The organism is Caballeronia sp. GAWG1-5s-s, assembly GCF_023631445.1.
Classification (GTDB): Bacteria; Pseudomonadota; Gammaproteobacteria; order Burkholderiales; family Burkholderiaceae; genus Caballeronia.
The window spans coordinates 1-55,210 of record NZ_JALQDC010000014.1 but is presented as its reverse complement, the minus strand read 5'-3'; the positions used below and the strand labels follow the sequence as shown (position 1 = coordinate 55,210).

58 protein-coding genes, 1 tRNA gene and 1 riboswitch (1 of these 60 cut by a window edge) are annotated in these 55,210 nt (G+C 63.8%); of the genes, 52 read left to right on the top strand and 7 right to left on the bottom strand.

Features of this window, described 5'->3' with window-relative positions; genetic code table 11:
* Together lysA and lptM are read right to left on the bottom strand one after the other, a co-directional pair.
* Positions 1–72: the beginning of a diaminopimelate decarboxylase gene (gene lysA, locus NCR34_RS12680; protein ID WP_248320628.1), read on the bottom strand. 1,191 nt of this gene lie to the left of the window's left edge; the window shows 72 of its 1,263 coding nt (coding positions 1–72); it begins with the start codon at positions 70–72; the stop codon falls past the left edge of the window.
* Between the two features lie 45 nt (positions 73–117).
* Entirely contained in the window at positions 118–441 is a 324-nt protein-coding gene (lptM, locus tag NCR34_RS12675) for an LPS translocon maturation chaperone LptM (RefSeq protein WP_248320627.1), read from the bottom strand.
* Positions 442–476: 35 nt separating this feature from the next.
* Here lptM and cyaY point away from each other — a divergent pair, with 35 nt between their 5' ends.
* The gene (cyaY, locus tag NCR34_RS12670) at positions 477–794 is read left to right on the top strand and encodes an iron donor protein CyaY (protein WP_248320626.1); all 318 of its coding nucleotides are present in this window, start codon (positions 477–479) and stop codon (positions 792–794) included.
* A 21-nt stretch (positions 795–815) separates the two neighbouring features.
* On the opposite strand, the gene NCR34_RS12665 is transcribed toward cyaY, so the two are convergent.
* Positions 816–3,227 (bottom strand): penicillin-binding protein 1A, encoded by a 2,412-nt coding sequence (locus tag NCR34_RS12665; RefSeq protein WP_248320625.1) that lies wholly within the window; start codon positions 3,225–3,227, stop codon positions 816–818.
* 251 nt (positions 3,228–3,478) lie between these two features.
* Between NCR34_RS12665 and pilM the strand changes: the two genes are divergently transcribed.
* From pilM to ugpQ, 12 genes are all read left to right on the top strand, one after another.
* Positions 3,479–4,477 carry a pilus assembly protein PilM gene (gene pilM, locus NCR34_RS12660; protein ID WP_248320624.1) on the top strand — a complete coding sequence of 333 codons (999 nt, stop codon included), beginning with the start codon at positions 3,479–3,481 and terminating at the stop codon, positions 4,475–4,477.
* On the top strand, positions 4,474–5,142 hold the full coding sequence (locus tag NCR34_RS12655; RefSeq protein ID WP_248320623.1) for a PilN family protein: 669 nt from the start codon (positions 4,474–4,476) through the stop codon (positions 5,140–5,142). Before pilM ends, NCR34_RS12655 begins: the two co-directional genes overlap by 4 nt.
* Positions 5,139–6,002: a type 4a pilus biogenesis protein PilO gene (locus NCR34_RS12650; RefSeq protein ID WP_248320622.1), complete on the top strand. Its 864-nt coding sequence runs from the start codon at positions 5,139–5,141 to the stop codon at positions 6,000–6,002. The genes NCR34_RS12655 and NCR34_RS12650 overlap by 4 nt, the downstream gene beginning before the upstream one ends.
* Entirely contained in the window at positions 5,999–7,528 is a 1,530-nt protein-coding gene (locus NCR34_RS12645; RefSeq protein ID WP_248320621.1) for a type IV pilus secretin PilQ, read from the top strand. Before NCR34_RS12650 ends, NCR34_RS12645 begins: the two co-directional genes overlap by 4 nt.
* A 161-nt stretch (positions 7,529–7,689) precedes the next feature.
* The gene (locus NCR34_RS12640) at positions 7,690–8,196 is read left to right on the top strand and encodes a shikimate kinase (protein WP_371747419.1); all 507 of its coding nucleotides are present in this window, start codon (positions 7,690–7,692) and stop codon (positions 8,194–8,196) included.
* On the top strand, positions 8,196–9,293 hold the full coding sequence (gene aroB, locus NCR34_RS12635; RefSeq protein ID WP_248320619.1) for a 3-dehydroquinate synthase: 1,098 nt from the start codon (positions 8,196–8,198) through the stop codon (positions 9,291–9,293). The genes NCR34_RS12640 and aroB overlap by 1 nt, the downstream gene beginning before the upstream one ends.
* A 29-nt stretch (positions 9,294–9,322) precedes the next feature.
* On the top strand, positions 9,323–10,561 hold the full coding sequence (locus tag NCR34_RS12630) for a deoxyguanosinetriphosphate triphosphohydrolase (RefSeq protein WP_284506554.1): 1,239 nt from the start codon (positions 9,323–9,325) through the stop codon (positions 10,559–10,561).
* A 47-nt stretch (positions 10,562–10,608) separates the two neighbouring features.
* Complete coding sequence (gene ugpB / locus NCR34_RS12625) at positions 10,609–11,934, top strand: sn-glycerol-3-phosphate ABC transporter substrate-binding protein UgpB (protein WP_206467133.1); 1,326 nt, start codon at positions 10,609–10,611, stop codon at positions 11,932–11,934.
* A 59-nt stretch (positions 11,935–11,993) separates the two neighbouring features.
* Positions 11,994–12,878: a sn-glycerol-3-phosphate ABC transporter permease UgpA gene (ugpA, locus tag NCR34_RS12620; protein ID WP_175946489.1), complete on the top strand. Its 885-nt coding sequence runs from the start codon at positions 11,994–11,996 to the stop codon at positions 12,876–12,878.
* On the top strand, positions 12,875–13,720 hold the full coding sequence (gene ugpE, locus NCR34_RS12615; protein WP_248320617.1) for a sn-glycerol-3-phosphate ABC transporter permease UgpE: 846 nt from the start codon (positions 12,875–12,877) through the stop codon (positions 13,718–13,720). The genes ugpA and ugpE overlap by 4 nt, the downstream gene beginning before the upstream one ends.
* An 18-nt stretch (positions 13,721–13,738) precedes the next feature.
* Positions 13,739–14,824 carry a sn-glycerol-3-phosphate import ATP-binding protein UgpC gene (locus tag NCR34_RS12610; RefSeq protein ID WP_248320616.1) on the top strand — a complete coding sequence of 362 codons (1,086 nt, stop codon included), beginning with the start codon at positions 13,739–13,741 and terminating at the stop codon, positions 14,822–14,824.
* 11 nt (positions 14,825–14,835) lie between these two features.
* Entirely contained in the window at positions 14,836–15,582 is a 747-nt protein-coding gene (gene ugpQ / locus NCR34_RS12605; protein WP_248320615.1) for a glycerophosphodiester phosphodiesterase, read from the top strand.
* A gap of 15 nt (positions 15,583–15,597) precedes the next feature.
* On the opposite strand, the gene NCR34_RS12600 is transcribed toward ugpQ, so the two are convergent.
* Positions 15,598–15,975, bottom strand: coding sequence for a DUF883 family protein (locus tag NCR34_RS12600; protein WP_248320614.1), 378 nt, complete (start codon positions 15,973–15,975; stop codon positions 15,598–15,600).
* A 237-nt stretch (positions 15,976–16,212) separates the two neighbouring features.
* The gene (locus tag NCR34_RS12595; protein WP_371747348.1) at positions 16,213–16,938 is read right to left on the bottom strand and encodes an OmpW/AlkL family protein; all 726 of its coding nucleotides are present in this window, start codon (positions 16,936–16,938) and stop codon (positions 16,213–16,215) included.
* A 207-nt stretch (positions 16,939–17,145) separates the two neighbouring features.
* On the opposite strand from NCR34_RS12595, the gene NCR34_RS12590 reads away from it, so the two are divergent.
* The 3 genes from NCR34_RS12590 to NCR34_RS12580 all read left to right on the top strand — a co-directional run bounded on the left by NCR34_RS12590 (position 17,146) and on the right by NCR34_RS12580 (position 24,409).
* Positions 17,146–17,853: a transposase gene (locus NCR34_RS12590; protein WP_248320613.1), complete on the top strand. Its 708-nt coding sequence runs from the start codon at positions 17,146–17,148 to the stop codon at positions 17,851–17,853.
* Positions 17,854–18,160: 307 nt separating this feature from the next.
* Positions 18,161–22,864: a glutamate synthase-related protein gene (locus tag NCR34_RS12585; RefSeq protein WP_248320612.1), complete on the top strand. Its 4,704-nt coding sequence runs from the start codon at positions 18,161–18,163 to the stop codon at positions 22,862–22,864.
* Positions 22,865–22,942: 78 nt separating this feature from the next.
* Positions 22,943–24,409 (top strand): glutamate synthase subunit beta, encoded by a 1,467-nt coding sequence (locus NCR34_RS12580; protein ID WP_248320611.1) that lies wholly within the window; start codon positions 22,943–22,945, stop codon positions 24,407–24,409.
* 68 nt (positions 24,410–24,477) lie between these two features.
* Here the strand turns inward: NCR34_RS12580 and NCR34_RS12575 are convergent, their stop codons facing one another.
* On the bottom strand, positions 24,478–26,220 hold the full coding sequence (locus tag NCR34_RS12575; RefSeq protein WP_248320610.1) for an ABC transporter ATP-binding protein/permease: 1,743 nt from the start codon (positions 26,218–26,220) through the stop codon (positions 24,478–24,480).
* Positions 26,221–26,521: 301 nt separating this feature from the next.
* A riboswitch (TPP riboswitch) is annotated at positions 26,522–26,644 on the top strand.
* Between the two features lie 191 nt (positions 26,645–26,835).
* Here NCR34_RS12575 and NCR34_RS12570 point away from each other — a divergent pair.
* The 29 genes from NCR34_RS12570 to tatC all read left to right on the top strand — a co-directional run bounded on the left by NCR34_RS12570 (position 26,836) and on the right by tatC (position 48,331).
* Positions 26,836–27,966 (top strand): FAD-dependent oxidoreductase, encoded by a 1,131-nt coding sequence (locus tag NCR34_RS12570; protein WP_248322350.1) that lies wholly within the window; start codon positions 26,836–26,838, stop codon positions 27,964–27,966.
* A gap of 20 nt (positions 27,967–27,986) precedes the next feature.
* Positions 27,987–28,184 (top strand): sulfur carrier protein ThiS, encoded by a 198-nt coding sequence (gene thiS, locus NCR34_RS12565; protein ID WP_159837137.1) that lies wholly within the window; start codon positions 27,987–27,989, stop codon positions 28,182–28,184.
* Positions 28,185–28,203: 19 nt separating this feature from the next.
* Positions 28,204–29,010 (top strand): thiazole synthase, encoded by an 807-nt coding sequence (locus NCR34_RS12560; RefSeq protein ID WP_248320609.1) that lies wholly within the window; start codon positions 28,204–28,206, stop codon positions 29,008–29,010.
* Positions 29,007–30,089, top strand: coding sequence for a thiamine phosphate synthase (gene thiE, locus NCR34_RS12555; RefSeq protein ID WP_248320608.1), 1,083 nt, complete (start codon positions 29,007–29,009; stop codon positions 30,087–30,089). Before NCR34_RS12560 ends, thiE begins: the two co-directional genes overlap by 4 nt.
* A 97-nt stretch (positions 30,090–30,186) precedes the next feature.
* Positions 30,187–31,002, top strand: coding sequence for an ABC transporter ATP-binding protein (locus tag NCR34_RS12550; protein ID WP_248320607.1), 816 nt, complete (start codon positions 30,187–30,189; stop codon positions 31,000–31,002).
* Positions 30,999–31,766, top strand: coding sequence for a lipid asymmetry maintenance ABC transporter permease subunit MlaE (mlaE, locus tag NCR34_RS12545; protein WP_248320606.1), 768 nt, complete (start codon positions 30,999–31,001; stop codon positions 31,764–31,766). Before NCR34_RS12550 ends, mlaE begins: the two co-directional genes overlap by 4 nt.
* A gap of 93 nt (positions 31,767–31,859) precedes the next feature.
* Complete coding sequence (gene mlaD / locus NCR34_RS12540; protein ID WP_244847355.1) at positions 31,860–32,468, top strand: outer membrane lipid asymmetry maintenance protein MlaD; 609 nt, start codon at positions 31,860–31,862, stop codon at positions 32,466–32,468.
* 9 nt (positions 32,469–32,477) lie between these two features.
* Positions 32,478–33,431: an MlaA family lipoprotein gene (locus NCR34_RS12535; RefSeq protein WP_248320605.1), complete on the top strand. Its 954-nt coding sequence runs from the start codon at positions 32,478–32,480 to the stop codon at positions 33,429–33,431.
* Between the two features lie 124 nt (positions 33,432–33,555).
* Entirely contained in the window at positions 33,556–34,188 is a 633-nt protein-coding gene (locus tag NCR34_RS12530; protein ID WP_175946508.1) for an MlaC/ttg2D family ABC transporter substrate-binding protein, read from the top strand.
* Positions 34,185–34,472, top strand: a complete 288-nt coding sequence (locus NCR34_RS12525) for an STAS domain-containing protein (protein ID WP_175946510.1) — start codon at positions 34,185–34,187, stop codon at positions 34,470–34,472. The genes NCR34_RS12530 and NCR34_RS12525 overlap by 4 nt, the downstream gene beginning before the upstream one ends.
* A 211-nt stretch (positions 34,473–34,683) precedes the next feature.
* Positions 34,684–35,610, top strand: a complete 927-nt coding sequence (locus NCR34_RS12520; RefSeq protein ID WP_175946512.1) for an ABC transporter ATP-binding protein — start codon at positions 34,684–34,686, stop codon at positions 35,608–35,610.
* On the top strand, positions 35,607–36,362 hold the full coding sequence (locus tag NCR34_RS12515) for an ABC transporter permease (RefSeq protein ID WP_244847352.1): 756 nt from the start codon (positions 35,607–35,609) through the stop codon (positions 36,360–36,362). The genes NCR34_RS12520 and NCR34_RS12515 overlap by 4 nt, the downstream gene beginning before the upstream one ends.
* 19 nt (positions 36,363–36,381) lie before the next feature.
* Complete coding sequence (locus tag NCR34_RS12510; RefSeq protein ID WP_035506651.1) at positions 36,382–36,621, top strand: BolA family protein; 240 nt, start codon at positions 36,382–36,384, stop codon at positions 36,619–36,621.
* Between the two features lie 187 nt (positions 36,622–36,808).
* Entirely contained in the window at positions 36,809–38,080 is a 1,272-nt protein-coding gene (gene murA / locus NCR34_RS12505) for a UDP-N-acetylglucosamine 1-carboxyvinyltransferase (protein ID WP_248320604.1), read from the top strand.
* A complete protein-coding gene (gene hisG / locus NCR34_RS12500; RefSeq protein WP_175946518.1) occupies positions 38,077–38,769 on the top strand; it encodes an ATP phosphoribosyltransferase in 693 nt (230 codons plus the stop codon). Before murA ends, hisG begins: the two co-directional genes overlap by 4 nt.
* Before the next feature lie 46 nt (positions 38,770–38,815).
* A complete protein-coding gene (hisD, locus tag NCR34_RS12495) occupies positions 38,816–40,138 on the top strand; it encodes a histidinol dehydrogenase (protein WP_248320603.1) in 1,323 nt (440 codons plus the stop codon).
* Positions 40,139–40,199: 61 nt separating this feature from the next.
* On the top strand, positions 40,200–41,273 hold the full coding sequence (gene hisC / locus NCR34_RS12490) for a histidinol-phosphate transaminase (protein ID WP_248320602.1): 1,074 nt from the start codon (positions 40,200–40,202) through the stop codon (positions 41,271–41,273).
* A gap of 31 nt (positions 41,274–41,304) precedes the next feature.
* Positions 41,305–41,892, top strand: coding sequence for an imidazoleglycerol-phosphate dehydratase HisB (gene hisB / locus NCR34_RS12485; RefSeq protein WP_175946524.1), 588 nt, complete (start codon positions 41,305–41,307; stop codon positions 41,890–41,892).
* 55 nt (positions 41,893–41,947) lie between these two features.
* Positions 41,948–42,568, top strand: coding sequence for a YchE family NAAT transporter (locus NCR34_RS12480; protein WP_248320601.1), 621 nt, complete (start codon positions 41,948–41,950; stop codon positions 42,566–42,568).
* Positions 42,565–43,206, top strand: coding sequence for an imidazole glycerol phosphate synthase subunit HisH (gene hisH / locus NCR34_RS12475; RefSeq protein WP_206467117.1), 642 nt, complete (start codon positions 42,565–42,567; stop codon positions 43,204–43,206). The genes NCR34_RS12480 and hisH overlap by 4 nt, the downstream gene beginning before the upstream one ends.
* A gap of 127 nt (positions 43,207–43,333) precedes the next feature.
* Positions 43,334–44,086 carry a 1-(5-phosphoribosyl)-5-[(5-phosphoribosylamino)methylideneamino]imidazole-4-carboxamide isomerase gene (gene hisA / locus NCR34_RS12470; protein ID WP_175946530.1) on the top strand — a complete coding sequence of 251 codons (753 nt, stop codon included), beginning with the start codon at positions 43,334–43,336 and terminating at the stop codon, positions 44,084–44,086.
* A gap of 91 nt (positions 44,087–44,177) precedes the next feature.
* Complete coding sequence (gene hisF, locus NCR34_RS12465; protein ID WP_175946532.1) at positions 44,178–44,951, top strand: imidazole glycerol phosphate synthase subunit HisF; 774 nt, start codon at positions 44,178–44,180, stop codon at positions 44,949–44,951.
* Between the two features lie 3 nt (positions 44,952–44,954).
* Positions 44,955–45,359, top strand: a complete 405-nt coding sequence (hisI, locus tag NCR34_RS12460) for a phosphoribosyl-AMP cyclohydrolase (protein ID WP_248320600.1) — start codon at positions 44,955–44,957, stop codon at positions 45,357–45,359.
* Positions 45,356–45,724 carry a phosphoribosyl-ATP diphosphatase gene (locus tag NCR34_RS12455; RefSeq protein WP_175946536.1) on the top strand — a complete coding sequence of 123 codons (369 nt, stop codon included), beginning with the start codon at positions 45,356–45,358 and terminating at the stop codon, positions 45,722–45,724. The genes hisI and NCR34_RS12455 overlap by 4 nt, the downstream gene beginning before the upstream one ends.
* A gap of 43 nt (positions 45,725–45,767) precedes the next feature.
* Entirely contained in the window at positions 45,768–46,160 is a 393-nt protein-coding gene (locus NCR34_RS12450; protein ID WP_250500054.1) for a DUF4870 family protein, read from the top strand.
* 32 nt (positions 46,161–46,192) lie between these two features.
* Entirely contained in the window at positions 46,193–46,555 is a 363-nt protein-coding gene (locus NCR34_RS12445; RefSeq protein WP_175946540.1) for a histidine triad nucleotide-binding protein, read from the top strand.
* Positions 46,556–46,706: 151 nt separating this feature from the next.
* On the top strand, positions 46,707–46,940 hold the full coding sequence (gene tatA, locus NCR34_RS12440) for a Sec-independent protein translocase subunit TatA (RefSeq protein WP_248320599.1): 234 nt from the start codon (positions 46,707–46,709) through the stop codon (positions 46,938–46,940).
* 36 nt (positions 46,941–46,976) lie between these two features.
* Positions 46,977–47,510 (top strand): Sec-independent protein translocase protein TatB, encoded by a 534-nt coding sequence (gene tatB / locus NCR34_RS12435; protein WP_248320598.1) that lies wholly within the window; start codon positions 46,977–46,979, stop codon positions 47,508–47,510.
* Positions 47,511–47,554: 44 nt separating this feature from the next.
* On the top strand, positions 47,555–48,331 hold the full coding sequence (tatC, locus tag NCR34_RS12430) for a twin-arginine translocase subunit TatC (protein ID WP_248320597.1): 777 nt from the start codon (positions 47,555–47,557) through the stop codon (positions 48,329–48,331).
* A gap of 98 nt (positions 48,332–48,429) precedes the next feature.
* Here tatC and NCR34_RS12425 read toward each other — a convergent pair whose 3' ends face one another.
* A complete protein-coding gene (locus NCR34_RS12425; protein WP_175946549.1) occupies positions 48,430–49,647 on the bottom strand; it encodes a S1C family serine protease in 1,218 nt (405 codons plus the stop codon).
* Between the two features lie 20 nt (positions 49,648–49,667).
* On the opposite strand from NCR34_RS12425, the gene NCR34_RS12420 reads away from it, so the two are divergent.
* From NCR34_RS12420 to NCR34_RS12390, 7 genes are all read left to right on the top strand, one after another.
* Positions 49,668–50,414, top strand: coding sequence for a Nif3-like dinuclear metal center hexameric protein (locus NCR34_RS12420; protein ID WP_248320596.1), 747 nt, complete (start codon positions 49,668–49,670; stop codon positions 50,412–50,414).
* Between the two features lie 208 nt (positions 50,415–50,622).
* Complete coding sequence (gene petA, locus NCR34_RS12415) at positions 50,623–51,243, top strand: ubiquinol-cytochrome c reductase iron-sulfur subunit (protein WP_175946553.1); 621 nt, start codon at positions 50,623–50,625, stop codon at positions 51,241–51,243.
* Positions 51,244–52,626: a cytochrome b gene (locus tag NCR34_RS12410; protein ID WP_250500053.1), complete on the top strand. Its 1,383-nt coding sequence runs from the start codon at positions 51,244–51,246 to the stop codon at positions 52,624–52,626.
* 22 nt (positions 52,627–52,648) lie between these two features.
* Entirely contained in the window at positions 52,649–53,404 is a 756-nt protein-coding gene (locus tag NCR34_RS12405) for a cytochrome c1 (protein ID WP_248320594.1), read from the top strand.
* A 90-nt stretch (positions 53,405–53,494) separates the two neighbouring features.
* The gene (locus tag NCR34_RS12400; protein WP_008344155.1) at positions 53,495–54,106 is read left to right on the top strand and encodes a glutathione S-transferase N-terminal domain-containing protein; all 612 of its coding nucleotides are present in this window, start codon (positions 53,495–53,497) and stop codon (positions 54,104–54,106) included.
* A gap of 63 nt (positions 54,107–54,169) precedes the next feature.
* A complete protein-coding gene (locus NCR34_RS12395) occupies positions 54,170–54,679 on the top strand; it encodes a ClpXP protease specificity-enhancing factor (protein ID WP_248320593.1) in 510 nt (169 codons plus the stop codon).
* An 18-nt stretch (positions 54,680–54,697) separates the two neighbouring features.
* Positions 54,698–54,773, top strand: a tRNA-Thr gene (locus NCR34_RS12390).
* Positions 54,774–55,210: the final 437 nt, after the last annotated feature.

Below are 55,210 nucleotides of genomic sequence, written 5' to 3'. Positions count from 1 at the left end.
CGCGAGCGACGCGGTGGAGACGCCTTCGGCGTGCAGCACGCCGTCGACATAATGGAATGCGGAATCACTCATGCGTGCTTGGAATGGAAGATGCGCGGTGCGCGAAGAGCTTGCCGGTCACTCGGCCGACGACGCGGCTTTCGGCGCTGTGGGCGTCGATTTCAGGCTGGTCTCGGGAGCGAGCGAAAGGGGTGCGCCGGACGTGTCGGGCACGTCGCCTGCCGCGTTCGCTCCGGTCTTGCCGGCGCGCGACGCGGTTTCGTCGCTGGGAGTTACGTCGGAAGGCGGCGTATCCTGAAGGTTCTCAGGGCGCTGCGGCATGGGAGGCACGACGGGGAGATAAAGCGGACCGCGTTGCCCGCAACCGCCGAGCGTGAGCGTGGTCGCGGCACAAACGCTGACAGCCGCTACAATCGCGCTCATCCTGAAAACAGCTCGCATGACCGTCCCTGTACATAGAATCGATGGAGTTTAGCATGACAGACCAGGAATACCTGACCTTGGCGGAGGCCGTGCTGACGGCGATCGAGCGGTCCGTCGACGAGGCTGAAGCCGATATCGAATTCGAGCGAAGCGGCAACGTGTTGACGCTCGAATTCGAGAACCGGACGAAGGTGATCGTGAACCTCCAGCCGCCCAAGCACGAGATCTGGCTCGCGGCGAAGGCGGGCGGATTCCACTACAAGTACGTCGACGGCCAGTGGCGCGATACCCGCGACAACAGCGAGTTTTTCGCGGCGCTTTCGCAGCATTCCACCACGCAGGCAGGCGAGCCGGTCAGCTTCAAAGCGTGACCGGCGCGGGGCGCGCAACGCTCATTGCCCCTTGAACAGATTCATGATGTCCTGCTTTTCCTGCTCGCCGACATCCGGCGCGGGCGCGGTCACGCCCGACACGCCGCCTTCCTGCGGCGGCGCCTGACTGACGCCGATGGTCGCGATGAAGCCGTGGCCCGGCGTCATGTCGTCGTAGTACAGCTCGCCGCCGAGCGATTTCACGTCGGGCGGCATCAGCGGCTTGTACTCGGGCACGCCTTGCAGCGCGCGGCTCATGTAGTCCATCCAGACCGGCAGCGCGAGCCCGCCGCCGGTTTCCTTGTCGCCGAGGCTGCGCGGATTGTCGTAGCCGACCCACGCGATGGCCACGAGCGAACGCTGATAGCCGGCGAACCACGCGTCGCGCGAATCGTTGGTCGTGCCGGTCTTCCCGGCCAGATCACTACGCTTGAGCTGATTCGTCTTCGCGGCCGTGCCGTGCTGCGCGACGCTTTGAAGCAGGCTGTTCATCACATACGCGTTGCGCGGCGTGATGGCGAGCGGCGCGGTCTGCTGCGCGACGAGCGGTTGCGGATGCGACACGACCGCGCCGTACGGATCGGTGATATCGGCAATCAGATACGGATTCACGCGATATCCGCCGTTCGCGAACACCGCGTAGCCCGCCGCCATTTGCAGCGGCGTGACGAGACCTGCGCCGAGCGCCATCGGCAGATAGGCGGGATGGCGGTCGGCGTCGAAGCCGAAGCGCGTGATGTACTGCTGTCCGTACTTCGTGCCGATGGTGTTCAGAATGCGGATCGACACCATGTTCTTCGACTTCTGTAGCGCGGTGCGCATGGTCATCGGGCCGTCGAAGCCGCCGCCGTAGTTCTTCGGCTCCCACGCCTGGCCGCCGGTTTCCGCGGCGCTGAAGAAGAGCGGTCCGTCGTTGATGATCGTCGCCGGCGACAAGCCCTTCTCCAGCGACGCCGAGTAAATGAACGGCTTGAAGCTCGAACCCGGCTGACGCCATGCCTGCGTGACGTGGTTGAACTTGTTCTTGTTGAAGTCGAATCCGCCGACGAGCGCGCGAATCGCGCCGTCCTGCGGCACCATCGAAATGAGCGCGCCTTCCACTTGGGGCAGTTGCGTGATGGTCCAGTCGCCGTCGTCGTTCTTCACGAGCCGCACGATGGCGCCCGGACGAATGCGCTGGTTCGGCTGCGCGCGCGGCGAAAGCGCGTTCGCGACGAAGCGCAGATTGCTGCCGCTCACGGTGGCCACGTTACCGTCGATGAAGCTAGCCTTGACTTCCTTCGTGCTCGCCGCCGTCACCACGGCCGCGACGATCTCGCCGTTGTCCGGATGCTCGGCGAGCGCGTCGTCGATAGCCTGCTCGCGGTCGTCCGCGTTCGACGGCAGATCGATGAAACCTTCCGGCCCGCGATAGCCGTGACGCCGCTCGTAGTCCATCAACCCTTTGCGCACGGCGTGGTACGCGGCGTCCTGATCGGCGGAATCGATCGTCGTCACGACGTTGAGGCCGCGCGTGTACGCTTCCTCGCGATACTGCGCGTACATCATCTGGCGCACCATTTCCGCGACGTATTCGGCGTGGACGCTGAACTCGCGCCCCTGGCCCTTCACGACGAGCGGCTGCTTGGCCGCTTTTTCGTACTCGTCCTCGGTGATGAAGCCGAGTTCGCGCATGCGCTGAAGGATGTACTCCTGGCGCACTTTCGCGCGCTTCGGATTGACCACCGGGTTATACGCCGACGGCGCTTTCGGCAGACCGGCGAGCATGGCGGCTTCCGCGAGCGTGATGTCCTTGAGATCCTTGCCGAAATAGACGCGCGCCGCGCTCGCGAACCCGTAGGCGCGCTGCCCGAGATAGATCTGATTCATGTACACCTCGAGAATCTGATCTTTCGTCAACGCGCGCTCGATCTTGTACGCGAGCAGCATTTCGTAAATCTTGCGCGTATAGGTCTTCTCGCTCGACAGGAAGAAGTTGCGCGCGACCTGCATGGTGATCGTGCTCGCGCCCTGCGATGCGTGGCCGTTCGTCAGCGCGACGCTGCCCGCGCGCAGAATGCCCGTCAGGTCGACGCCGCCGTGGTCATAGAAACGCGCGTCCTCGATGGCGAGCACGGCCTTTTTCAGATGATCGGGCACGTCCCGAATGCGCACGACGCTGCGGCGCTCTTCGCCGAATTCGCCGATCAGCACGTGATCCGCCGTATAGATGCGCAGCGGCACCTTCGGACGATAGTCGGTGAGTGCTTCGAGCGACGGCAGGTTTGGCATCGCGACGACGAGCGCATAGCCCAGCACCAGTCCAGCACAGACGATCAGCGCGAAAACGCTGACGAGAAAACCGAGAAACAGCCGTGTGTACCAGGGGCGTGATGCCTTCTTGGGCCGTTCGGGCGGCGTGGCAGGCGGATTGGTCGGGGAAGAGGATTGCATAGCACCACCAAAAACAGTCCCGCGATTATAGCCGTCCGGGTTTCGGGTTTTTCCTAGGGACTCCAGACACCTGACCGATGCATCGCGCTGGCTTTTCCAACTCCAACAATACCCGCGATAGCCCGGCAAAACATCCTGCCACCGCACGCGTTAGCCATTCGGCCGAATGTTCGCCGTGCGCCGCCGTCCCGACAATTCCTTTATTGCATGCGCACGAACGGTTCGGAGCGCGAGTAAGAGAAGGAGTGGTCATGAGAAACGAACATGCCTTGCGCGGCACGATGCTGACGGTCACGCGCCGGTTCGCGGCGGGCATCGACGTGAGCGAGGACGCGGTGCGTATCGCCGTGTTGAGCCGGCGTCTGAAAAGGGACTCGACGGTGTGCGTCGAGCATCTGGATAAAGTGCCGCTCGCGCCGGGCGCGGTGGTGGGCAGCGACTTCATCGACCGTGCCGCCGTCGTCGCCGCGCTGCGAGAAGTGGTCGCGCGCCTGCCGCAGAACGGCGCGTGGCGAGCGCTGCGTTGCGCCATGGGACTGCCGGCGTCCGCGACGCACACCACGCGCGTGCCGCTCGCGCGCCTGATCGAATTGCGCGAGCCCGACATGGCGACCCTCGGCGCGGACCCGTGCGGACTGCTCGAACCTGCGGTGCTCGCCGAAGCCGAGCGCGTGTCGGGCATCGAGCGCAGCGCGCTGGCGGTCGACTGGTCAGTGAGATCGCGCGAGGGCGGCGAGCCGGACGTCGCCATTTCCGCGACGGCGCGTCAGCACGTCGAGGCACGCGTGGAAACGGCGGCGGCGGCGGGCATCGCGTTGTGCGCCATCGACGGCGAGCCCGCCGCCGCGCTGCGCGCGATGCGCCATTCCGGCAGAACCGAGCTGGGTTCCGAGGCGCGCTACGTGGCGTGCTGGCTCGAAGGCGGGGGCTTGCACGGTTGGCTCGTGAACGCGGGCGATGTCGAGCGCGATTTGCTCTATCCGGCGCCGGAGTACGGCAGCGCCCTGGACGCGCTGCGCGATCTGGCGGGCGCCGCGCCGCTCGGCGGCATCTTCGTGGGCGGGCAAGAGCAGTTGCTGAAACAGGCCGGGCTTTCCCTCGAGGCGTTGACCGAGGTCTTCGGCTGTCCGGCGCTGCCGTTCGAGTCCGCGCCGTATTGCCACGGCGCATCCGAAATCGCGGGCGCGCTGAAACATTCGCCGGTCTTCGCGGTGGCCTTCGGTCTCGCACTGCGCGAGGTGCTGCAATGACGAGCGCCGCCATTGTCGAAGGATTCAACCTGCTTCCACATCGAGCGCTGAAACGTCGCTCGGTGCGGCGTCAGCGGATCGCGATTCTCGCTGCTGCCGGACTGGCGGGATGCGCGGCGGTCGGCGGGGTCGTCGGCTGGGACGCGTTCGAGCGGGCGCGTCTCGACCACCGCCGCATTGCGCTCGAAGCGAAGCTGCGCGCATCGAGCGCGCAAATCGACGAGCACGCGCGGCTGCTGCGCGTCGAAGGCGAACGGCGTCGCGCGCGCGAGGCCGCGCAGCCGCTCGCTGCCCCGCGCGATCGCTTTCTCGCGCTTCTCGATGCGCTCGCGGACGGACCGGCTTCGAACGACGTCGCGCTGCAACGCGTCTCGCAACGCGCGGAAGAAGTGGAACTGGCGGCGCTCGCGCCCGACTCGCAGACGGCGGCGCGCTGGCTCAAGCGTCTGGAAGGGCTGCGCGGCGTGCAATCGGTGGAAGTCGTAGAGATGAAGCGGCGCGCCGAAACCGTGTCGCCGGGCAGGCGCGAAGCCGTCGCGCACGCTTCGCCCGTTGCGCCCGCTACCGACCGTTACGAGTTCACGGCGCTCGTGCGCTATGCGCCGGCGGCCGGCAAGCCGATACCGGCGAGCACGAAAGCGTCGATCACGAGGAGGACCCGATGAGCACGATAAGCATGAATTTCCCCACGCGCCTGCGCCAGCCGATTCTTCAGCCGCTCGACCAGTGGTCGAAACGCAGGACCGCGATCACGGCGGTGACGCTTGCATTCGTCGTATTCGCGCTGGCTCTGCAAGGCTGGCGGAACGCCGGCTTGAGTCAGCGCGATGCGAGCCGCGCCGCGCTCGCCGCGACGCAGCGCAAGCTGGACGACGCAGGGCGCGTGGCTGCCGAACTGCCCGATCTGCGAACGCGCGTGGCGGCCAGCGCGATGAAGCCCGAAAACTGGACCGCCAGCGATGCGCTGCACGCCGTCGCCGCGCTCGCCGCCCAGAACGGGCTGCGCGTGACCGAGATCGATCCGCAAGCATCGAAAAGCGGCGTGCCGAAACCGGCGCCGGCGCCCTCCGAACGCGCATTGACGATTCGCGCGGAAGGCGCGTTTCCCGAGATCCGACGCTTTCTGGAGGCGCTTTCGGGACTGCCGCGCCTGGTCGTGCCCGAGGCGGTTCAGATTCGGCGGCAGGCGGGCGCGCTGACCCTCGACGCGACGCTGCGCATCCACGACACATTGCCCGCCGTGCCGCTCGCCGAGCCGCCGCGCATGGATGCGTTTATCGTCGATCCTTTCGCGAAGGACAGCGCCGCCGGCTTTTCGCGCGGCGCGGGCATGCTGCTCGTCGGCACGCTCGTCGGACGGCATCGCGCGATGGCGCTCGTGCAGAGCGCCAAGAGCGTCGAGCATGTCGAGCCGGGCCAGGCAATCGGCGATGAGCGGCTCCAGCGCGTGCAGCCGCGTGTCATCGAACTCGTGAGCGGCGAAGGCGCGTTGCGCAAGTTGACCTTTGCGGAGGATGGCAAGTGAGCGCGGCCGTTTCGATCCTCCGCGCGATCGGCGTCGCTGCGCTCGTCGTCGCAGGCGCGGTGAACGCAGCGGAAATTGGCGATGCCCCGGTTGCGCCGTTGCCGCCGCTGCCCGCATCGTTCGATAACTTGCCGACCGACCAGTTCGCCATCGATACGAGCGTGCCGGCCGCGTCGGCGTCGCCCGTGATCGTGCCGTCGCCGCCTGCGGCCACGTCCGCGCAGCCAGCCGCCACCGCCGACGAGCCGCTCGAAGGCCCGCCGGTGCCGCTGCCGAAGCTGCAACGGCTGAGCGCATCGAATAACGCACGGCCCGCCGACGACGGCAAGCCGATCACGCTCGACCTCAAGAACGCGGACCTGAGCGCCGCGCTGCAGAGCTTCGCGCGCTTCACCGGGCTCAACATCATCGCGAGCGAAAAGGTGCGCGGTCAGGTGTCGATCAACCTGGCCGCAGTGCCGTGGCGGCGCGCGTTCGATACGCTCCTCGACGTCAACGGGCTTGCCATGGAGCAGCACGGCAACGTGATCTGGGTCGCGCCGCTCGCCGAGCTCGCCGCCCGCGAGAAGCTGCGATACGAAGCGCATGCGCGCGCCGCCGATCTCGAACCGCTCGCGAGCCGCACGTTCCTGCTGCGCTATCCGCGCGCCGAAGACGTTCGCAAGCTGCTCACCGGCTCCGGCACGCAGCGCGTGCTGTCCAAGCGCGGTTCCGCGATGGCCGATGCCCGCACCAACCTGCTCTTCGTCACCGACCTCGACGCACGCGTGCAGCAAATCGCCGATCTGATCGCCTCGATCGACAAACCGACGCCGCAAGTCATGATCGAAGCGCGGATCGTGGAGGGCGAGACAGGGTTGTCGCGCAATCTCGGGGTGAAACTGGGCGTCGCGCCGACGGGCGATGCGGCGCGCGGCATCGCGGGCGGCAAGGACGGCGTGGTATACGATCTGTCGGCGCAGCCTCTCAATGGCTTCGACGCGGCGACGGCGGGCCTCACGCTCTTCGCCGCGCAAGCCACGCGGCTGCTGGATATCCAGCTGAGCGCGCTGGAGGCCGAAGGGCGCGGGCAGGTCGTTTCGCGCCCGCGCGTGGTGACGGCGGACCGCGCGAAGGCCATCGTCGAGCAAGGCACGGAGCTGCCGTATCAGGCGAAAGTCGGCAATGGCGTCTCCGGCGTGCAGTTTCGCCGCGCTGCGCTCAAACTGGAGGTCGAGCCGCAGATCACGCCGCACGGTCATGTCGTGCTGGATCTGGATGTGGCTAAGGACAGCGTCGGCGACCAGACGGTGTCGGGGCCCGCCATCAACACGAAGCACGTGCAGACGCGCGTCGAAGTGGAGGACGGCGGCACCGTGGCGATCGGCGGCATCTATTCGGACGACGACCGCGAGGACGTGACGGGCGTGCCGGGACTGATGAGGCTGCCGCTCATCGGCTGGCTTTTTCGTCACGACGGGCGTCGCAGGTCGCACAGCGAGCTCGTCATCCTGATCACGCCGCATGTAATTGCGTCGGACGGATAGGGGCTCGCAGATGGCCGGGTGCGGGGCAAATCGGCGCGGCGGGCGCGACTCGACAAAGCGGGCGGTTTGCCCTTAAGCTGCCGCACGAACAAATTCGATACCGTAAAGGATTGACGTTGCAGGAAGGGCACGCGAACGCGAACATTTTTTTCGTCGGACTCATGGGGGCGGGTAAAACCACCGTGGGCCGCGCGGTTGCGCGCCGTTTGCAGCGCGATTTCATCGACTCGGACCTGGAAATCGAGGCGCGCACGGGCGCGCGTATTCCGGTGATCTGGGAACTGGAAGGCGAGAGCGGGTTTCGTCAGCGCGAAGCCAATGTCATCGACGAGCTGTCGCGAAAGAGCGGCATCGTGCTCGCAACGGGCGGCGGCGCGGTGCTGCGGCCCGAGAACCGGGAACATCTGAAGAATCGCGGCATCGTCATCTATTTGCGCGCCAATCCGCACGATTTGTGGCAGCGCACGCGCCGCGACAAAAACCGGCCGCTTCTGCAGACCGACGACCCGCGCGGCAAGCTCGAAACGCTCTTCCGAACACGCGACCCGCTCTATCACGAGTGCGCGCACTTCGTCGTGGAAACCGGCCGGCCGACCGTCAACGCGCTCGTCAACATGGTCCTGATGCAACTGGAGGTGGCCGGCGTCATCAAGTCGGCTGAGTCATAATGTCCGCCATGATTACCCCAACGATCACCGTCAACGTCGAACTGGGCGAGCGCGCCTATCCCATTCATATCGGCGCGGGTCTGATCGGCCGCACCGAGCTTTTCGCGCCGCATATCAAGGGTTCGTCGGTCGCGATCGTCAGCAATTCCACGGTCGATCCGATCTATGGCGACACCTTGCGCGCCGCGCTCGAACCGCTCGGCAAGAAGGTGACGACGGTGGTTCTGCCCGACGGCGAAGCCCACAAGAACTGGGAAACGCTCAACACCATCTTTGACGCGTTGCTGTCGAATCGCGCCGACCGCAAGACCACGCTGATCGCGTTGGGCGGCGGCGTCGTCGGCGACATGACCGGCTTCGCGGCGGCATGCTACATGCGCGGCGTGCCGTTCATTCAGGTGCCGACCACGCTGCTGGCGCAAGTAGATTCGTCGGTGGGCGGCAAGACCGGCATCAATCATCCGCTCGGCAAGAACATGATCGGCGCGTTTTATCAGCCGCAAGCGGTCATCGCGGATATCGGCGCGCTGCATACGCTGCCCGAGCGCGAACTGGCGGCGGGCATCGCGGAAGTCATCAAGACGGGCGCAATCGCCGACGCCGAATTCTTCGACTGGATCGAAGCGAACATCGGCGCTTTGAACGACCGCGACGAGCGGGCGCTCGCCCACGCCGTCAAGCGGTCGTGCGAGATCAAGGCTTCGGTGGTGGCGTCGGACGAGCGCGAGGGCGGACAGCGCGCCATCCTCAATTTCGGTCACACGTTCGGCCACGCGATCGAAGCCGGCCTCGGCTACGGCGAATGGCTGCACGGCGAGGCCGTCGGCTGCGGCATGGTGATGGCGGCGGATCTTTCCGTGCGCCTCGGCAGGCTCGACGACGCCGCGCGCAAGCGGCTCGTGCGCGTGATCGAAGCGGCGAAGCTGCCCGTCCGCGCGCCGAAGCTCGGCGACGACCGTTACATCGACCTGATGAAGGTCGACAAGAAAGCCGAAGCCGGCGAGATCAAATTCATTCTGCTGACCCGCTTCGGCGCGACGGAAATCACCGGCGCGCCCGATCAGGCCGTGCGCGAGACGCTCGCTGCCAGCGTCTGACCAATCGGGCATCAGCCGGGACCACGACGATGCACGACGAAGCGGAGCCGCCGGTGAGCGAAACAGAAGCTGAATTTGGAGTGCCTTCGTCGCTTGCGCTGGAAGCGCATCTCGCGCCGTACGCGGCGCGGTCGGCGTTGTCGCGCGGGCGCCGGCATGCGGAGCCGCCGCCCGCCGCACGCACGGAGTTTCAGCGCGACCGCGACCGTATCGTGCATTCGACCGCCTTTCGACGGCTCGAATACAAGACGCAGGTCTTCGTCAATCACGAAGGCGATCTCTTTCGCACGCGTCTCACGCATAGTCTGGAAGTCGCGCAGATCGCGCGGTCGGTCGCGCGCAATCTGCGGCTCAACGAAGATCTGGTCGAAGCGATTTCGCTCGCGCACGACCTCGGCCATACGCCGTTCGGTCACGCCGGCCAGGACGCGCTCAACGAATGCATGCGCGATCACGGCGGCTTTGAACACAATCTGCAGAGCCTCGCGGTCGTGGATCAACTCGAAGAGCACTACGGCGCGTTCAATGGCCTGAACCTGTGCTTCGAAACGCGCGAAGGCATTCTCAAGCATTGCTCGCGCGAGAATGCGCGGCAACTCGGTGATCTCGGCGAGCGGTTCCTCACGGGCAAACAGCCTTCGCTCGAAGCACAGATCGCGAATGTCGCCGATGAAATCGCATACAACAATCACGACGTGGACGATGGCCTGCGCTCCGGCCTCATCACGCTCGACCAGCTCGCGGAAGTGAGCTTGTGGCACACGCATTTCGAAGCGGCTCGCGCGGAGTTTCCCGCCATCGAAGGGCGCAGGCTGATCCACGAGACCATTCGGCGGATCATCAACACGCTGATCGTCGATCTGATCGAAGCCACGAGCCGCAATCTCGCGCGCGCCGCGCCCGCCTCGCTCGAGGACGTGCGCAATGCGCCGCCGCTCGTCGCCCATAGCGACGAAGTCGCCGCGCAAGCCGCCACGCTGAAGCGTTTTCTGTTCAAGAACCTCTACCGGCATTATCGCGTCATGCGCATGGCCAATAAGGCAAGGCGCGTCGTGACCGGTCTCTTCGACGCCTTCACCGACGATCCGCGCCTTCTGCCGCCGGCGTATCAGGCGCGCATTGCGGCAGCGGAAGAGTCGGCGAACGATCCCGCCGCGCCCAGTCACAACAGCACGCAGGCGCGGCTCATCGCGCATTACATCGCGGGCATGACGGATCGGTACGCGCTAAAAGAATATCAACGCCTGTTTGTCATCGACAACAACTAACATCGCGCGATTCACGCGCAGACGTTCGACAACCGGAGACTCACTCGATGCGATGCATGCCCTCGTTCCGTTCCCTCTCGGCCGCGGCCATTCTGGCTTTCGGCGCTAGCACGGCGGCTCAGGCCGCGACGGAAATCCAATTCTGGCACGCGATGGAAGCCGCCCTCGGCGAGCGCGTGAACGACATCGCGAACGACTTCAATGCATCGCAGAGCGATTACAAGATCGTGCCGGTATTCAAGGGCACGTATGACCAGACGCTCGCGGCGGGCATCGCGGCGTATCGCAGCGGCAATGCGCCCGCGATCCTGCAAGTCTATGAAGTCGGCACCGCGACGATGATGCAGGCGAAGAAGGCCGTGCTTCCGGTCTACGACGTCTTCAAGCAGGCGGGCGTTCCGCTCGACGAGAAAGCGTTCGTGCCGACCATCTCCGGCTACTACAGCGACGCGAAGACCGGGCATCTGATCTCGATGCCGTTCAACAGTTCCACGCCGGTCCTCTACTACAACAAGGACGCGTTCAAGAAGGCGGGCCTCGATCCGAACCAGCCGCCGAAGACCTGGGCCGATGTCGAAGCCGATGCGAAAAAGCTGAAGGCCGCAGGCTACTCGTGCGGGTATTCGTCGGGCTGGCAGAGCTGGATTCATCTCGAGAACTACAGCGCGTGGCACGCCGCGCCATTCGCATCCAAGAACAACGGCTTCGATGGCCTCGACGCCACGCTCGAATTCAACAAGCCGCTACAGGTCGCGCACATCCAGTTCCTTCAGAACATGGCGAAGGACGGCACGTTCACGTATGTCGGCCGCAAAGACGAACCCGTCTCGAAGTTCTATAGCGGCGACTGCGGGATCATCACGAACTCGTCGGGATCGCGGGCGACCATCCAGAAGTATGCGAAGTTCGAGTACGGCGTCGGCATGATGCCGTACGACGCAAGCGTGAAGGGCGCGCCGCAGAACGCGATCATCGGCGGCGCGAGTCTGTGGGTGCTCTCGGGCAAGGACCCGGCGGTGTACAAGGGCGTCGCGAAGTTCCTCGCGTATCTGTCGTCGCCGAAGGTGGCGGCGAAGTGGCATCAGGACACGGGTTATCTGCCGGTGACGACTGCCGCCTACGAACTCACGCAGAAGCAGGGCTTCTACGACAAGAACCCCGGCGCGGACATCGCCATCAAGCAGATGTTGAACAAGCCGCCGCTTGCCTACACGAAGGGCTTGCGCCTCGGCAACATGCCGCAGATCCGCACGGTCGTCGATGAGGAACTGGAGCAGGTCTGGGCCGGCAAGAAGACGCCGCAGCAGGCGCTCGATTCTTCCGTTCAGCGCGGCGACGAACTTCTGCGCCGCTTCGAAAAGAGCGGCGGCTGAACGAGACGCTCGACGCTTAAGCGCCCGCGACTCGCGCGGGCGCGCTTAAGGACATGTCAATGGAAAAACGGTCTCGTTTCGACGCGAGCGTCTTGCCGTATCTGCTGGTCGCGCCGCAGCTCGCCATTACCGCGCTCTTCTTTCTGTGGCCGGCGGGCGAGGCGCTCTGGCAGGCCACGCAAAGTCAGGACGCATTCGGCACATCGAGCGAATTTGTGGGCTTCGCGAACTTCCGGCAGCTTTTCGCTGACCCGCTCTATCTTTCGTCGTTCAGTACGACGATGATTTTCTGCGCGCTCGTCACCGTGTCGGGCCTCGTGATATCGCTCGTGCTCGCCGCCTGCGCGGATCGCGTGACGCGCGGCGCAAAGGCGTATCAAACGCTGCTCATCTGGCCGTATGCGGTCGCGCCCGCCATCGCTGCGGTGCTGTGGTCGTTTCTGTTCAATCCGAGCATCGGCCTCGTGACGTATGCGCTCGCCAAAGAGGGCATCGTCTGGAATCACGCGCTCAATGGCACGCAGGCGATGTTTCTCGTCGTGCTCGCGTCCGTGTGGAAGCAGGTCAGCTACAACTTCCTGTTCTTCTACGCCGGGCTTCAGGCGATCCCGCAATCGCTGATCGAAGCCGCCGCCATCGACGGCGCCGGTCCCGTGCGACGTTTCTTCGGCATTGCGCTGCCGCTCCTTTCGCCGACGACCTTCTTCCTGCTCGTCGTCAATCTGGTGTACGCGTTCTTCGATACCTTCCCCGTGATCGACGCCGCGACCGGCGGCGGCCCCGCGCAATCGACCAAGACGCTCATCTACAAGATCTTCGCGGAAGGGTTTCAGGGCCTCGACATCGGCAGTTCGGGCGCGCAGTCCGTCGTGCTGATGGTGATCGTCGTGGCGCTGACCATCGTGCAGTTCCGCTTCGTCGAACGCAGGGTGCAATATTCATGATCGAGAATCGCCGCAGCTTCGATATCTTCTGTCATGCGGTGCTGATACTCGGCGTCGCGCTGGTCGTGTTTCCGGTCTACGTCGCGTTCTGCGCGGCCTCGATGAACGCGAAGGAAGTCTTCACCGTGCCGCTTTCGCTCATCCCGAGCACGCATCTGTTCGAGAACGTCGCCCACATCTGGACGCACGGCAGCGGCAACGCCGCCGCGCCTTTCGGGCGCATGCTCGTCAACAGTCTCGTGATGGCGCTCGTCATCTCCATCGGCAAGATCGCGGTGTCCATCATCTCGGCGTATGCCATCGTGTTCTTCCGCTTTCCATTGAAGAACCTCGCGTTCTGGCTGATCTTCGTCACGCTGATGCTGCCAGTCGAAGTGCGCATCTTCCCGACGGTGCAGGTCGTTTCGTCGATGCATCTCGCGAACACGTATGCGGGGCTCACGCTGCCGCTCATCGCCTCGGCGACGGCCACGTTCCTGTTCCGCCAGTTCTTCATGACGCTGCCCGACGAACTGATGGAAGCGGCGCGCATCGACGGCGCGGGGCCGCTGCGCTTCTTCTGGGACGTGGTGCTGCCGCTTTCGAAGACGAACATCGCGGCGCTGTTCGTCATCACGTTCATCTATGGCTGGAATCAGTATCTCTGGCCCATTCTCATCACCAACGAGCAGTCGCTGCAAACGGCGGTGGTCGGCATCAAGAGCATGATCGCCTCGGGCGATACGGCGACCGAGTGGCATCTCGTGATGAGCGCGACGCTGCTCGCGATGCTGCCGCCGCTCGCGGTCGTGTTGACGATGCAGCGGTGGTTCGTGCGCGGCCTCGTCGATGCGGAAAAATAATAAGGAGAACCGGGTTCAATGGCTGCACTGACACTCCAGGGCGTCAAGAAGACTTACGACGGCAAGCAGTACGTACTGCATGGCATCGACGTGGCGGTGAACGACGGCGAGTTCGTCGTGATGGTCGGGCCTTCGGGCTGCGGCAAGTCGACGCTTCTGCGCATGGTCGCGGGCCTCGAAAGCGTGTCGGAAGGCACGATCGAGATCGGCGGGCGCGTGGTGAACAAGCTGGAGCCGAAGGATCGCGATATCGCGATGGTCTTTCAGAATTACGCACTTTATCCGCACATGAGCGTCGCGCAGAATATGGCGTATGCGCTCAAGATCGGCGGCGCGGACCGCGCGACCATCGAGAGCCGCGTCGCGAATGCCGCGCGTATTCTCGAACTCGAACACCTGCTCGCGCGCAAGCCGCGCGAGTTGTCGGGCGGGCAACGTCAGCGCGTGGCAATGGGGCGCGCGATCGTTCGCGAGCCGGCCGTCTTTCTCTTCGACGAGCCGCTCTCGAATCTCGACGCCAAGCTGCGCGTGCAAATGCGCCTCGAAATCCAGCGCCTGCATGCGCGTCTCGCCACCACGAGCCTGTATGTGACGCACGATCAGATCGAAGCCATGACGCTCGCGCAGCGCGTCATCGTGATGAACAAGGGCCGCGCGGAGCAGATCGGCGCGCCGACGGACGTGTACGAGCGTCCCGCGTCGGTGTTCGTCGCAAGCTTCATCGGTTCGCCCGCGATGAATCTGCTCGAAGGCCGCTTGTCGGAAGATGCTTCGGTGTTCGAAGTGGCGCGCGGCGGACCGAAGCTCCCGGTTGCGGGCGCGCAGGGATTGACGCGCGAGATGTGCGGGCGCGAGTGGATCATGGGCATTCGCCCGGAACACATGACGCCCGGCTATATCGAAACGGCTAGCGCCACGCTCGACGTCGATTCAGCCGAATTGCTCGGCGCGGACAATCTGGCGCATGGCAAGTGGGGCAAGCATGACGTGGCGGCGCGCTTGCCGCATGCGCATCGGCCGCAGCGGGGCGAGAAGCTGCTGGTTTCGGTGCCGGCGCGGCAACTGCACTTTTTCGATCCGGCTACCGGATTGCGCGCCAACTGAGGAGAACCGCGATGAGAATCTGGCCGTATCCCGCTATCGTCGCGCATCGCGGCGGCGGCAAGCTCGCGCCGGAGAACACGCTCGAAGGCATCCGGACGGGCGCGCGTCTCGGCCTGAAGATGATTGAATTCGATGCGAAGCTGTCGGCGGACAACGTCGTGTTCTTGCTGCATGACGACGACGTGGACCGCACGTCCAACGGCCACGGCGCGGCGAAGTCGATGACCTACGCGCAGTTGTGCGCGCTCGACGCCGGGTCGTGGTTCAGCGAGGCATTCGCCGGCGCGCACATGCCGACGCTCGCGGAAGTGCGCGAGCTATGCGCGTCGCTGAATCTCGCGGCGAACGTGGAGATCAAGCCGTGTCCGGGGCGCGAAGTCGAAACAGGCGAGCTCGTCGCGCGTGAGGCGGCGCGTCTTTGGAATGGCGCCGAGCCCGCGCCGCTGCTGTCATCGTTTTCTTTCGAGGCGCTGGAAGCCGCGCGCGACGCCGCGCCCGATCTGCCGCGCGGCGTGCTGTACGAGCGCGTGCCGGCGGAGTGGCGCGAGCAGACCGCGGCGCTCGCGTGCGTCTCGCTGCATGCGGACCATCGTTCGCTCGACGAGACGCTCGTGCGCGACATCCGCGACGCGGGCCTGCGCGTGCTCGCCTACACCGTGAACGATCCCGAGCGGGCGCGCCTGCTCGCGCGATGGGGCGTCGATGCGATCTGCACGGACCGCATCGACATCATCGGCGCGGACTTTCTCGACAGCTAGCCGGGCAAAGAAGCCTCAGCGGGCGCGCGCCAGCAGCACGCCCGCGAGCAACGCGAGACCGCCGACCAGCGCGATGGTTCGCCACGGCCGGTCGCGCAAGTAGGCGTCGGCGTCGTCCATGACCGCGGCGGCGCGCTCGCGCACTGCCGCTTGCGAGTCGTTCAGACGGGCGCGGGCCGCGTCCACTTGATCGCTGATGCGCGCGCGCAGCCTTGCGGCATCGGCGGATGCGCCTTCGCCCAAGAGCTCTTCGAGTTCGGAAAGCAGCGCGCGCAGTTCGGTGCCGATATCTTCGGCAGCCTCGCGGCCGTGGCGCGCCATGCGGCGTGCGCGGCGGCTCGTGCTGTTCCATGAATCTCCGATGGCGTCTCGCGTGTTAGGCAGTGCGTTCATGATCGCTCCGTCGATGGATGAATCGTGGATGGATGACACTCCGCTTTCGCGGCGGAAAGTGCCATTGAGCAAGTTGGATGCCGGTGCCAGCGCGCGACGCGCAGGCCGTCGACGCGTAATTACTGCGTGGCACACGCCGCCGCGCAAGTCACATTTACAAGGCGCGTGTAAAAGAAAACGCCGTCATGCTGACTGCACGACGGCGTTCGGACTGCATAGTGAATGCTGCTCACGCGATCAGAATCGATAGCCGACGCGCAGATACGTCACGATCGGATTGATGGTGATCTTCGCCTGCGACTGCACGTTGAGCGTGCCGACCGGCGTTTGCGCCTGCGTGCTCAACTTGGCGGTCGCCTTCAACGGAATGAAGGACACGGAGAACGCCGCGAACCAGTGTTGTGTGAAATTGTACTGAGCGCCCAGATTGAAGACGGGTGCCCACGAACTATCCGTATCGACGGTGGTCGGACCATGCAGCACGGTGCTCTCGAATGCGCTGTTCGTGATGTGCGCGTCGGTGAACCAGGTGCGCGTCACGCCGATGCCGGCGAACGGGCGGAATTTTGCGTCAGGAGCGTTGAAGAAGTATTTGAACAGCAGCGTGGGACTCCACTGCTTGGCGCTGCCGATCTTGCCGTACTGCGAGAGCGTTCCGGTTCCATTGAGGTCGAAGGAGGGCGGAATGCCTATCTCGAACTCGCTGGCAATGTGGTCGGTGATGAAGTAGCCCAGCGTGAAGCCGGCGGTATCAGCGCTTCCGATGCCGGCGCCCGTGCCGGGTACGCTGATATTAACGGGAGATCCGCCTACACTTGTTTCTTTGAGCGGACCGCTGCTGTCTTGCGGTGCAAAGTGAAACCAGCCTGCAGTTGCGTAAATGGATCCAGCCGATTGCGCATGTGCCGCGGTGGACACGCATGCGAGTGCTGCGATCCCCGCCATGACTTGTTTTATTTTCAATTTGTGCTCCTCCTGAAAGCACGCTCATTATGAACACATCATTTCAAAGTCACCATAGCGGCACGGTAGAGCATTTTCCCTAGGGCGAAAGACCGCTTCGGAGTCCCGTTGCACGGCCCTTGCATGCGTCTTGTGTCCCCGCTGCAGCAGCGTCTCCAGTCAGCCCCCGCTTGGGGTAACACAAACGCGACCCATGGAATATCCAGAATGGCACGGCTTGCACGACTCTACGTCCCCGAACAGCCGCAGCATGTCATCCTGCGCGGTCTCGACCAGCAGCCCGCCTTCGTCGACGACCAGGACTACGAGCTTTTCATCGAATGCCTGAGGACGGCCTCACGCGATCATCACCTCGCCATCCACGCTTATGCGCTGATGCCGCAAGCCGTTCATCTGCTCGTCACGCCCCGCGACGAAGCCAGCTTGCCCAAGGCGATGCAGGCGGTCGGCCGGCGTTACGTCGCGCACTTCAACCGGCGTTACACGCGGCGCGGCACATTGTGGGAAGGTCGGTATCGCGCGACGGTCATCGAGGGAGAGCGGTACTTTCTGCTTGCCACGCGCGTCGTGGAGATGGCGCCGGTGCGCGCGCAGCTCGTGGCGTCGCCGCAGGACTACAAGTGGTCGAGCTACCGGCATCACATCGGGCTGACGGTGGATTCGCTGATCACGGACCACTCGCTCTTCTGGCTGCTCGGCAACACGCCGTTCGAGCGCCAGCACGCGTACAAGGAACTGAGCGAGCAACCGCTCGACGAGCGCGAGACGACCCGTCTGCTTCAGGCGACGCTCAAAGGCTGGGTGCTCGGCAGCGATACGTATCGCGAGTGGGCGGCGCGTGCCGCGAACCGCCGCGTGTCGCCGCTGCCGCGCGGCCGGCCGCGCAAGATTCGGGAAACGCCCCAGACGCAGTAAGAGCGCGCCGCGCTGAACCAAACGGTGGCCCGATTTGCGGGACGCCGTTTATTTTCGCTGCTTCGCGATATGGCACCAAATAAATATGGCAGCGATGCACCATTTCGATAATAGGTGACAGACCATCGAATTTAATTTGCCATCTTTTTGATTCGTCGCGTATATTTCGATTTCCGGCGTTTATTGCGATGCAGCGCAAGCTGCGCTATCGGCTCCGCGCCTTGCAGCGCAGCCGAAAGCGCCCGGGCGAGAGATAACAAAACGGTTCAACGGCCGAGTCGGCCCCCACAGTAGAGACGGTGTCCCCATGAACGATCATCAGCAGCCGGCAGTCGGTTCGCTTCCCGCCGCGCAGGGCATGTACGACCCCGCGAATGAACACGACGCGTGCGGCGTCGGCTTCGTCGCCCATATCAAGGGCAAGAAGAGCCACGAGATCATTCAGCAGGGTCTCAAGATTCTCGAGAATCTGGATCACCGGGGCGCGGTCGGCGCAGACCCGCTGATGGGCGACGGCGCGGGCATCCTCATTCAGGTGCCGGACGGTTTCTATCGCGAGGAAATGGCCAAGCAGGGCGTGACGCTGCCGCCGGCTGGCGAATACGGCGTCGGCATGATCTTCCTGCCGAAGGAACACGCGTCGCGCCTCGCGTGCGAGCAGGAACTCGAACGCACCGTGAAGGCCGAGGGACAAGTCGTGCTCGGCTGGCGCGACGTGCCGGTCGACGCCAACATGCCCATTTCGCCCGCCGTGAAGGCGAGCGAGCCGCTGATCCGCCAGATTTTCATCGGACGCGGCAAGGATATCGTCGTGACGGATGCGCTTGAGCGCAAGCTCTACATCATCCGCAAGACGGCGAGCCATCGCATTCAGGCGCTCAAGCTCAAGCACGGCAAGGAATACTTCGTGCCGTCCATGTCGTCGCGCACGGTCGTCTACAAGGGGCTGCTGCTGGCCGGTCAGGTCGGCGTGTACTACCGCGACCTGCAAGACGAGCGCGTCGTGTCCGCGCTCGCGCTCGTGCACCAGCGTTTCTCGACGAACACGTTCCCCGCGTGGGAACTGGCGCACCCGTACCGCATGATCGCGCACAACGGCGAGATCAACACCGTGAAGGGCAACGTCAACTGGCTGAACGCGCGCACCGGCGCGATCGCCTCGTACGTGCTCGGCGACGATCTGCCGAAGCTCTGGCCGCTGATCTATCCGGGCCAGTCGGACACCGCTTCGTTCGACAACTGTCTGGAACTGCTGGTGATGGCCGGCTATCCGCTCGTCCACGCGATGATGATGATGATTCCCGAAGCATGGGAACAGCACACGCTGATGGACGACAACCGCCGCGCGTTCTACGAATACCACGCCGCTATGATGGAGCCGTGGGACGGCCCGGCCGCGATTGCGTTCACGGACGGCCGCCAGATCGGCGCGACGCTCGACCGTAACGGCCTGCGCCCGGCGCGCTACATCGTGACGGACGACGACCTCGTGATCCTCGCGTCGGAATCCGGCGTGCTGCCCATTCCCGAATCGAAGATCGTCAAGAAGTGGCGTCTTCAGCCGGGCAAGATGTTCCTGATCGACATGGAGCAGGGCCGCATCATCGAGGACAAGGAGCTCAAGGACAACCTCGCGAACGCGAAGCCGTACAAGAGCTGGATCGACGCCGTGCGTATCAAGCTCGACGAGATCGAGCCGAAGGCCGAGGACGTGGAAGCGCAGCGCCGCGAGGCCGCCGCGCTGCTCGATCGCCAGCAGGCGTTCGGCTATACGCAAGAAGACCTCAAGTTCCTGATGGCGCCGATGGCGCAATCGGGCGAGGAGGCCGTCGGCTCCATGGGCAACGATTCGCCGCTCGCGGTCATGTCCAGCAAGAACAAGACGCTCTATCACTACTTCAAGCAGTTGTTCGCGCAGGTGACGAACCCGCCGATCGACCCGATCCGCGAGAACATGGTGATGTCGCTCGTCTCGTTCATCGGGCCGAAGCCGAACCTGCTCGACACTATCAACATCAACCCGACGATGCGCCTGGAAGTGTCGCAGCCCGTGCTCGACTTCAAGGACATCGCGAAGATCCGCGCCATCGACACGTACACCGGCGGCAAATTCCGCTCGTACGAACTGAGCATTTGCTATCCGGTCGCGTGGGGCAAGGAAGGCGTGGAAGCGCGCATTGCCTCGCTGTGCGCTGAAGCCGTCGATGCCGTGAAGTCCGGCTACAACATCCTGATCGTGTCGGACCGCAAGATGGACCGCGACAACGTCGCGATTCCGGCGCTGCTCGCCACGTCCGCCATTCACACGCACCTCGTGCAGCACGGCTTGCGCACGAGCACCGGTCTCGTCGTGGAAACGGGTTCGGCGCGCGAGACGCATCACTTCGCGCTGCTCGCGGGCTACGGCGCGGAAGCCGTGCATCCGTATCTCGCGCTGGAAACGCTCGCCAACATGGCCGAAGGGCTGAAGGGCGACCTGTCGGCGGACAAGGCCATCTACAACTTCACGAAGGCAGTCGGCAAGGGCCTGCACAAGGTCATGTCGAAGATGGGCATTTCGACGTACATGTCCTACACCGGCGCGCAGATCTTCGAAGCAGTCGGTCTGTCGTCGGATCTCGTGGAAAAGTATTTCAAGGGCACGGCGTCGAAGGTCGGCGGCATCGGCATCTTCGAAGTGGCCGAGGAAGCCATTCGCCTGCATCGCGATGCGTTCGGCGACAACCCCGTGCTCGCGACCATGCTGGATGCGGGCGGCGAGTACGCGTACCGCGTGCGTGGCGAAGAGCATATGTGGACGCCGGATGCCATCGCCAAGCTGCAACATTCGGCGCGCAGCAATTCGTACCAGACGTACAAGGAATACGCGCACCTTATTAACGACCAGACCAAGCGCCACATGACGTTCCGCGGCCTGTTCGAGTTCAGGCTTGACCCGGCTAAGGCCATTCCGCTCGATGAAGTGGAACCGGCGAAGGAAATCGTCAAGCGTTTTGCGACGGGCGCGATGTCGCTCGGCTCGATCAGCACGGAAGCGCACGCCACACTGGCGGTCGCGATGAACCGCATCGGCGGCAAGTCGAACACGGGCGAAGGCGGCGAAGACGAAACGCGCTATCGCAACGAACTGCGCGGCATTCCGATCAAGAGCGGCGACTCGCTGCAATCGATCATCGGCAAGGAAGTCGTCACCGACATTCCGCTGAAGGACGGCGATTCGCTGCGCTCGAAGATCAAGCAGGTCGCGTCCGGGCGCTTCGGCGTGACGGCGGAATATCTGTCGTCGGCGGATCAGATCCAGATCAAGATGGCGCAGGGCGCGAAGCCCGGCGAAGGCGGCCAGCTGCCCGGCCACAAGGTGTCGGACTACATCGGCAAGCTGCGTTATTCGGTGCCGGGCGTGGGCCTCATCTCGCCGCCGCCGCACCATGACATCTATTCGATCGAAGACCTGGCGCAGCTCATCCACGATCTGAAGAACGTGAATTCGTCGTCGAGCATTTCGGTGAAGCTGGTTTCCGAAGTGGGCGTCGGCACCGTGGCGGCGGGCGTCGCGAAGGCGAAGGCCGATCACGTCGTGATCGCGGGCCATGACGGCGGCACGGGCGCGTCCCCGCTGTCGTCGCTGAAGCATGCCGGCACGCCGTGGGAACTCGGCCTCGCCGAAACGCAGCAGACGCTCGTGCTCAACCGTCTGCGCGGCCGTATCCGCGTTCAGGCCGACGGCCAGATGAAGACCGGCCGCGATGTCGTGATCGGCGCGCTGCTCGGCGCGGACGAGTTCGGCTTCGCGACGGCGCCGCTCGTCGTCGAAGGCTGCATCATGATGCGCAAGTGCCACCTGAACACGTGCCCGGTCGGCGTCGCGACGCAGGATCCGGTGCTGCGAGCGAAGTTCACGGGCCAGCCGGAACACGTCGTCAACTTCTTCTTCTTCGTTGCGGAAGAAGTGCGCGAGATCATGGCGCAGCTCGGCCTGCGCAAGTTCGACGACCTGATCGGCCGCGTCGATCTGCTCGACACGAAGAAGGGCGTCGAGCACTGGAAGGCGAAGGGACTCGACTTCTCGCGCATCTTCTATCAGGTGCCGGTCAGCGAAGAAGTGGCGCGCAAGCATGTGGACGTGCAGGACCACGGTCTCGACAAGGCGCTGGATCACGTGCTGATCGAGAAGTCGAAGGCGGCGATCGAGAAGGGCGAGCACGTCTCGTTCATTCAGCCGGTGCGCAACGTGAATCGCACGGTCGGCGCCATGCTGTCCGGTCTGATCGCGAAGAAGTACGGCCACGACGGCTTGCCGGACGACACCATCCACATTCAGCTGAAGGGCACGGCGGGCCAGAGCTTCGGCGCGTTCCTCGCGAAGGGCGTGACGCTCGATCTCGTCGGCGACGGCAACGACTACGTCGGCAAGGGCTTGTCAGGCGGGCGCATCATCATTCGCCCGACCAACGACTTCCGCGGCAAGTCCGAGGAAAACATCATCTGCGGCAACACGGTGATGTACGGCGCAATCGAAGGCGAATCGTACTTCCGCGGCGTCGCGGGCGAGCGGTTCTGCGTGCGTAACTCGGGCGCGACGGCGGTTGTCGAAGGCACCGGCGACCACGGCTGCGAATACATGACGGGCGGCACGGTGATCGTGCTCGGCGAAACGGGCCGCAACTTCGCGGCGGGTATGTCGGGCGGCATCGCGTTCGTGTACGACCCGGACGGCACGTTCGCCGCAAAGTGCAACAAGTCGATGGTCGCGCTCGATCCGGTGCTGCAACAAGCCGAACAGGAGCGCACGGTGGATCGCGCGCTGTGGCACGCGGGCCAGACCGACGAAGCGCTGCTCAAGGGCCTCGTCGAGCGCCACTTTCAGTTCACCGGCTCGCCGCGTGCGAAGGCGCTGCTCGAAAACTGGGATGCGTCGCGTCGTCAGTTCGTGAAGGTGTTCCCGACCGAATACAAGCGCGCGCTCGGCGAAATCGGCGCGAGAAAGGCGAAGGAAGCACTGGCGGCTTAAGCCCGAAACACAACAAGTCAGGGCTCTCCGATGAAAAGGCATCGGAGAGCGCGATCCTCACTCAATACAGAGAAAGATATGGGCAAGGCAACCGGTTTTCTCGAATTCGAACGCCGCCATGAGGCGTACGAAGCACCGCTGACCCGCGTCAAGCATTACAAGGAATTCGTCGCTGCGCTGACTGACGACGACGCCAAGGTTCAAGGCGCGCGCTGCATGGATTGCGGTATTCCGTTCTGCAACAACGGCTGTCCGGTCAACAACATCATTCCGGACTTCAACGATCTCGTGTTCCGCCAGGACTGGAAGAGCGCGATCGAAGTGCTGCATTCGACCAACAACTTCCCGGAGTTCACGGGCCGCATCTGCCCGGCGCCTTGCGAGGCGGCGTGCACGCTCGGCATCAACGAAGATCCGGTCGGCATCAAGTCGATCGAGCGCAAGATCATCGACAAGGCGTGGGAAGAAGGCTGGGTCGCCCCACAGCCGCCGAAGCACAAGACGGGCAAGAAAGTCGCCGTCGTGGGTTCGGGTCCGGCGGGGCTCGCGGTCGCGCAGCAACTGGCGCGCGCGGGACATGACGTGGTCGTGTTCGAAAAGAATGATCGCATCGGCGGACTGCTGCGCTATGGCATCCCCGACTTCAAGCTGGAGAAGTGGCTGATCGACCGCCGCATGCGCCAGATGGAAGCGGAAGGCGTGTCGTTCCGCACGAACGTGTTCGTCGGCCGCGATGCGATCCCGTCGCACATCGGCAATACGGCGAAGGAAAGCATCACGCCGGAAGAACTGAAAGAGCAGTTCGACGCGGTGGTGGTCGCGGGCGGCTCGGAAACGCCGCGCGACTTGCCGGTGCCGGGGCGCGAGCTGCAAGGCATCCACTTCGCGATGGAGTTTCTCCCGCAGCAGAACAAGGTCAACGCGGGCGACAAGGTCGCGGATCAACTCGTCGCGAAGGGCAAGCATGTCGTCGTGATCGGCGGCGGCGATACGGGCTCGGACTGCGTCGGCACGTCGAACCGTCATGGCGCGAAGAGCGTCACGCAATTTGAACTGCTCGCGCAGCCGCCTGAAGAAGAGAACAAGCCGCTCGTGTGGCCGTACTGGCCGATCAAGCTGCGCACGTCGTCATCGCATGAGGAAGGTTGCGAGCGCGACTGGTCGGTTGCGACCAAGCGCTTTGAAGGCAAGAACGGCAAGGTGGAGAAGCTGATCGCGGCGCGCGTCGAATGGAAGAACGGCAAGATGCAAGAAGTGCCGAATTCCGAATTCGAGATGAAGGCGGATCTGGTTCTGCTCGCGATGGGTTTCACGCAGCCGCTTTCGCCGGTGCTCGAAGCGTTCGGCGTCGACAAGGACGCGCGCGGCAACGTGCGGGCAACGACTGAAGGCGAGAAGGCGTATTACACGTCGGTGGACAAGGTGTTCACGGCGGGCGATATGCGGCGCGGGCAGTCGCTCGTCGTCTGGGCGATTCGCGAAGGGCGTCAGTGCGCGCGGTCGGTGGATGCGTATTTGATGGGGTCGAGTGAGTTGCCGCGGTAATCGTTCGACGCATCGTGAAGCAAAAAGGCCACGCGTTCCGTGGCCTTTTTGCTATCTACGCGAAGAAATCAAGCCTCCACCATCGCCCTTTCGATCTCGATCTTGTAGTCATGGAACATCGCGACCGACTCCCGATGCGCGACGCTTAAGATGGCCGCTTTCGGCAACCGCTCGACCAGCGTGTTGTAGATGTGCAGCTCGTTCTCCGCATCGAGCGCGCTCGTCGCTTCGTCGAGGAACACGAAGTCCGGCTTGTGCAGCAGCACGCGCGCCGCAGCCAGCCGCTGCTGCTCGCCCGGCGACAAGCTGCGCGCCCAGTGCGCGCTTTCATCGAGCCGGTCCGCGTACGCTTCGAGGTTGCAGGCGCGCAAGGCTTCGCGCGATTCTTCGTCGGTGAACGTCGTGGCCGGCGACGGATACGACAGCGCCGCGCGCAACGTCCCGATCGGCAGATAACTCTGCTGCGGCACGAACATCAGCTTCGCATCGACGGGCGCGTCGATGGTGCCGTCGCCGAACGGCCACAGGCCCGCCAGCGCGCGCATCAGCGTGCTCTTGCCCGAACCCGACGGTCCGACGACGAGCCAGCGCGAACCGGGCTCGATCGACACGTCCGCCACGCGCGAAAGCGGCGTGCCATTCGGAAGCGCGAGTGTGAGGCCGGTCGTCGTCAGCGACGGCGTGCTCGTGTAATGCAGATTGATGCCGCCGCGTTCCGTCGCAGGCGACGTTTCCTCGCGGATATGCGTCGAGCGCATCACGCGCTTGAACTCGCGCAGACGGTTGACGGTGGCGCGCCATTCGACCAGCGTCGAATAACTGTTGATGAACCACGAGAAGGAATCGCTGACCGTGCCGAACGCCGATGAAATCTGCATCAGCACGCCGAATGAGAACGCGCCCGCGAAGTAGCGCGGCGCGGCGACCATGATCGGAAAAATGATCGCAATCTGCCCGTAGAAGGACAGCACGAAGGTCATGCGCTTCGTGTACTTCATGATGAGCCACCAGTTGTCGCGAATGCGCTGGAAGATGCTCTTCGCGTTGGCGGTTTCGGTGGCGATGCCGTCGTAGAACGCAATCTGCTCGGCGTTTTCGCGCACGCGAATCAGGCCGAAGCGGAAGTCCGCCTCCACTTTCTGCTGCTGATAGTTGATCGACACGAGCGGATGCCCGACCTTCTGGATGATGAGCGAGCCGAGGATCGCGTAGAGGGCGGCGGCCCACACCATGTAGCCCGGAACGACGAGCGGCTTGCCGAAGAGCGTCAGCGTCAGAGCGCCCGCGAGCGTCCACAAGATAGTGATGAAGGTGACGAGCGTGACGAGCGTCGACAGCAGGTCGAGCGACAGCGTAAGCGTGGTGGTCGCGAAGGATTGCAGGTCGTCGCTGATACGCTGGTCGGGGTTGTCGGCGAGGCGGTCGCGTTCGATGCGGTAGAACGCCTTGTCGCCGAACCATTGTTCGAGATACCGGTTCGTGAGCCATTGCCGCCAGCGGAACGCGAGCATTTGCCGGAGATAGCGGCCGTAGACGGCAAGCAGGATGTACGCGAACGCGAGACCCGTGAAGATCAGCAGCAAGTGCGGAAAGTCGCGCACGTTCTTGTTTTGCAGCGCGTTATAAAAGTCTGCGTTCCAGCTGTTGAGCCGCACGTTGATCCAGACGACCGTCATATTGATCGCGATGATCGCGACCAGAAGGCCCCACGCGATGCCGCGTTCTTCCGAGACCCAGTAAGGTTTGATGAGGCTCCACGCCGATACGTCATCCGCCTTCTGCTGCGTGCTTTCGAGATTCGTGTTGACCATGACCTTGTGTTCGGGTGCGCCGGATCGCCGGCGGGTTGAGACGGTGTCGCTTGCCGTTCGGCGCGCGGCATCGACGTGCGCGCAGCCAGTTCCGGGTTCGCAGATTGTTGTGATGCTGCCTTAACTGTCGCTTAATTCGGCCCGATCGTCCGATGAACCGGTGTTCGGGGCATTGTGCCAGAGTGCCGCCGGCCGCGACCGAAGCGGCACGACGCGGCACGACGCGGCACGACGGGAGCGCCACGGCCGCAGCGGGCAATCCCGGTTTGCAGCGGCTTTGCCTTTTATGCTCTAATGATCTGCGACGAAACAGGGGTGCTTCGCGCGCCGTCACTGGCAACGGTGGCCGGCGCGGCGAGGCTGAGAGAGACCCTTTGCACCCGATCCGGGTAATACCGGCGAGGGAAGTTTCCGGAGAACGCGCGTTCGCCGCGCCATTCCTCCAGTCTCTTCCGGTCTTCCTTTTCCGCTCGGTGCGTCTGACGGCCGCCGTGCAGGTCTCTCCTCCGCTGATTCGTCACGTTAGTCAATCGGTATGCCGCTTCCTGCGGCGACGCTCGCGTACGTCGAGGCGACGCACGCGACCGGATGAGGAGACATCGGATTGTGAACAGCATGGAACAGGGCGACGCCCGCCGGCCGGATTTCGCCGTGATCGGCGGCGGGCTCGTCGGGCGGCTCGTCGCCTGGCAGCTTGCGGGCGCGGGGCACGGCGTCGCGCTCTACGAGCGTGGCGACGAAGCCGGCTCGCAGTCGGCCGCGTGGGTCGCCGCGGCCATGCTCGCGCCGCTCGCGGAGGCAACGAGCGCGGAGCCGCTCGTCGTCGAACTCGGCGCGGCGTCGCTCGCGCGCTGGCCGGATGTGCTCGCGGCATTGCCCGAGCCGGTCTTCTTTCAGCGCAACGGGACGCTCGTCGTCTGGCACGGCGCGGATCGCGCGGAAGCGCCGCTTTTCGAGCGCCGGCTGCGCGCGAACGCCCCGGTATCGCTACTCGACGGCGGTTTCGTCAAGCTCGCGGGCGCGCAGGTCGCCGAGGCGGAACCGGCGCTCGGGACGCGCTTCGCGCAGGGCTGGCTGCTGCCGCACGAAGGCCAGCTCGACAACCGGCAGGCGCTCAAGGCGCTCGCGGCGGGGCTGGCGGCGCGCGGCGTGCGCACGCACTGGAACACGCCGGTCGATGCCATGCCCGATGCGCGCTGGATCATCGATTGCCGCGGTCTCGGCGCGAAGGCCGCGTGGCCCGCGCTGCGCGGCATTCGCGGCGAAGTGGCGCGGGTGCATGCGCCGGGCATCGGGCTCACGCGGCCGGTGCGCTTGCTGCATCCGCGCTATCCGCTTTACATCGCGCCGAAGCAGAACGACGTCTACGTGATCGGCGCGACGGAAGTCGAGGGCGAGGACATGTCGCCCGTCAGCGTGCGCTCGGCGCTCGAATTGCTGAGCGCGGCCTTCGCCGTGCATCCGGGATTCGGCGAAGCGCGCATTCTCGAACTCAATTCGCAATGCCGGCCGACGCTGCCGGATCATCGTCCGGCCATTGCCTGGGATGGCGCGCAGACGCTGCGCGTGAACGGGCTGTATCGGCACGGCTTCATGATCGCGCCCGAAGTGGCCGATGCCGCGTGCGCGCTCGCCGATGCGCTCATCGGAGGAGCGGTGCGCGACGCCGCTTCGTTCGCGCAGTTCCGCGGCGATGCCGCATGGCCCGAGCTGCTGCACGGCGCGTTCGCGGCCGTGCCCGCGTGACACGATTCAGAGACAGAACCATGAACATCCACATCAATCAGCGCGAGTTCACCTTGCCCGATGCCGCGACCGTGACTGACGCGCTCGCCGCGTTCGGCGCGAAGCCGCCGTTCGCAGTCGCGCTCAACGGCCAGTTCGTCGCGCGCGGCGAGCATGGCACGAAGACGCTCGCGCCGGGCGACAAGCTCGACGTCGTTTCGCCCGTCGCGGGCGGTTGAACACACGAAGGATTCCATCATGACCACACAGACCGCCGATGTGCTCACGCTCTACGGCCAGGCATTTCCGAGCCGCGTGCTGCTCGGCACGTCGCGCTATCCGTCGCTGCAATCGCTGTCCGATTCCATCGATGCCGCGCGCCCCGGCATGGTGACGGTCGCGCTGCGCCGCCAGTCGGAGACGGGCGAAGCCGGCTTCTTCGACGTGCTCAAGCGTCACGGCGTCGCGCTGTTGCCGAACACCGCGGGCTGCCAGAGCGTCGACGAAGCGCTGACAACTGCCTACATGGCGCGGGAAGTCTTCGACACGCCGTGGATCAAGCTCGAACTGATCGGCGACGATTACACGCTCCAGCCCGACCCGATCGGCCTGGTCGAAGCGGCGGCGAAGCTCGTGCGCGACGGCTTCAAGGTGCTGCCGTACTGCACCGAAGATCTGGTGATCGGCCGGCGCCTGCTCGATGCCGGCTGCGAAGCGCTGATGCCGTGGGGCGCGCCCATCGGCACGGGCAAGGGCGTGACGAACCCGTACGGCCTGCGCACGCTGCGCGAGCGGCTGCCGGACGTGCCACTGATCGTCGATGCGGGTCTGGGCGTGCCGTCGCACGCGTGTCAGGTGATGGAGTGGGGCTTCGACGGCGTGCTGCTCAACACGGCGGTGTCGCAGGCCACGTTTCCGCCGCAGATGGCGCGTGCATTTGCGCTGGGCGTCGAAGCGGGCCGCAGCGCGTTCCTCGCCGGTCCGATGGCCGAGCGCGACAGCGCGCAGGCAAGCACGCCGGTCGTCGGCATGCCGTTCTGGCATCAGGACGGAGGTGCGGCATGAGCCTGCTCGGTCGCGAAGTGTTCTGGCCGCCGGCGGACGAACTCCTGGAAGTCGCGGAGCGCATCCGCGCGCGTCTGGGCGACTGGCCCGCCGCGTCGACGCGCTGGCGCATCTGCCTGACCGCGCCCGAATCGGCCGGCGCGCAGGATTTGATCGTGCTCACGGGCCCGCGTGAATCCGATCCCGGCGCGCTTGCCGGCGACGCCGCCCTGCTCGAAGCGCACGGCTCGCGCGTGACGCTGACGCGCAACGGCGCGCGTTTCGTGCTCGACGGCGAGCGCTCCGACGACTGGCTCGCCGCGCTCGCCGCGTTTCTCGACTGCAACTTCGAGCCGCACGATGCACTCGTTCTGGCGCTGGCCTGGCGCACCGGCGACGAGTCGAAAGACGACGCCTGGCCCGTCGATTTCGCGACGTTTCCGCGCGTGAGCGACCTTCCGCCCGCGCCGGAGCCCGCATTCCCCGCATGCCCCGACGCGCTCGGCCTCTATCCCGTTCTGCCGAGCGCGGAATGGGTGGAGCGCGTGCTCGAGCTGGGCGTCGCCACGGCGCAACTGCGCCGCAAAAGCGCGGACGCCGACGATCTTCGACGCGAGATCGAGCGGTCCGTGGCGGCGGGGCGTCGTCATCAGGCGCGGCTCTTCATCAACGATCACTGGCGCGAGGCGATAGCGGCGGGCGCTTACGGCGTGCACCTCGGCCAGGAAGACGTCGAGACCGCCGACCTGAGCGCGATTGCGGGCGCCGGCCTGCGCCTCGGCCTCTCGACGCACGGCTACTATGAAATGCTGCGCGCGCTGCATTTCCGGCCGAGCTATCTCGCGCTCGGCGCCGTCTTCCCGACGACGACGAAGGTCATGCCGACCAAGCCGCAGGGGCTTGCCCGCCTGCGCCGCTACGTGCAGCTTCTGCGCGGCCGGGTGCCGCTCGTCGCGATCGGCGGAATCGACGGCAAAGTGATCGGCGACGTGCTCGCGACGGGCGTGGGCAGCGCGGCGGTCGTGCGCGCGGTGACCGAAGCGCCGGATACTGCTCAGGCGGTCACATTGCTGCAACAAAACTTTGCAGGTCAATGCTGACAGTTCCGAAAAAATTAGGCACCGCGCACTAGGCAAAGCACCGATTGCACGCAGGCCCTATAATGCGGCGTTTTGCGTCAACGGAATTTCTTACCCAGTGCCAGCCTCTTCTGAGACTCTGCTCGAGCTACGCGACGTCGACTTCGGTTACGGCGACCGGCTCGTCCTGTCGAACCTGAACATGCGCTTCACGCGCGGTCAGGTCGTCGCGGTCATGGGCGGCTCGGGCTGCGGCAAGACCACGACGCTTCGGCTGATCGGCGGTCTCGTCAAGGCGAGCCGCGGCCAGGTGCTGTACGGCGGGCAGGACGTGGGCGCGCAGACCCGCGACGGCCTCTACGCGCTGCGCCGGAAGATGGGCATGCTGTTCCAGTTCGGCGCGCTCTTCACGGATCAGACGGTCTTCGAGAACGTCGCGTTTCCGCTGCGCGAGCACACGGATCTGCCCGAAGCGCTTATCCGCGATCTCGTTCTGATGAAGCTCAACGCCGTCGGCCTGCGCGGCGCGCGCGATCTCGCGCCGTCGGAAATCTCGGGCGGCATGGCGCGTCGCGTGGCGCTCGCGCGCGCCATCGCGCTCGATCCCGAACTCATGATGTACGACGAGCCGTTCGCCGGCCTCGATCCCATTTCGCTCGGCATCACCGCGAAGCTCATTCGCACGCTGAACGACGCGCTCGGCGCCACGTCCATTCTCGTCTCGCACGACGTGCCGGAGTCGTTCGCCATCGCCGACTACGTGTACTTCGTGGCCAACGGCGGCATCCATGCGGAAGGCACGCCGGCGCAACTGCGCGCGTCGCAGGACCCGACCGTGCGCCAGTTCATCGACGGCACGCCCGACGGCCCCTTCAAGTTCCACTACGCGAGCCAGAACCTCGCGGCGGATTTCGGCATCGGAGGCAAGGCATGATCAGCGCACTCGGACGCTGGGTGCTCGACGGCTTCGGCACCGCTGGTTACGCGACGCGCATGCTCGTGCGTCTCGTGCTCGAATTCTTCCCGCTGCTGCGCCGCCCGCGGCTTGTCACGAAACAAATCCACTTCGTCGGCAATTATTCGCTCGTGATCATCGCGGTGTCGGGCCTGTTCGTCGGCTTCGTGCTCGGCTTGCAGGGCTACTACACGCTCAACCGCTATGGCTCGGAGCAGGCGCTCGGGCTGCTCGTCGCGCTGTCGCTCGTGCGCGAACTCGGGCCCGTGGTCACGGCGCTGCTCTTCGCCGGGCGCGCTGGCACGTCGCTGACGGCGGAAATCGGCCTCATGAAGGCGGGCGAGCAACTCACGGCAATGGAAATGATGGCCGTCGATCCCATCAAGGTGGTCGTCGCGCCGCGCATGTGGGCGGGCATCATCTCGATGCCGGTGCTCGCGGCCATCTTCAGCGCGGTCGGCGTGATCGGCGGCTATGTGGTCGGCGTGCTGCTGATCGGCGTGGATTCGGGCGCGTTCTGGTCGCAGATGCAGGGCGGCGTGGATGTCTGGCGCGATGTCGGCAACGGCGTCGTGAAAAGCGTTGTGTTCGGTTTCGCGGTGACGTTCATCGCGCTGTTCCAGGGCTATGAAGCCCGGCCGACGCCCGAAGGCGTGTCGCGCGCGACGACGAAAACGGTCGTGTACGCGTCGCTCGCCGTGCTCGGCCTCGACTTCCTGCTGACCGCGTTGATGTTCAGCTAATGGACCACTCGCGGACGCTCGCGAGGGCGTGGGCGTTGTGAAGGGCACAGACCATCACGCGCAACCCGCGACAAGATTCTCTTTGGAAAGACGATGAAAAAGACTGCTCTCGACTTTTGGGTCGGCCTCTTCGTGGTGCTCGGTTTCGTGGCGCTGCTGTTTCTCGCGCTGAAGGCCGGCAACATGAGTTCCCTGTCGTTCCAGCAAACCTACGCCGTTCGGCTCAAGTTCGACAACATCGGCGGCCTGAAGCCGCGCGCGCCCGTTAAAAGCGCGGGCGTGACGGTCGGGCGCGTCGGCTCCATCGGCTTCGACCCGAACGCGTATCAGGCGGTCGTGACCATCGACATCGACAAGCAGTACCAGTTTCCGAAGGATTCGTCCGCGAAGATCCTGACCTCGGGTCTGCTCGGCGAGCAGTACATCGGCCTCGAGCCGGGCGGCGACGATCAGATGCTCAAGAACGGCGACACCATCACGATGACGCAATCGGCTGTCGTGCTCGAAAACCTGATCGGACAGTTCCTCTACAACAAGGCGGCGGATTCGGGCGCGTCGAAGGCAGCAACGCCGGCCGCGCCGGCCGCTGCCGCGCCGGCGTTCCCGGGCGCGGCCAGCGCCATGGGCGCTGCACCCGCACCCGCCGCACCCGCGGCGTCGGGCGCGGCGGCAGCGAGCGCGGCATCGGGCTCGGCTCAATAAGGAGAAGCTATGTACGCGATGGGGCTGCGGCGCGTGCTTGTCTCGGCGGCGGCGGTGACGCTCGCCGGTTGCGCGACGGTGACGACGCCCACGAAGGGCGATCCGTTCGAGAGTTACAACCGGACGATGTTCACCATCAACGACAAGGTGGACCAGTTCGCGCTGAAGCCGGTCGCGAAGGCGTACGTGTGGAGCGTGCCGGAGCCGGTGCGCAACAGCGTCACGAACTTCTTCTCGAATATCGGCGATGTGTACATCGCGGCGAACAATCTGCTGCAGTTGAAGATAGCGGATGGCGTCTCCGACATCATGCGCGTCGCGATCAACACGGTGTTCGGCGTCGGCGGCCTCTTCGACGTGGCGACCGTCGCCAAGTTGCCGAAGCACTCCGGCGACTTCGGCCTAACGCTCGGTCATTACGGCGTGCCGTCGGGTCCGTATCTCGTGCTGCCGCTGCTCGGGCCGAGCACGGTGCGCGATACGAGCGGTCTGGTGGTCGACTATTTCGGCAGTCCGCTGACATACGTGAGTCCGGATTCCGTGAGTTGGGCGCTGTATGGCGTGAACCTCGTCAATACGCGGGCGAATCTGCTCGGCGCGACGGACGTACTCGCCGATGCCGCGCTCGACAAATACTCGTTCGTGCGTAACGCGTACTTGCAGCGTCGGCAGTATCTGATTCACGGCGACACCGACGGCGATACCGGCAGCATGCCGAACTACGACGAAGCGCCGCTGCCGACGTACGCCGAACCGGGCGGCGCGAGCGGCGCGGTGGGCGCATCGGCAACGGCGGTGCCGCCCGCTGCGGCGTCGGCGGCGGAAGGCGCGTCGGGCGCGGCGCCTGCTTCGGGAACCGCAGCCACGCCGAACGCCGCGAGTTCTAGCGGCGCGACCGTGCCGGGCAATCAGTACGTGCCGCCGCGTGCGCCGCCCGGCTTCCCTTCGTTCCGCCTGCGTTGAGCGCATCCACGCTAACGCGCGGTAACATGATTGACAGCGTTTATTACAGATTGGCCGGTGCGCGGCCTGAACTTGGTTCAAGCGGCGCACTCCAATCCAAGCCACTTCTTTTGCAGGGTCTGCGATGAAAAAACTCTTCTTGCTTCCTTTGTTTGCCATGCTGATGGCGTTCTGCGGCGCGGCGTCGGCGCAAACGGTCGATACCAGCTCGCCCGACGGCATGATCAAGACCGTCACGCAGCAGGTTCTCGATCAGATCAAGTCGGACCCGAAGCTTCAGTCGGGCGACGTGCAGCACATCACCGAACTCGTCAACCAGAAGATCCTGCCGTACACGGACTTCACGCGCACCACGCGTCTCGTGATGGGCCGCAACTGGAATTCGGCCACGCCCGAGCAGCAAAAGCAGATCGTCGAGCAATTCAAGATGCTGCTGATCCGCACGTATTCGGGCGCGCTCAGCCAGGTGCGCAATCAGACCATTCAGTACAAGCCGTTCCGCGCATCGCCGGAAGACACCGATGTCGTCGTTCGCTCGGTGGTGATGAACAACGGCCAGCCGGTCGAGCTCGACTATCGCCTGTACAAGACGCCGCAAGGCTGGCGCGTGTATGACATCAACGTGCTCGGCGCATGGTTGATTCAGGCGTATCAGCAGCAGTTCAGCGAGCAGATCTCGCAACACGGCGTCGACGGCCTGCTGCAGTTCCTCACGCAGCGCAACCAGCAACTCGCGAGCGGCAAGGCTTCGTCGTGAGCGCAGTCGGCACCGGCGGCCGTTTCCAGACGGCCGCGTCCTTGACTCACGAAAGCGCGAAGGCCGCGCTCGAAGCCGGCCTTTCGCGCATCGCCGCGGGCGCGACGGAAGTCGATTGCGCGCCGCTTCGGCAGTTCGATTCGTCCGCGCTCGCCGTGCTGCTCGCATGGCAGCGCGCGGCCACTGCGCGCGGCGCCGCGCTCGGTATCGTCAACATTCCCTCCGGGCTTGCCAGTCTTGCGCAAGCCTATGGCGTCGACACGCTGCTCACCTTCCGACATTGATCCTGTCCTGACTCATATGCTCAGGCGCGGCGGCGTTCATCAGCGTGAGCACCGCCGCAAACAGGATCGCTCCGACGTCGGCTCTACCGGCTTTGCCCTATAATCAAACGTTTTTTCGGGCCCGAACCCGGCCCCTTTTGAAGCGAGCCCGGGTCCGTCACGCGTAATCCGCACAATCGAGGCGCGGCCGCACGAGGCGCGCGCACTGTTCATGTCAGCCATAGAAATCCGAAACGTCCGAAAGCGCTACAAGGATCTGCAGGCGCTCAAGGGCGTGAGCCTCACGGTGGAAGAGGGCGAGTTCTTCGGCCTGCTCGGCCCGAACGGCGCGGGCAAGACCACGTTGATCAGCATTCTCGCGGGACTCGCGCGGGCCGATAGCGGCACGATCAGCGTGCGCGGTCATGATGTCGTCAGCGATTTTCGCGCGGCGCGTCGGGCGCTCGGCGTCGTCCCGCAGGAGCTCGTGTTCGATCCGTTCTTTACGGTGCGCGAGTCGCTGCGCATCCAGTCGGGCTATTTCGGCCTGCGGAACAACGACGACTGGATCGACGAGGTCATGGCGAACCTCGATCTCACCGAGAAAGCCGACGTCAACACACGCGCGCTGTCCGGTGGCATGAAGCGCCGCGTGCTGGTGGCGCAGGCGCTGGTGCATCGGCCGCCTGTGATCGTGCTCGACGAACCCACGGCCGGCGTCGACGTCGAGCTTCGGCAGACGCTCTGGAAGTTCATCTCGCGCCTGAATCGCGAGGGACATACCATCGTGCTGACGACGCATTACCTCGAAGAAGCCGAATCGCTGTGCGACCGCCTGGCGATGCTTCGCCGCGGTGAGATCGTCGCGCTTGAGCGCACGAGCGCGCTGTTGCAGCGTTTCGCTGGCATGCAGCTCTATCTGCGCTTTTCGAGCGGCGTGCTGCCCGCCGACCTGCGCTCGTTGGAAGTCGATCCTCAAGCGGTATCCGGCGCGCAGCACCTCCTGCGCTTGTCGAGCTACGACGAAGTCGAGCCGATCCTCGCGAAATGTCGCGCGGCGGGCTGCACGTTCGACGAAATCGAAGTGCGCAAAGCCGATCTCGAAGACGTGTTCCTTCAGGTCATGAACGAGCCGGAAATGGTCGAGGGGCTTTCATGAGCGGTTTCCAGACGTTGTTCTACAAGGAGTTACTGCGCTTCTGGAAGGTGTCGTTTCAGACGGTGCTCGCGCCTATCGTCACCGCGCTGCTTTATCTCACCATCTTCGGTCACGCGCTGACCGGGCATGTGCAGGTCTATCCGGGTGTCGGGTACACGAGCTTTCTCGTGCCCGGCCTCGTGATGATGAGCGTGTTGCAGAACGCATTCGCGAACAGTTCGTCGTCGCTGATTCAGTCGAAGATCACGGGCAATCTCGTGTTCGTGCTGCTGCCGCCCATCGCGCATTGGGAGATGTTCTTCGCGTATGTGCTCGCGTCGGTCGTGCGCGGGTTGTGCGTCGGCTTCGGCGTCTTCATCGTGACGATATGGTTCATCCCGATGTCATTTTCCGCGCCGCTCTACATTATTGCGTTCGCGATGCTCGGCTCGGCGATTCTCGGCACGCTCGGTCTGATCGCCGGCATCTGGGCCGACAAGTTCGATCAATTGGCCGCGTTCCAGAACTTCCTGATCATGCCGCTCACGTTCCTGTCGGGCGTCTTCTATTCGACGCATTCGCTGCCGCCCGTCTGGCGCGCGGTGTCGCATCTGAATCCGTTCTTCTACATGATCGACGGTTTCCGCTACGGCTTTTTCGGCTCGTCGGACGTGAACCCGCTCTTGAGCCTGTGCATCGTCGGCGGCTTTCTGGTCGTGCTCGCGCTCATCGCGGTGCGGCTGCTCGCGAGCGGCTACAAGCTGCGTCACTAAATCTCAAGGAGACAATCCCATGTTGCCGACTCCCGAGCAAGTGAAGGACTACATCGCTGGCGGTCTGTCGTGCCAGCATCTCGAAGTGGAAGGCGACGGCCAGCATTTTTTCGCGACCATCGTGAGCGATGCGTTCGTCGGCAAACGCCTGATCGCGCGTCATCAACTGGTCTACGCGGCGCTCGGCGAGCGCATGCGCGAGGAGATTCATGCGCTCAGCATGAAGACCCTCACTCCCGACGAATGGAAATCGGCCTGAATCCATCCGGCGAAGCCAAACAAGTCACACGCAGGCCACACGCCCAACCCTCAGCAACAGCTAGCAACACCCGGCACGACCGGTAGAAGCAGGCAGAACCAGGCAGCACAGAGTGCGGAACATTCAAGATAACCGCGGCGCCGAATCCGGCTCCGCAGCAGGACGCTCGGTCGAAGGACAAGCAATCATGGACAAACTCGTCATTACGGGGGGCGCGAAGCTCTCCGGCGAAATCACCGTATCGGGCGCCAAGAACGCGGCTTTGCCGATTCTGTGCGCGAGCCTTCTCACCGCCGACGACGTCCATCTGTCGAACGTGCCGAACCTGAAGGACGTGCGCACCACGCTCGAACTGTTGCGTCAGATGGGCGTGCAGTCCGAAGCCATGACCGACGGCCGCGTGACGCTCAACGCGTCGAAGGTGGATAACCTCGTCGCGCCGTACGAGATGGTGAAGACCATGCGCGCGTCGATCCTCGTGCTCGGGCCGCTCGTCGCGCGTTTCGGCGAAGCGAAGGTGTCGCTGCCGGGCGGCTGCGCCATCGGCGCGCGTCCGGTCGATCAGCACATCAAGGGCCTTCAGGCGATGGGCGCCGAGATCAACATCGAGCACGGCTTCATCGAGGCGCGCGCGAAGCGTCTGAAGGGCGCGCGCATCATCACGGACATGATCACTGTGACCGGCACCGAGAATCTGCTGATGGCGGCGGTGCTGGCCGATGGCGAAACGATCATCGAAAACGCGGCGCGCGAGCCGGAAGTGAGCGACCTCGCGAATCTGCTCGTCGCGATGGGCGCGAAGATCGAAGGCATCGGCACGGACCGGCTGGTGATTCAGGGCGTCGAAAAGCTGCATGGCGCGCGTCATGCCGTGGTGCCGGACCGCATCGAAGCGGGTACGTTCCTGTGCGCGGTCGCGGCGGCGGGCGGCGATGTCACGCTGCGTCACGTGAGCCCGTCGCTGCTCGACGCCGTGACGGCCAAGCTGCGCGAAGCGGGCGTTTCCATCGAGGAAGGCGAAGACTGGATGCGCGTGCGCATGAGCAAGCGGCCGGAAGCCGTGAACATTCGCACGTCCGAATATCCCGCGTTCCCGACCGACATGCAGGCGCAGTTCATGGCGCTGAACGCGATTGCAAGCGGCACGTCGCAAGTGGTCGAGACCATCTTCGAGAACCGCTTCATGCACGTGCAGGAGCTGAACCGCCTGGGCGCGAGCATCACGGTCGATGGCAACACGGCGCTCGTGAGCGGCGTCGCGCAACTGTCGGGCGCGAAGGTCATGGCGACCGATCTGCGCGCGTCGGCGAGCCTCGTCATCGCGGCGATGTGCGCGGACGGCGAAACGCTGATCGACCGCATCTACCATCTGGATCGCGGCTATGACCGCATGGAGTCGAAGCTGACGGCGGTCGGCGCGAACGTTCGCCGCATCAAGGGTAGCGGGAGCGAGCAATGAGCTCGTTGCCGCAGACGTCGTCGTCGGTCGAGGCCAGCGCGCCGCTCACGCTCGCGCTCTCGAAAGGGCGTATCTTCGAGGAAACGGTGCCGCTACTCGCGGCAGCCGGCGTGCAGGTCGCCGAAGATCCGGAAAGCTCGCGCAAGCTGATTCTTCCGACCACGAACCCGAACCTGCGCGTGATCATCGTGCGCGCGACCGACGTGCCGACGTACGTCGAATACGGCGCGGCGGATTTCGGCGTGGCGGGCAAGGACGTGCTGATCGAGCATGGCGGCGGCGGTCTGTATCAGCCGGTGGATCTGAACATTGCGCGCTGCCGGATGTCGGTGGCCGTGAAGGCAGGCTTCGACTACGCCAACGCGGTGCGCCAGGGCGCGCGGCTGCGTGTCGCGACGAAGTACACGGAAACGGCGCGCGAACACTTCGCGGCGAAGGGCGTTCACGTCGATCTGATCAAGCTGTACGGATCGATGGAACTCGCGCCGCTCGTCGGCCTCGCGGATGCGATCGTCGATCTGGTGAGCTCCGGCGGCACGCTGCGCGCGAACAACCTGGTCGAGGTCGAAGAAATCATGCAGATTTCGTCGCGACTGGTGGTGAATCAGGCGGCGCTCAAGTTGAAGCGCGCGGCGCTGAAGCCCTATCTCGACGCGTTCGAGCGCGCCTCGGCAGCAACGAACAACTAGGGCGGCCGCTTCGCGCGGGCCGTCCACAGCACAATCGGAAACCAGCATGTCTATCAAGATTCGTAAGCTCGATTCCAGCACCGATGGTTTTCAAAAGGCGCTGCGCGCGGTGCTCGCGTTCGAAGCGAGCGAGGACGAAGCCATCGAGCGCGCCGTCGCGCATATTCTCGCCGACGTGAAAGCGCGCGGCGACGAAGCCGTGCTCGAATACACGAACAAGTTCGATCGCCTGAAAGCGGACAGCGTCGCGGCGCTCGAATTGCCAGCGTCCGAGATGGAAGCCGCGCTGGAAGGTCTCGAGCCGAAGCGCCGTGCGGCGCTCGAAGCGGCGGCGGCGCGCGTGCGCGGCTATCACGAAAAGCAGCGCATCGAATGCGGCAGCCATAGCTGGCAATACACCGAAGCCGACGGCACCGTTCTCGGCCAGAAGGTGACGCCGCTCGACCGCGCGGGCATCTACGTGCCGGGCGGCAAGGCGGCGTATCCGTCGTCGGTGCTGATGAACGCCATTCCGGCGCGCGTCGCGGGCGTGAAGGAAATCGTGATGGTCGTGCCCACGCCCGATGGCGTGAAGAATCCGCTCGTGCTCGCGGCCGCGCTGCTCGGCGGCGTCGATCGCGTGTTCACCATCGGCGGCGCGCAAGCCGTCGGCGCGCTCGCGTACGGCACGCAGACCGTGCCAGCTGTCGACAAGATTTGCGGTCCCGGCAACGCATATGTGGCGTCGGCGAAGCGTCGCGTGTTCGGAACCGTCGGTATCGACATGATCGCGGGGCCATCCGAGATTCTCGTGATCTGCGATGCGACCACCGATCCGCGCTGGGTTGCGATGGACCTGTTCTCGCAAGCCGAACACGACGAACTCGCGCAATCCATTCTGCTGTGCCCGGACGCGGCGTTCATCCAGCGCGTCGAGGACGCTATCGTCGAACTGCTTCCCGCGATGCCGCGGCGCGACGTCATCCAGCGCTCGCTCGAAGACCGCGGCGCGCTCATCAAGGTGAAGGACATGGCCGAAGCCTGCGCCATCGCCAACGACATCGCGCCGGAGCATCTGGAGATTTCCGCGCTCGATCCGCATCAGTGGGCCGCGCAGATTCACAACGCGGGCGCGATGTTCCTCGGCCGCTACACGAGCGAAAGCCTCGGCGACTACTGCGCCGGGCCGAACCACGTGCTGCCGACTTCGCGGACCGCGCGCTTTTCGTCGCCGCTCGGCGTCTACGACTTCATGAAGCGTTCGAGCGTCATCGAAGTGAGTTCGGACGGCGCGCAGACATTGGGCGAAATCGCGGCGGAACTCGCGTATGGCGAGGGGTTGCAGGCGCACGCGAAGAGCGCCGAATACCGGATGAAAAACGTCGGCTGAAGCGGGCCGTTGAACCGAACGAGGCGGCCTCAGAGCCGCCGCCAGCGCCAACAGCGCCACCATGAACACACCGAACGACATCATTCGTCCCGACGTCCTCGCGATGACGAGCTATCCCGTGCCGGAATCCACGGGCCTCATCAAGCTCGACGCGATGGAAAATCCCTACACGCTGCCCGACGCGCTCGCGCAACGGCTCGGCGCGCATCTCGCGGGCGTCGCGCTGAACCGTTATCCGGCGCCGCGCCCGGCTGAACTCATCGCGAAGCTCAAGCGCGCCATGCACGTTCCGCCCGCTTGCGACGTTCTACTCGGCAACGGCTCCGACGAGTTGATCAGCATGATGTCGGTCGCGTGTTCGAAGCCGGGCGCGAAAGTCGTCGCGCCGGTGCCGGGCTTCGTCATGTACCAACTGTCGGCGGCGTTCGCGCATCTCGAATTCATCGGCGTGCCGCTCAATGCCGATTTCACCCTGAACGCCGACGCGCTCATCGCCGCCATCAAGGAACACGCGCCCGCGCTCGTCTATCTCGCGTATCCGAACAATCCGACCGGCACGCTCTACGACGACGCCGATATCGAACGCGTGATCGCAGCGGCGACGAAGAGCCTCGTCGTCATCGACGAGGCGTACCAGCCGTTCGCCGAGAAAACGTGGATGCCGCGCGCCGCGGAGTTCGATAACGTCGTCGTGATGCGCACGGTGTCGAAGCTCGGTCTCGCGGGCATCCGCCTCGGTTACATGGCCGGTTCGCCCGCGTGGATCACGCAATTCGACAAGGTGCGCCCGCCGTACAACATCAACGTGCTGACGCAGGCCACCGCCGACTTCCTGCTCGATCATCTCGACGTGCTGGACGCGCAAGCCGCCGCGCTGCGCGAGGCGCGGGCCGACCTGGCGCGGGAAGTGGCCGCACTGCCGGGCATGACCGTTTATCCGAGCGCGGGCAACTTCCTGCTCGTGCGCGTGCCCGACGCGGCGCTCGCGTTCGAAACCCTGCTGACTTCGCGGGTTTTGGTGAAAAACGTGAGTAAAATGCATCCGTTGCTTACGAATTGCGTGCGTTTGACGGTCGGAACGGCCGACGAGAACGCGCAGATGCTCGCGGCGCTGAGAAAGCTCGCGCCCAACTGAACCCTTCTTCGAAAAGTCTCAAGGAAACACCATGCGCATTGCGGAAGTCGTTCGCAACACCAGCGAAACGCAGATCCGTGTGAAGCTCGATCTGGACGGCACCGGCAAGCAGAAGCTCGCCACCGGCGTGCCGTTTCTCGATCACATGCTCGACCAGATTGCCCGTCACGGCCTGTTCGACCTCGAAATCGAAGCGCATGGCGACCTCCATATCGACGATCACCATACCGTCGAAGACACCGGCATCACGCTCGGGCAAGCGGTGGCGAAGGCCATCGGCGATCGCAAGGGCATTCGCCGCTATGGTCATTCGTACGTGCCGCTCGACGAGGCGCTGTCGCGCGTCGTGATCGACTTTTCGGGGCGGCCGGGGCTCGAATTCCATGTGCCGTTCACGCGTGCGCGCATCGGCACGTTCGATGTCGATCTCACCATCGAATTCTTCCGCGGCTTCGTGAACCACGCGGGCGTGACGCTGCATATCGACAACCTGCGCGGCATCAACGCGCATCATCAGGTCGAGACCGTGTTCAAGGCCTTCGGCCGCGCGCTGCGCATGGCCGTCGAAGTCGACGAACGCGCGGCGGGACAGATTCCATCGACCAAAGGCAGTCTCTGATCAGCCGTTTGCCGATTCGGCGCCGCACAGCGTTCAACTCGGCCGACCATTCGCGATGGATCTTTTCAAGTCGTTCATATCCTTGCTCGCGCTGATCAACCCGATCGGCGCGATACCGTTTTTTCTGAGCCTCACCTCGCAGCAATCGGACGTGGAGAAGCGCAACACCATCCGCGTCGCGTGTATTTCGGTGTTCTGCGTGATCGCCGTAACGGCGCTGCTCGGGCAGCAGATCATCGCGTTCTTCGGTATTTCGGTCGGATCGTTCGAAGTAAGCGGCGGCATCATCATGCTGCTCATGGCGATCAGCATGCTGAACGCGCAAGTGGGCAACGCGCGCTCGACGCCCGAAGAGCGTATGGAAGCGGAAGAGCGCCACAGCATCGCAGTCGTGCCGCTCGCCATTCCGCTGCTCACGGGCCCGGGATCGATCAGCACGGTGATCGTCTATGCTGCAAGTGCGCAGCACTGGTACGACCGCTTCGGGCTCGTCGTGCTGGGCGCGATCATCGCGGCGTTGTGCTTCGGCGCGCTGAATCTCGCGGAGCCGATCGCGCGCTGGGTCGGGCGCACCGGAATCAATATCGGCACGCGTCTCATGGGATTGATGCTGTCCGCGCTGGCGGTGGAATTCATCGTCAACGGCTTGAAGGCCCTGATGCCTACCTTGAAATGAAAACTTCGATTGCGATTGTTGATTACGGAATGGGCAACCTGCGCTCGGTGTATCAGGCGCTGAAGAAGGCCGCGCCCGACGCGGACGTGGCGATCGTCGATCAGCCGCAGGCCATTCACGCGGCCGATCGCATCGTGCTGCCGGGACAGGGCGCGATGCGCGACTGCATGGCGCACCTCGGGCAGTCCGGCCTGCAGGAAGCGGTGATGCAGGCGTCGCGCGAAAAGCCGATGCTCGGCGTGTGCGTCGGCGAGCAGATGCTCTTCGACTGGAGCGAGGAAGGCGACACGCGCGGTCTCGGGCTGTTCCCGGGCAAAGTGGTGCGTTTTCAGCTCGAAGGCCGCGTGCAGGACGACGGCTCGCGCTTCAAAGTGCCGCAGATGGGATGGAACCGCGTGCGTCAGACGCAGGCGCATCCGGTCTGGGACGGCATCGCGGACGGCGCGTTCTTCTACTTCGTGCACAGCTATCACGTCGCGCCGGAGAACCCGGCGCACACATCGGGCGAAACCGTCTACGGCGATGCGTTCACGTCGGCGGTTGCGCGCGACAACATCTTCGCGACCCAGTTTCACCCGGAAAAGAGCGCCGACGCGGGCTTGCGCCTGTACCGCAACTTCGTTCACTGGAACCCGTGAGCGGCGTCGCGCGTTAGCCTGGCGGCCGCGCCTCCGCACGATTGAGTGCCGCGAGACTTGTACTACACTAGCGAGACGGCCCGCGCGGCCGTTTCAATCACTTTCACCCAGAAGATACGCGATACCTATGCTGCTCATTCCGGCCATCGATCTCAAAGACGGTCAGTGCGTGCGCCTGAAGCAAGGCGATATGGACCAGGCGACCATTTTTTCAGAAGATCCGGCGGCGATGGCCCGGCATTGGGTCGACAAGGGCGCGCGCAGACTCCACCTCGTCGATCTGAACGGCGCGTTCGCGGGCAAGCCGAAGAACGGCGACGCCATTCGGGCGATCATCGAAGAAGTGGGCAGCGAGATTCCGGTGCAGCTCGGCGGCGGCATCCGCGACCTGAACACCATCGAACGCTATCTGGACGACGGCCTTTCGTACGTGATCATCGGCACGGCGGCGGTGAAGAATCCCGGTTTCCTGCAAGACGCGTGCAGCGCGTTCGGCGGGCACATCATCGTCGGACTGGACGCGAAAGACGGCAAGGTCGCCACCGACGGCTGGAGCAAGCTGACCGGCCACGAAGTCGTGGACCTCGGCCGCAAGTTCGAGGACTACGGCTGCGAGTCGATCATCTACACGGACATCGGCCGCGACGGCATGCTTCAGGGCATCAACATCGACGCGACCGTCCGGCTCGCGCAAGCGGTCAAGATTCCGGTGATCGCAAGCGGCGGGTTGTCGAGCATCGCGGACATCGAATCGCTCTGCGAAGTCGAGGACGAAGGCATCGAAGGCGTGATCTGCGGTCGCGCGATCTATTCGGGCGACCTCGACTTCAAGGCGGCGCAAACCCGCGCCGACGCGCTGCGCGAAGCAGACGACGCCTGAGCCGCATTTCCGGCTTCTCGCGCGAGCACACTGAAGCGCGCCGGGCGGCGCTGGCCGCCCTCAACCGTACCGAACCGGCAGTAGCTAGAACATGGCTCTCGCAAAACGCATCATCCCCTGTCTCGACGTGACCGCTGGCCGCGTGGTGAAGGGCGTCAACTTCGTCGAACTGCGCGACGCGGGCGATCCCGTCGAAATCGCGCGACGCTACGACGATCAGGGCGCCGACGAACTCACGTTCCTCGACATCACCGCGACGTCCGACCAGCGCGATCTCATTTTGCCGATCATCGAGGCGGTGGCCTCGCAGGTCTTCATTCCGCTCACCGTCGGCGGTGGCGTGCGCGCGGTCGAGGACGTCCGGCGTTTGCTGAACGCGGGCGCGGACAAGATCAGCATGAATTCGTCGGCGGTCGCGAATCCGCAACTCGTGCGCGACGCGTCGGACAAGCACGGCTCGCAGTGCATCGTCGTCGCGATCGACGCGAAGCGCGTGTCGGGCGAAGGCGAGCCGCCGCGCTGGGAAGTGTTCACGCACGGCGGGCGCAAGGCGACCGGCATCGACGCAGTGGAATGGGCGCGCAAGATGGCCGAACTCGGCGCGGGCGAAATCCTGCTGACCAGCATGGATCGCGATGGCACGAAAGCCGGCTTCGATCTGGCGCTGACGCGGGCCGTGTCGGATGCCGTGCCCGTGCCGGTGATCGCGTCGGGCGGCGTCGGGTCGCTGAAGCATCTGGCGGACGGCATCGTCGAAGGGCACGCCGACGCCGTGCTCGCCGCAAGCATCTTCCACTACGGCGAGCATACGGTCGGCGAAGCGAAGCGTTTCATGGCCGATCAAGGCATTTCGGTGAGGATCTGAACCGTGAGCGACCCGACGAATTGGCTCGACAAGGTGAAGTGGGACGCGAACGGCCTCGTGCCCGTCATCGCGCAGGAAGCATCGACCAACGACGTGCTGATGTTCGCGTGGATGAACCGCGAAGCGTTGGCGAAAACCATCGAACTGAAGCGCGCCGTGTACTTCTCGCGCTCGCGACAGCGCCTGTGGTTCAAGGGCGAAGAGTCGGGGCACGTCCAGCACGTGCACGAAGTGCGGCTGGATTGCGATGAAGACGTCGTGCTGCTCAAGGTCGAGCAGGTGTCGGGCATCGCGTGCCATACGGGCCGCCATTCCTGCTTCTTCCAGAAATTCGAGGGAACGGCCGAGGGCGGCGAGTGGGTCGCCGTCGAGCCGGTCCTAAAAGACCCAGAAAGCATCTACAAATGACGCAAGCCACCACGCTGGACACGCTGCTTCGCCTTGCCGCCGTTATCGACAGCCGGAAAGGCGGCGATCCGGAACAATCCTACGTTTCGCGACTCTTTCATAAAGGTGACGACGCGGTCCTGAAGAAGATCGGCGAGGAAGCGACCGAAGTCGTGCTCGCCGCGAAGGACGCGCGCCACGGCGGCGCGCCGAAGGCGCTCGTCGGCGAGGTCGCCGATTTGTGGTTTCATTGTCTCGTGATGTTGTCGCACTTCGACCTGAGTCCCGCCGACGTAGTCGCCGAACTGGAACGGCGCGAAGGCTTGTCGGGCATCGAGGAGAAGGCGCTGCGCAAGTCGCGCGAGCGCGAACAAAACGGCGGCTGACGAGGCGTTCGCCCACTTTCTCGCGCGAGCGAAGGAGGCAAGCATGGCCGGGCTCGATGGACCGTACCCGCCGCCTGTGTATCAGACGCCGGCGGAAGACGAGCGGCTGCGCAGCCTGCGCACGCTCACGCACATCCTTTACGCGCTGTACGCGCTCTATTGGCTGACGGGCGGGCTGACCGTGCTCGTCGCGATCATCATCAATTATCTGAAGCGCGGCGACACGGTGGGCACGCCGTATCAGGCGCACTTTTCCTGGCAAATCCGCACGTTCTGGTGGGCGGTGCTCGGCCATGTGATCGGCGTCGCGTTGTTGTTCGTGGGCGTCGGCTTTCTCACTTTGTCCGCAGTCGGCATCTGGACGCTGTATCGCGTCATCAAGGGCTGGCTGTTTCTCTACGAAAACAAACCGATCGACCCGCAGACGTGGTTCTAGCGGCGATGCCTGGCAACGGAGTACGCACATTCATGAGCCAAGACAACTGCATCTTCTGCAAGATTGCCTCCGGGCAGATTCCCAGCACGAAAGTCTACGAGGACGACGAATTCGTCGCGTTCAACGACATCAACCCGGCCGCGCCGGTTCATGTGCTCGTGATTCCGCGTCAGCACATCGAGACGCTTTCGGACTGTTCCGAAAGCGATGCGCCGCTGCTTGGTAGAATGTTAAGTCTCGTTGGCCGTCTCGCGAAAGATTTGGGCGTTTCCTACACGGGTGGGGATACCGGGTTCCGGACGGTCATCAATACCGGGCCAGGCGGCGGGCAGGAGGTGTATCACATTCATGCGCATCTTCTGGCTGGGGCGCGTCCGTGGCGGCGAATGGGCTGACGCCGGTTTCATCGGCGTTTTGCTTTCCAATGCCATATTGGGCGCGCAAAATCGATACTGATAGCCGAGGCGGCATTGCTTCGGCTCGAGCTGCAGGCCAGCCTTCCGTCGCGGAAAGGCTTTTGCGGCGGAATAAGGAGAGTTTTCATTCATGGGTTCGTTAAGCATTTGGCATTGGTTGATCGTTCTGCTGATCGTGGCGCTCGTCTTCGGCACGAAGAAATTGCGCAATATCGGCGGTGATCTTGGCGGCGCGGTTCGCGGCTTCAAGGAAGGCATGCGTGAGGAAGAGAACCCCGCGTCGACCGATAAGCGCGATCAACTGCCGCGCGACACGGTGGACGTGGAAGCGAAGGACAAGACGCGTTCGGGCGACTACCGCTAATCGAACGGGCGAACGTAACCCTGCACAGTTCCTTCAATGCTCGATCTTGGTCTGACCAAAATGGCGCTCATCGGCGTCGTCGCGCTGGTGGTGCTCGGGCCGGAGCGCTTGCCCGGCGTCGCTCGCACGGCGGGCGCGCTCTTCGGGCGCGCTCAGCGTTACATCAACGACGTGAAGTCGGAGGTGGCGCGCGAGATGGAACTCGACGAACTCAAAAAGATGCGCACGCAGTTCGAGACGGCGGCGTCGAACGTCGAATCGACGATTCACGACAACCTGCGACGCCACGAGTCCGAACTGAACGATGCGTGGAGGGAAGGCACGTCGGTCGAGCCGAGCATCGCGGGAGGCGCTGCGGCGTCGCCTGAAGATGAAAGCGGCGCTTCCGACAAGCCTTGGGTGAACTCGACGTTCGCGCCGGCGAAGCGCAAGAACTGGCGCGTCAAGCAGACGGCGGTTCCTAACTGGTACAAGCGCACCACCGCGCGCCGCACGCGCGTGCAGTCGGGCGCGGCCCGCGTCGCGCGTCATACGCCTGCAAGCTTGCGCCGTCCGACGAAATTCTTCTGACACGGCCGCATTTCTTCCATCGATGATCCAAACCGAGGGCCGGCGTGAGCGACCCGCAATTCAATAAAGACGAGCCCGTCGAAGAGACGTTTATCTCCCATTTGGTGGAACTGCGCGATCGCATCATCCGCGCGGGGGCTTCGGTCATCGTCGTTTTCGTCGGGCTGGTGTATTGGGCGCCGGACATCTTCAAACTGCTCGCGCGTCCGCTGATGCAGAACTTGCCGCGCGACGGCAAGATGATCGTCACCGACGTCACCGGCTCGTTCTTCGTGCCGATGAAAGTGACGATGCTCGTCGCCTTCGTCATCGCGTTGCCGTTCGTGCTGTATCAGATCTGGGCGTTCGTCGCGCCGGGGCTCTATCAGCATGAGAAGAAGCTGGTCGCGCCGCTGGTGTCGAGCAGCTACGCGCTGTTTCTCTGCGGCATGGCGTTCGCGTATTTCGTCGTGTTCCCGACCATTTTCCGCGTGATGGCGCATTACAACGCGCCGCTCGGCGCGGAAATGACGACGGATATCGACAATTACCTGAGTTTCGTGCTCACCATGTTCCTTGCGTTCGGCGTCACATTCGAGGTGCCGATCGTCGTCGTGCTGCTCGCGCGCATGGGCGTGGTGTCGATTCAGAAGCTCAAGCAGATCCGGCCGTATGTAATCGTCGGCGCGTTCATCATCTCGGCGGTGGTGACGCCGCCGGATGTCTTCTCGCAGCTCATTCTGGCGATTCCGCTCATCATCTTGTACGAAGCGGGAATCGTGGCGGCGCGGCTGGTTGTCGGGAAAGAGGCGATCAAGAGCGAAGAGCTCACCGTGAAATAAGAAGCTGCGGCCGATTGTCGCAGCGTCCGTCGGACCGAACGCGTGTTCTCCGCAATAAAAAAGGCAGCCGAGGCTGCCTTTTTTGAGCGCTCGGCGCGTTATTCGTCGCCCTGATCGCCCTGATCTTCGTCCGGCGTCTGCGGCGCCTTGGGCTGCGCGGGCCGTTTGCCGATCATCACGTTCACGTCCAGTTCCTTGTTCTTGCGCATCAGATGCACTTTCACGGACGTACCCGGCTTGATCTGAGCAACCACGTTCAAGAGGCGCGTGGTGTCGGTGATCGTGTCCTCGTTGATGCTGACGAGAATATCGCCGGGCTTGATGCCGGCTTTATCCGCCGGGCCGCCTTGCAGCACGCCCGCGACGATCGCGCCGGATTTCTGATCGAGCCCGAACGATTCCGCGATCTCCGGCGTCACGTCCTGCGGTTCGACGCCGATCCAGCCGCGCGTGACCGTGCCCGTCGTGATGATGCTCTCCAGCACGCTGCGCGCCGTCGACACCGGAATGGCGAAGCCGATGCCCAGCGAGCCGCCGCTACGTGAATAAATGGCGGTGTTGATGCCGAGCAGGTTGCCGTTCACGTCGACGAGCGCACCGCCCGAATTGCCGGGGTTGATCGCCGCGTCGGTCTGAATGAAGTTCTCGAACGTATTGATGCCCAGGTGATTGCGCCCGAGCGCGCTCACGATGCCCATCGTCACCGTCTGGCCGACGCCGAACGGATTGCCGATCGCCAGCACGACATCGCCGACGTGCGTTTGGTCCATTCGCCCGAGCGTGATGCTCGGCAGGTTCGTCAGCGCGATCTTCAGCACGGCGAGGTCCGTTTCGGGATCGACGCCGATCACCTTCGCGCTCGACGTGCGCCCGTCCGCGAGCGCGACTTCGATCTGGTCCGCACCGTCCACGACGTGCTGGTTCGTTAGAATGTAACCTTCCGAGCTGACGATGACGCCTGACCCGAGATTCGACGCGGGAGGCTCGTCGTTCTTGCGTCTGTTCTTGTCGCCGAAGAAGTAGCGGAAAAGCGGGTCTTTGGCTCGCGGGTCCGCCGGCAGATTGCCGTCCTTGCTGGAGAACACGTTCACCACCGCGGGCATCGCCTTTTGCGCGCCGTCCGCATACGACGACTGGAGCGGGCGCGAGCCGATGCTCGGCGCCACTTCCTGTAACGCGACGATCGGCTCGGCGAGTTGCTTGCCGAATTGGCCCTGACGTTGAAGCCACTGCGGTTTCAGGGTCGCGATGATGAACATCAGAGCCAAAAGCACGGTGACCGCTTGGGCAAAAAACAGCCAGAAGCGTCTAAGCATTTGAAGGGATAGAGGATTTCATGGATCGGATCGAACTCGAATTGTATCTGAACAACCTGCTGGAAATCGGCCGCTTCAAGGACTATTGCCCGAACGGCCTACAGGTGGAAGGCACGCGCCGCGTTCAGAAAATCGCGACCGGCGTGACGGCATCGCTCGCCTTCCTGGAAGCCGCGCTGGAGTGGGGCGCGGACACGGTGCTCGTCCATCACGGCTACTTCTGGCGCAACGAGGCGCCGCAGATCACGGGGCGCAAGCATCGGCGGCTGCGCACGCTGGTCGCCAACGACATCAATCTATTCGCGTATCACCTGCCGCTCGACGCGCATCCGGAACTCGGCAACAACGCGCAGATCGGCGCGCGGCTCGGCCTCATTGCCGACGGCCGTTTCGGCGATCAGGACATCGGCTGGGTCGCGCCGATCACCATGCCGCTTTCGCTCGAGCACTTCACCGCGACGGTCGAGAATGCGCTCGGTCGCAAGCCGCTCGTGTTCGGCGACGCCGACCGCGAACTGCGGCGCGTCGCGTGGTGCACGGGCGGCGCGCAGGGCTATTTCGAACAGGCCATCGACGCGGGCGCCGACGTGTATCTGAGCGGCGAGGTGTCCGAGCAGACGATGCACATCGCGGCGGAATCCGGCGTGGCGTATATCGCGGCGGGGCATCACGCGACGGAGCGTTATGGCGTGCAGGCCGTCGGCGCGCACCTGTCCGAAGAGTTCGACATCGAGCATGTGTTTATCGATATCGATAATCCGGTCTGAAGTGGCGATTCTTCGTCGCTCAAGCCCGGCTGGAGCGATGAAAAGACGCTTCACGCGAACGCACGAAAACGTGGGGAAAACCCGGAAGGTTCGTTAAATCCGGGTAATTTTCCCCGAACGGCCCTTGTAAATGGCAACTCCATTCGCGCACACTAGCGGCGGAACACTGATGTGACGGTATAAATCCAACTCAGAAGTGGGGCGTGTGATGCGAGACAAGGACGATAAGCGCGTCGATGGCGGCCGCCGTACCTGGCTGATTACGACGACCGTGGCGGGTGGTGTCGGAGGTGTGGCAACGCTGGTTCCCTTTGTTGGTTCGTTCGCTCCGTCGGAGAAGGCCAAGGCGGCGGGCGCACCCGTCGAGGTCGATATCAGCGGACTCAAGCCGGGCGAAATGATGACGGTCGCCTGGCGCGGCAAGCCGGTGTGGATCGTGAATCGCACGGACGAAATGCTGTCCGACGTGAAGAAGGCCGACAACGAAGTGGCCGATCCGAAGTCCAAAATGGAATTCTCGATGCCGTTGCCGGAGTACTGCAACAACGAGTTCCGCTCCCGCGCCGATCACAAGAACATATTCGTGGCCGTCGCCGTCTGTACGCACCTCGGCTGCACGCCGACGCCGCGCTTCACCGAAGGTCCGCAACCCAATCTTCCCGATAACTGGCCCGGCGGCTTTCTTTGCCCGTGCCACGGCTCGACCTACGACATGGCCGGCCGCGTCTTCAAGAACAAGCCCGCGCCGCAGAATCTGGACGTGCCGCCGTACATGTTCACTTCCGCGACGCAACTCGTGATCGGCAAGGACGAAAAGGGAGAGGCTTAAATGGCGACCGCAGACAAGGATGTGGAAACGACGGGCTTCTTGGGCTGGATAGATCGCCGGTTTCCTTTGACTTCCACCTGGAAGAAACACGTCACCGAATACTACGCGCCGAAGAACTTCAACTTCTGGTATTTCTTCGGCTCGCTTTCAATGCTCGTGCTGGTCATTCAGATCGTCACGGGCATTTTTCTCGTCATGAATTACAAGCCCGATGCGACGCTGGCTTTTGCATCGGTCGAGTACATCATGCGCGAAGTGCCGTGGGGCTGGCTCATTCGGTATATGCATTCCACGGGCGCGTCGATGTTTTTCGTCGTCGTTTATCTGCACATGTTCCGCAGCCTGATGTACGGGTCGTACCGCAAGCCGCGCGAGCTCGTGTGGATTTTCGGTTGCGCCATTTTCCTGTGTCTGATGGCGGAAGCGTTCTTCGGCTATCTGCTGCCCTGGGGGCAGATGTCGTTCTGGGGCGCGCAGGTTATCGTGAATCTGTTCTCGGCGATTCCATTCATTGGCCCGGATCTGTCGCTGTGGATTCGCGGCGATTATGTCGTGTCGGATGTCACGTTGAATCGCTTCTTCTCGTTTCATGTGATCGCGATTCCGCTCGTACTGATCGGGCTCGTTGTTGCGCATCTGGTCGCGCTGCACGAAGTGGGATCGAATAATCCCGATGGCATCGAAATCAAGGCAAAGAAGGACGCGAACGGCATTCCGCTCGACGGTATTCCGTTTCACCCGTATTACTCGGTGCACGACTTCATGGGCGTCTGCATCTTCTTGCTGATTTTCGCGGCGATCATTTTCTTCGCGCCGGAAATGGGCGGCTACTTCCTCGAAGCGAATAACTTCGTGCCGGCCAATCCGCTGCAGACGCCGTCCGAAATCGCGCCCGTCTGGTACTTCACCGCGTTCTACGCGATGCTGCGCGCGACCACGGATCCGTTCAAGATCGTGCTGATGATCATCATCGCGCTGCTCGGGGCGTTCGCGCTTTTGCGCGCGCGCGGAAAATGGCGCATTGGGCTGCCCGTGCTCGCGCTCTTGGTGATCGTGTTCATGGCGCTCACCGAATCCAAGTTCTGGGGCGTGGTCGTGATGGGCACGGCGGTCGTTTCGCTGTTCTTCGTGCCGTGGCTGGATCGCAGTCCGGTGAAGTCGATCCGCTACCGGCCGCTCTTTCACAAAGTCTTCTACGCGATCTTCGTCTTCGCGTTCCTGGTGCTCGGCTTCCTGGGAACGCGTCCGCCATCGCCGGCGGGGACGCTCATCGCGCAAATCTGCGCGCTCATTTATTTCGCGTTTTTCCTCGGCATGCCTTTCTGGACGCCGCGCGGCCGATTCAAGACGCCGCCCGAGCGAGTGAACTACAAACTCCACTAAGCGCCCGTCCGGAGAAGACACAATGAAAAAATGGCTCTCGACTCTCGCGATGATCGGCGCGGCGATGTTTTTGTTCAGCGCGGCGCCAGCGCACGCGGCGGAAGAAGCGGTGCTGGACCGTGCGCCCGATAACGCGGACAATTTTGCGTCCTTGCAGCACGGCGCCCAAATATTTGTAAACTACTGCCTGAACTGCCATAGCGCGAGCCTGATGCGCTACAACCGTCTGACGGACCTCGGGCTCACGCAGAAGCAGATTCAGGACAATCTGCTGTTCACGACGGAGAAGATTGGCAACACCATGAGCATCGCGATGCGCCCGGACGACGCCAAAGCGTGGTTCGGCGCCTCGCCGCCGGATTTGTCGGTGGAGGCGCGAGCGCGCGGCAAGGACTGGCTCTATACGTACTTGCGCAGCTTCTACCGTGATCCGACCCGCCCGACGGGCTGGAATAATCGCGTGTTCGAGAACGTGGGCATGCCGCATGTGCTGTGGACGCTGCAAGGCATCCGCGATGCGCGATTCGAGACGGATACGGACGAGAAAACCGGCGAAAAGACAAAAAGATTCGTGGGTTACACTCAGGTGACGCCTGGCACCATGTCGAACGTGGATTATGATTCAGCTGTGGCCGATCTGGTTTCGTACCTTTCGTGGATGTCCGAACCCGCCCAGCAGACCCGCAAGCGCCTCGGCGTCTGGGTCTTGCTGTTCCTGGCGCTCCTGAGCTTCCTCGCATGGCGTCTGAACGCGGCATACTGGCGAGATATCAAATAGCACGCCATCGACGGCGTGGGTCGGCTCGGCGGCGCTCCCGGAAGGGAGCCCCGCGGCCGGCCTTCGAGTTTACTGAAGGGACTTAAAAACATGATGGTTCTGTATTCCGGCACTACTTGCCCGTTCTCCCAGCGCTGCCGGCTGGTGTTGTTCGAAAAGGGCATGGATTTCGAGATCCGCGACGTCGATCTGTTCAACAAGCCGGAAGACATCGCGGTGATGAACCCGTACGGTCAAGTGCCGATTCTCGTCGAGCGCGACCTGATCCTGTACGAGTCGAACATCATCAACGAGTATATCGACGAGCGTTTCCCGCACCCGCAGCTGATGCCGGCTGATCCGGTGCAGCGTGCGCGCGCGCGTCTGTTCCTGCTGAATTTCGAGAAAGAACTGTTCGTGCACGTCGGCACGCTCGAGAACGAAAAGGGCAAGGCGGCCGAGAAGAACCACGAAAAGGCGCGCAGCGCGATTCGCGACCGCCTCACGCAACTCGCGCCGATCTTCCTGAAGAACAAGTACATGCTGGGCGAGGAATTCTCGATGCTCGACGTCGCGATCGCGCCGCTCTTGTGGCGTCTGGATCACTATGGCATCGAGCTGTCGAAGAACGCCGCGCCGCTGATGAAGTACGCCGAGCGCATTTTCAGCCGCCCGGCTTATATTGAAGCGCTGACGCCTTCCGAAAAGGTGATGCGTCGATAGTTTGCGAGAACGGGGCGCGCCGGGCGCGAGTTCGCGCGACCGTGCTCCGGCAGAGGAAAGTTGATGCAAGAAATTTCCACCAAGCCGTATCTGTTGCGCGCGCTGTACGAATGGTGCACCGATAACGGTTTTACGCCCCATATCGCTGTGCGAGTCGACGGCGCGACGCGCGTGCCGCGGCAGTTCGTGCGCAATGACGAGATCGTGCTCAACATCAGCTTCGAGGCGACGAGCCAGTTGCAGATGGGGAACGAATGGATCGAGTTCAGCGCGCGCTTCTCCGGGAAGTCGCACAAGATCGAGGTCCAGGTCGCCAACGTGCTCGCCATTTACGCTCGCGAAAACGGGCAGGGAATGGCGTTCCCCGTCGAGCCGTCGTCCCATTCCGCGAGCGAGCCCAGTGTATCGGCTGCGCCCCGCTCGGCCGACCGGGAGACTCGTCACGTCGAGTCCCAGGCGGAGGATCAGTCGGGCGCTGGGGCCGCTTCGTCGAGCGAAGATGCGCCGTCAGGTTTGTCGGATGACGACGCTTCGAAATCCTCTGGCCGGTCGCACCTGAAAGTCGTTAAATGAAGTAGAATCTCGTCCTTCGCCGGCTTAGCTCATCTGGTAGAGCAGTTGATTTGTAATCATCAGGTGGCGGGTTCGAGTCCTGCAGCCGGCACCAAGATTTGAGCGTCGACGGGTCGTGCGATGTCCGCACGACCCGTTTGCTTTAAGCGAGCCGATTCGTTCGCAGGTCAGAGTCGAAAGGCGAGTCAAAAAGAAGCTTCAAAAACTTGTTGACACTGACCGAAACGACGTACATAATCTCGTTTCTCTGCTGCTGATGCAGCGACGCAAGACGAAGCGGTTGAGCTAAGTGCTTGATGCGGCGAAGTGAAAGGTCTTGGCGGATTGCTCTTTAAAAACTAACAGCCGATAAGTGTGGGCGCTTGATGGTAAGTGCGGCCGGTTCTACGGAATTGGTCAAGCAAAAGTATCAAGAGTCTCACACGAAGTATCAGAGGAAGGTTTATCTGTCGAGAGACGGATTAATCATCGTCAGTACGTTGAGTGAGCGACCGGTTGGTAAAACAACCGAAAACAGTAACAGGCATTGAA

What these genes read in the sequence shown, in the direction of transcription:
- NCR34_RS12590 (WP_248320613.1), top strand. Translation starts at nt 17,146, where the DNA reads ATGGCACGGCTTGCACGACTCTACGTCCCCGAACAGCCGCAGCATGTC.
- NCR34_RS12640 (WP_371747419.1), top strand. Translation starts at nt 7,690, where the DNA reads ATGGGGGCGGGTAAAACCACCGTGGGCCGCGCGGTTGCGCGCCGTTTG.
- NCR34_RS12580 (WP_248320611.1), top strand. Translation starts at nt 22,943, where the DNA reads ATGGGCAAGGCAACCGGTTTTCTCGAATTCGAACGCCGCCATGAGGCG.
- NCR34_RS12570 (WP_248322350.1), top strand. Translation starts at nt 26,836, where the DNA reads ATGGAACAGGGCGACGCCCGCCGGCCGGATTTCGCCGTGATCGGCGGC.
- NCR34_RS12420 (WP_248320596.1), top strand. Translation starts at nt 49,668, where the DNA reads ATGGATCGGATCGAACTCGAATTGTATCTGAACAACCTGCTGGAAATC.
- NCR34_RS12575 (WP_248320610.1), bottom strand. Translation starts at nt 26,220, where the DNA reads ATGGTCAACACGAATCTCGAAAGCACGCAGCAGAAGGCGGATGACGTA.
- NCR34_RS12450 (WP_250500054.1), top strand. Translation starts at nt 45,768, where the DNA reads ATGGCCGGGCTCGATGGACCGTACCCGCCGCCTGTGTATCAGACGCCG.
- NCR34_RS12395 (WP_248320593.1), top strand. Translation starts at nt 54,170, where the DNA reads ATGCAAGAAATTTCCACCAAGCCGTATCTGTTGCGCGCGCTGTACGAA.
- NCR34_RS12515 (WP_244847352.1), top strand. Translation starts at nt 35,607, where the DNA reads ATGAGCGGTTTCCAGACGTTGTTCTACAAGGAGTTACTGCGCTTCTGG.
- NCR34_RS12665 (WP_248320625.1), bottom strand. Translation starts at nt 3,227, where the DNA reads ATGCAATCCTCTTCCCCGACCAATCCGCCTGCCACGCCGCCCGAACGG.
- NCR34_RS12455 (WP_175946536.1), top strand. Translation starts at nt 45,356, where the DNA reads ATGACGCAAGCCACCACGCTGGACACGCTGCTTCGCCTTGCCGCCGTT.
- mlaE (WP_248320606.1), top strand. Translation starts at nt 30,999, where the DNA reads ATGATCAGCGCACTCGGACGCTGGGTGCTCGACGGCTTCGGCACCGCT.
- NCR34_RS12530 (WP_175946508.1), top strand. Translation starts at nt 33,556, where the DNA reads ATGAAAAAACTCTTCTTGCTTCCTTTGTTTGCCATGCTGATGGCGTTC.
- NCR34_RS12560 (WP_248320609.1), top strand. Translation starts at nt 28,204, where the DNA reads ATGACCACACAGACCGCCGATGTGCTCACGCTCTACGGCCAGGCATTT.
- NCR34_RS12600 (WP_248320614.1), bottom strand. Translation starts at nt 15,975, where the DNA reads ATGAACGCACTGCCTAACACGCGAGACGCCATCGGAGATTCATGGAAC.
- hisG (WP_175946518.1), top strand. Translation starts at nt 38,077, where the DNA reads ATGAGCTCGTTGCCGCAGACGTCGTCGTCGGTCGAGGCCAGCGCGCCG.
- hisD (WP_248320603.1), top strand. Translation starts at nt 38,816, where the DNA reads ATGTCTATCAAGATTCGTAAGCTCGATTCCAGCACCGATGGTTTTCAA.
- NCR34_RS12445 (WP_175946540.1), top strand. Translation starts at nt 46,193, where the DNA reads ATGAGCCAAGACAACTGCATCTTCTGCAAGATTGCCTCCGGGCAGATT.
- ugpA (WP_175946489.1), top strand. Translation starts at nt 11,994, where the DNA reads ATGGAAAAACGGTCTCGTTTCGACGCGAGCGTCTTGCCGTATCTGCTG.
- NCR34_RS12585 (WP_248320612.1), top strand. Translation starts at nt 18,161, where the DNA reads ATGAACGATCATCAGCAGCCGGCAGTCGGTTCGCTTCCCGCCGCGCAG.
- NCR34_RS12480 (WP_248320601.1), top strand. Translation starts at nt 41,948, where the DNA reads ATGGATCTTTTCAAGTCGTTCATATCCTTGCTCGCGCTGATCAACCCG.
- pilM (WP_248320624.1), top strand. Translation starts at nt 3,479, where the DNA reads ATGAGAAACGAACATGCCTTGCGCGGCACGATGCTGACGGTCACGCGC.
- hisA (WP_175946530.1), top strand. Translation starts at nt 43,334, where the DNA reads ATGCTGCTCATTCCGGCCATCGATCTCAAAGACGGTCAGTGCGTGCGC.
- NCR34_RS12410 (WP_250500053.1), top strand. Translation starts at nt 51,244, where the DNA reads ATGGCGACCGCAGACAAGGATGTGGAAACGACGGGCTTCTTGGGCTGG.
- hisF (WP_175946532.1), top strand. Translation starts at nt 44,178, where the DNA reads ATGGCTCTCGCAAAACGCATCATCCCCTGTCTCGACGTGACCGCTGGC.
- lptM (WP_248320627.1), bottom strand. Translation starts at nt 441, where the DNA reads ATGCGAGCTGTTTTCAGGATGAGCGCGATTGTAGCGGCTGTCAGCGTT.
- ugpE (WP_248320617.1), top strand. Translation starts at nt 12,875, where the DNA reads ATGATCGAGAATCGCCGCAGCTTCGATATCTTCTGTCATGCGGTGCTG.
- hisC (WP_248320602.1), top strand. Translation starts at nt 40,200, where the DNA reads ATGAACACACCGAACGACATCATTCGTCCCGACGTCCTCGCGATGACG.
- NCR34_RS12520 (WP_175946512.1), top strand. Translation starts at nt 34,684, where the DNA reads ATGTCAGCCATAGAAATCCGAAACGTCCGAAAGCGCTACAAGGATCTG.
- aroB (WP_248320619.1), top strand. Translation starts at nt 8,196, where the DNA reads ATGTCCGCCATGATTACCCCAACGATCACCGTCAACGTCGAACTGGGC.
- thiE (WP_248320608.1), top strand. Translation starts at nt 29,007, where the DNA reads ATGAGCCTGCTCGGTCGCGAAGTGTTCTGGCCGCCGGCGGACGAACTC.
- ugpB (WP_206467133.1), top strand. Translation starts at nt 10,609, where the DNA reads ATGCGATGCATGCCCTCGTTCCGTTCCCTCTCGGCCGCGGCCATTCTG.
- NCR34_RS12535 (WP_248320605.1), top strand. Translation starts at nt 32,478, where the DNA reads ATGTACGCGATGGGGCTGCGGCGCGTGCTTGTCTCGGCGGCGGCGGTG.
- thiS (WP_159837137.1), top strand. Translation starts at nt 27,987, where the DNA reads ATGAACATCCACATCAATCAGCGCGAGTTCACCTTGCCCGATGCCGCG.
- petA (WP_175946553.1), top strand. Translation starts at nt 50,623, where the DNA reads ATGCGAGACAAGGACGATAAGCGCGTCGATGGCGGCCGCCGTACCTGG.
- hisH (WP_206467117.1), top strand. Translation starts at nt 42,565, where the DNA reads ATGAAAACTTCGATTGCGATTGTTGATTACGGAATGGGCAACCTGCGC.
- NCR34_RS12610 (WP_248320616.1), top strand. Translation starts at nt 13,739, where the DNA reads ATGGCTGCACTGACACTCCAGGGCGTCAAGAAGACTTACGACGGCAAG.
- murA (WP_248320604.1), top strand. Translation starts at nt 36,809, where the DNA reads ATGGACAAACTCGTCATTACGGGGGGCGCGAAGCTCTCCGGCGAAATC.
- NCR34_RS12425 (WP_175946549.1), bottom strand. Translation starts at nt 49,647, where the DNA reads ATGCTTAGACGCTTCTGGCTGTTTTTTGCCCAAGCGGTCACCGTGCTT.
- tatA (WP_248320599.1), top strand. Translation starts at nt 46,707, where the DNA reads ATGGGTTCGTTAAGCATTTGGCATTGGTTGATCGTTCTGCTGATCGTG.
- hisB (WP_175946524.1), top strand. Translation starts at nt 41,305, where the DNA reads ATGCGCATTGCGGAAGTCGTTCGCAACACCAGCGAAACGCAGATCCGT.
- NCR34_RS12650 (WP_248320622.1), top strand. Translation starts at nt 5,139, where the DNA reads ATGAGCACGATAAGCATGAATTTCCCCACGCGCCTGCGCCAGCCGATT.
- mlaD (WP_244847355.1), top strand. Translation starts at nt 31,860, where the DNA reads ATGAAAAAGACTGCTCTCGACTTTTGGGTCGGCCTCTTCGTGGTGCTC.
- NCR34_RS12400 (WP_008344155.1), top strand. Translation starts at nt 53,495, where the DNA reads ATGATGGTTCTGTATTCCGGCACTACTTGCCCGTTCTCCCAGCGCTGC.
- NCR34_RS12510 (WP_035506651.1), top strand. Translation starts at nt 36,382, where the DNA reads ATGTTGCCGACTCCCGAGCAAGTGAAGGACTACATCGCTGGCGGTCTG.
- NCR34_RS12655 (WP_248320623.1), top strand. Translation starts at nt 4,474, where the DNA reads ATGACGAGCGCCGCCATTGTCGAAGGATTCAACCTGCTTCCACATCGA.
- tatB (WP_248320598.1), top strand. Translation starts at nt 46,977, where the DNA reads ATGCTCGATCTTGGTCTGACCAAAATGGCGCTCATCGGCGTCGTCGCG.
- cyaY (WP_248320626.1), top strand. Translation starts at nt 477, where the DNA reads ATGACAGACCAGGAATACCTGACCTTGGCGGAGGCCGTGCTGACGGCG.
- NCR34_RS12405 (WP_248320594.1), top strand. Translation starts at nt 52,649, where the DNA reads ATGAAAAAATGGCTCTCGACTCTCGCGATGATCGGCGCGGCGATGTTT.
- NCR34_RS12630 (WP_284506554.1), top strand. Translation starts at nt 9,323, where the DNA reads ATGCACGACGAAGCGGAGCCGCCGGTGAGCGAAACAGAAGCTGAATTT.
- ugpQ (WP_248320615.1), top strand. Translation starts at nt 14,836, where the DNA reads ATGAGAATCTGGCCGTATCCCGCTATCGTCGCGCATCGCGGCGGCGGC.